Source organism: Candidatus Pelagibacter sp. PS_17 (assembly GCF_059417945.1).
In genome coordinates this window covers 461,372-519,042 of record NZ_CM182073.1, presented here as the reverse complement: position 1 = coordinate 519,042, position 57,671 = coordinate 461,372, and the positions used below count along the sequence as shown (strand labels likewise).

60 protein-coding genes and 3 tRNA genes (2 of these 63 running past the window's edge) are annotated in these 57,671 nt (G+C 30.4%); all 63 read right to left on the bottom strand.

What is annotated here, in order from left to right:
* A protein-coding gene (gene bamA, locus AC5SML_RS02810; RefSeq protein WP_494617549.1) for an outer membrane protein assembly factor BamA crosses the window boundary here: on the bottom strand, window positions 1-1,079 show its 5' end (the start). It extends 1,159 nt beyond the left edge of the window; only the first 1,079 of its 2,238 coding nucleotides appear in the window; it begins with the start codon at window positions 1,077-1,079; its stop codon lies beyond the left edge, outside the window.
* Between the two features lie 7 nt (window positions 1,080-1,086).
* Window positions 1,087-2,253, bottom strand: a complete 1,167-nt coding sequence (locus tag AC5SML_RS02805; protein ID WP_011282031.1) for a 1-deoxy-D-xylulose-5-phosphate reductoisomerase — start codon at window positions 2,251-2,253, stop codon at window positions 1,087-1,089.
* A gap of 1 nt (window position 2,254) precedes the next feature.
* Entirely contained in the window at window positions 2,255-2,917 is a 663-nt protein-coding gene (locus tag AC5SML_RS02800; RefSeq protein WP_494617547.1) for a phosphatidate cytidylyltransferase, read from the bottom strand.
* Window positions 2,917-3,594, bottom strand: a complete 678-nt coding sequence (gene uppS, locus AC5SML_RS02795) for a polyprenyl diphosphate synthase (RefSeq protein WP_494617545.1) — start codon at window positions 3,592-3,594, stop codon at window positions 2,917-2,919. The genes AC5SML_RS02800 and uppS overlap by 1 nt, the downstream gene beginning before the upstream one ends.
* Window positions 3,591-4,142, bottom strand: a complete 552-nt coding sequence (gene frr, locus AC5SML_RS02790) for a ribosome recycling factor (RefSeq protein WP_494617543.1) — start codon at window positions 4,140-4,142, stop codon at window positions 3,591-3,593. Before frr ends, uppS begins: the two co-directional genes overlap by 4 nt.
* Window positions 4,143-4,994 (bottom strand): translation elongation factor Ts, encoded by an 852-nt coding sequence (tsf, locus tag AC5SML_RS02785; RefSeq protein WP_006997013.1) that lies wholly within the window; start codon window positions 4,992-4,994, stop codon window positions 4,143-4,145.
* 1 nt (window position 4,995) lies between these two features.
* Complete coding sequence (rpsB, locus tag AC5SML_RS02780) at window positions 4,996-5,817, bottom strand: 30S ribosomal protein S2 (RefSeq protein WP_006997014.1); 822 nt, start codon at window positions 5,815-5,817, stop codon at window positions 4,996-4,998.
* Window positions 5,818-5,946: 129 nt separating this feature from the next.
* Window positions 5,947-9,363 carry a DNA polymerase III subunit alpha gene (gene dnaE, locus AC5SML_RS02775; protein ID WP_494617541.1) on the bottom strand — a complete coding sequence of 1,139 codons (3,417 nt, stop codon included), beginning with the start codon at window positions 9,361-9,363 and terminating at the stop codon, window positions 5,947-5,949.
* Window positions 9,347-10,033, bottom strand: a complete 687-nt coding sequence (locus tag AC5SML_RS02770) for an ABC transporter ATP-binding protein (protein WP_494617539.1) — start codon at window positions 10,031-10,033, stop codon at window positions 9,347-9,349. The genes dnaE and AC5SML_RS02770 overlap by 17 nt, the downstream gene beginning before the upstream one ends.
* Entirely contained in the window at window positions 10,026-11,258 is a 1,233-nt protein-coding gene (locus tag AC5SML_RS02765; protein WP_494617537.1) for an FtsX-like permease family protein, read from the bottom strand. The genes AC5SML_RS02770 and AC5SML_RS02765 overlap by 8 nt, the downstream gene beginning before the upstream one ends.
* A complete protein-coding gene (gene proS, locus AC5SML_RS02760) occupies window positions 11,255-12,589 on the bottom strand; it encodes a proline--tRNA ligase (RefSeq protein ID WP_494617535.1) in 1,335 nt (444 codons plus the stop codon). Before proS ends, AC5SML_RS02765 begins: the two co-directional genes overlap by 4 nt.
* Before the next feature lies 1 nt (window position 12,590).
* Entirely contained in the window at window positions 12,591-12,836 is a 246-nt protein-coding gene (locus AC5SML_RS02755) for a DUF1467 family protein (protein WP_011282023.1), read from the bottom strand.
* Window positions 12,837-14,492, bottom strand: coding sequence for a ribonuclease J (locus tag AC5SML_RS02750; protein WP_494617533.1), 1,656 nt, complete (start codon window positions 14,490-14,492; stop codon window positions 12,837-12,839).
* Between the two features lie 2 nt (window positions 14,493-14,494).
* Window positions 14,495-15,241 carry a type III pantothenate kinase gene (locus AC5SML_RS02745; RefSeq protein ID WP_006997021.1) on the bottom strand — a complete coding sequence of 249 codons (747 nt, stop codon included), beginning with the start codon at window positions 15,239-15,241 and terminating at the stop codon, window positions 14,495-14,497.
* Window positions 15,238-15,801 (bottom strand): biotin--[acetyl-CoA-carboxylase] ligase, encoded by a 564-nt coding sequence (locus tag AC5SML_RS02740; RefSeq protein ID WP_494617532.1) that lies wholly within the window; start codon window positions 15,799-15,801, stop codon window positions 15,238-15,240. The genes AC5SML_RS02745 and AC5SML_RS02740 overlap by 4 nt, the downstream gene beginning before the upstream one ends.
* The gene (gene nuoN, locus AC5SML_RS02735) at window positions 15,801-17,216 is read right to left on the bottom strand and encodes an NADH-quinone oxidoreductase subunit NuoN (protein WP_494617531.1); all 1,416 of its coding nucleotides are present in this window, start codon (window positions 17,214-17,216) and stop codon (window positions 15,801-15,803) included. Before nuoN ends, AC5SML_RS02740 begins: the two co-directional genes overlap by 1 nt.
* Window positions 17,216-18,709 carry an NADH-quinone oxidoreductase subunit M gene (locus AC5SML_RS02730; protein WP_011282019.1) on the bottom strand — a complete coding sequence of 498 codons (1,494 nt, stop codon included), beginning with the start codon at window positions 18,707-18,709 and terminating at the stop codon, window positions 17,216-17,218. The genes nuoN and AC5SML_RS02730 overlap by 1 nt, the downstream gene beginning before the upstream one ends.
* Window positions 18,709-20,622: an NADH-quinone oxidoreductase subunit L gene (nuoL, locus tag AC5SML_RS02725; protein WP_494617529.1), complete on the bottom strand. Its 1,914-nt coding sequence runs from the start codon at window positions 20,620-20,622 to the stop codon at window positions 18,709-18,711. Before nuoL ends, AC5SML_RS02730 begins: the two co-directional genes overlap by 1 nt.
* 1 nt (window position 20,623) lies before the next feature.
* The gene (gene nuoK / locus AC5SML_RS02720) at window positions 20,624-20,932 is read right to left on the bottom strand and encodes an NADH-quinone oxidoreductase subunit NuoK (RefSeq protein WP_026225064.1); all 309 of its coding nucleotides are present in this window, start codon (window positions 20,930-20,932) and stop codon (window positions 20,624-20,626) included.
* Window positions 20,928-21,560, bottom strand: coding sequence for an NADH-quinone oxidoreductase subunit J (locus AC5SML_RS02715; RefSeq protein WP_006997027.1), 633 nt, complete (start codon window positions 21,558-21,560; stop codon window positions 20,928-20,930). The genes nuoK and AC5SML_RS02715 overlap by 5 nt, the downstream gene beginning before the upstream one ends.
* Before the next feature lie 2 nt (window positions 21,561-21,562).
* On the bottom strand, window positions 21,563-22,048 hold the full coding sequence (gene nuoI, locus AC5SML_RS02710) for an NADH-quinone oxidoreductase subunit NuoI (RefSeq protein ID WP_006997028.1): 486 nt from the start codon (window positions 22,046-22,048) through the stop codon (window positions 21,563-21,565).
* A 2-nt stretch (window positions 22,049-22,050) separates the two neighbouring features.
* Window positions 22,051-23,049, bottom strand: a complete 999-nt coding sequence (gene nuoH, locus AC5SML_RS02705; RefSeq protein ID WP_494617527.1) for an NADH-quinone oxidoreductase subunit NuoH — start codon at window positions 23,047-23,049, stop codon at window positions 22,051-22,053.
* A 3-nt stretch (window positions 23,050-23,052) separates the two neighbouring features.
* Complete coding sequence (nuoG, locus tag AC5SML_RS02700) at window positions 23,053-25,092, bottom strand: NADH-quinone oxidoreductase subunit NuoG (protein ID WP_494617526.1); 2,040 nt, start codon at window positions 25,090-25,092, stop codon at window positions 23,053-23,055.
* Entirely contained in the window at window positions 25,085-26,416 is a 1,332-nt protein-coding gene (nuoF, locus tag AC5SML_RS02695) for an NADH-quinone oxidoreductase subunit NuoF (RefSeq protein ID WP_494617525.1), read from the bottom strand. The genes nuoG and nuoF overlap by 8 nt, the downstream gene beginning before the upstream one ends.
* A complete protein-coding gene (gene nuoE, locus AC5SML_RS02690) occupies window positions 26,409-27,017 on the bottom strand; it encodes an NADH-quinone oxidoreductase subunit NuoE (protein WP_494617524.1) in 609 nt (202 codons plus the stop codon). The genes nuoF and nuoE overlap by 8 nt, the downstream gene beginning before the upstream one ends.
* The gene (locus AC5SML_RS02685; protein ID WP_006997033.1) at window positions 27,017-28,192 is read right to left on the bottom strand and encodes an NADH-quinone oxidoreductase subunit D; all 1,176 of its coding nucleotides are present in this window, start codon (window positions 28,190-28,192) and stop codon (window positions 27,017-27,019) included. Before AC5SML_RS02685 ends, nuoE begins: the two co-directional genes overlap by 1 nt.
* Entirely contained in the window at window positions 28,176-28,784 is a 609-nt protein-coding gene (locus AC5SML_RS02680; RefSeq protein WP_006997034.1) for an NADH-quinone oxidoreductase subunit C, read from the bottom strand. Before AC5SML_RS02680 ends, AC5SML_RS02685 begins: the two co-directional genes overlap by 17 nt.
* Window positions 28,785-28,789: 5 nt before the next feature.
* Window positions 28,790-29,311: a NuoB/complex I 20 kDa subunit family protein gene (locus AC5SML_RS02675; protein WP_494617522.1), complete on the bottom strand. Its 522-nt coding sequence runs from the start codon at window positions 29,309-29,311 to the stop codon at window positions 28,790-28,792.
* Between the two features lie 11 nt (window positions 29,312-29,322).
* Complete coding sequence (locus AC5SML_RS02670; RefSeq protein WP_006997036.1) at window positions 29,323-29,691, bottom strand: NADH-quinone oxidoreductase subunit A; 369 nt, start codon at window positions 29,689-29,691, stop codon at window positions 29,323-29,325.
* An 88-nt stretch (window positions 29,692-29,779) separates the two neighbouring features.
* Window positions 29,780-29,856: transfer RNA gene (locus tag AC5SML_RS02665), tRNA-Asp, on the bottom strand.
* A gap of 13 nt (window positions 29,857-29,869) precedes the next feature.
* Window positions 29,870-29,945: transfer RNA gene (locus AC5SML_RS02660), tRNA-Val, on the bottom strand.
* A gap of 49 nt (window positions 29,946-29,994) precedes the next feature.
* Window positions 29,995-32,379 (bottom strand): endopeptidase La, encoded by a 2,385-nt coding sequence (lon, locus tag AC5SML_RS02655; protein WP_027306582.1) that lies wholly within the window; start codon window positions 32,377-32,379, stop codon window positions 29,995-29,997.
* A 59-nt stretch (window positions 32,380-32,438) separates the two neighbouring features.
* A complete protein-coding gene (gene clpX / locus AC5SML_RS02650) occupies window positions 32,439-33,707 on the bottom strand; it encodes an ATP-dependent Clp protease ATP-binding subunit ClpX (protein ID WP_006997038.1) in 1,269 nt (422 codons plus the stop codon).
* Window positions 33,708-33,798: 91 nt separating this feature from the next.
* On the bottom strand, window positions 33,799-34,410 hold the full coding sequence (gene clpP, locus AC5SML_RS02645) for an ATP-dependent Clp endopeptidase proteolytic subunit ClpP (RefSeq protein ID WP_006997039.1): 612 nt from the start codon (window positions 34,408-34,410) through the stop codon (window positions 33,799-33,801).
* 31 nt (window positions 34,411-34,441) lie between these two features.
* On the bottom strand, window positions 34,442-35,875 hold the full coding sequence (gene tig, locus AC5SML_RS02640) for a trigger factor (protein WP_018414055.1): 1,434 nt from the start codon (window positions 35,873-35,875) through the stop codon (window positions 34,442-34,444).
* Window positions 35,876-36,063: 188 nt separating this feature from the next.
* Window positions 36,064-36,148, bottom strand: a tRNA-Leu gene (locus AC5SML_RS02635).
* Between the two features lie 35 nt (window positions 36,149-36,183).
* Window positions 36,184-37,473 carry a tyrosine-type recombinase/integrase gene (locus AC5SML_RS02630; protein WP_494617521.1) on the bottom strand — a complete coding sequence of 430 codons (1,290 nt, stop codon included), beginning with the start codon at window positions 37,471-37,473 and terminating at the stop codon, window positions 36,184-36,186.
* The gene (locus AC5SML_RS02625) at window positions 37,466-37,921 is read right to left on the bottom strand and encodes a hypothetical protein (RefSeq protein ID WP_494617519.1); all 456 of its coding nucleotides are present in this window, start codon (window positions 37,919-37,921) and stop codon (window positions 37,466-37,468) included. The genes AC5SML_RS02630 and AC5SML_RS02625 overlap by 8 nt, the downstream gene beginning before the upstream one ends.
* The gene (locus AC5SML_RS02620; RefSeq protein ID WP_494617518.1) at window positions 37,896-38,366 is read right to left on the bottom strand and encodes a hypothetical protein; all 471 of its coding nucleotides are present in this window, start codon (window positions 38,364-38,366) and stop codon (window positions 37,896-37,898) included. The genes AC5SML_RS02625 and AC5SML_RS02620 overlap by 26 nt, the downstream gene beginning before the upstream one ends.
* A 249-nt stretch (window positions 38,367-38,615) precedes the next feature.
* On the bottom strand, window positions 38,616-38,780 hold the full coding sequence (locus tag AC5SML_RS02615) for a hypothetical protein (protein ID WP_494617517.1): 165 nt from the start codon (window positions 38,778-38,780) through the stop codon (window positions 38,616-38,618).
* Window positions 38,781-38,784: 4 nt separating this feature from the next.
* On the bottom strand, window positions 38,785-38,997 hold the full coding sequence (locus tag AC5SML_RS02610; RefSeq protein WP_494617515.1) for a hypothetical protein: 213 nt from the start codon (window positions 38,995-38,997) through the stop codon (window positions 38,785-38,787).
* A gap of 210 nt (window positions 38,998-39,207) precedes the next feature.
* The gene (locus AC5SML_RS02605; protein ID WP_494617513.1) at window positions 39,208-39,396 is read right to left on the bottom strand and encodes a hypothetical protein; all 189 of its coding nucleotides are present in this window, start codon (window positions 39,394-39,396) and stop codon (window positions 39,208-39,210) included.
* Window positions 39,396-40,637, bottom strand: a complete 1,242-nt coding sequence (locus tag AC5SML_RS02600) for a hypothetical protein (protein ID WP_494617512.1) — start codon at window positions 40,635-40,637, stop codon at window positions 39,396-39,398. Before AC5SML_RS02600 ends, AC5SML_RS02605 begins: the two co-directional genes overlap by 1 nt.
* 277 nt (window positions 40,638-40,914) lie before the next feature.
* The gene (locus AC5SML_RS02595) at window positions 40,915-41,142 is read right to left on the bottom strand and encodes a hypothetical protein (protein WP_494617510.1); all 228 of its coding nucleotides are present in this window, start codon (window positions 41,140-41,142) and stop codon (window positions 40,915-40,917) included.
* A gap of 454 nt (window positions 41,143-41,596) precedes the next feature.
* Entirely contained in the window at window positions 41,597-43,264 is a 1,668-nt protein-coding gene (gene terL / locus AC5SML_RS02590) for a phage terminase large subunit (protein WP_494617509.1), read from the bottom strand.
* Window positions 43,233-43,448 (bottom strand): DNA packaging protein, encoded by a 216-nt coding sequence (locus tag AC5SML_RS02585; RefSeq protein ID WP_494617507.1) that lies wholly within the window; start codon window positions 43,446-43,448, stop codon window positions 43,233-43,235. Before AC5SML_RS02585 ends, terL begins: the two co-directional genes overlap by 32 nt.
* Window positions 43,441-43,653 carry a hypothetical protein gene (locus AC5SML_RS02580; RefSeq protein WP_494617505.1) on the bottom strand — a complete coding sequence of 71 codons (213 nt, stop codon included), beginning with the start codon at window positions 43,651-43,653 and terminating at the stop codon, window positions 43,441-43,443. The genes AC5SML_RS02585 and AC5SML_RS02580 overlap by 8 nt, the downstream gene beginning before the upstream one ends.
* Window positions 43,653-43,979, bottom strand: coding sequence for a hypothetical protein (locus AC5SML_RS02575; protein ID WP_494617504.1), 327 nt, complete (start codon window positions 43,977-43,979; stop codon window positions 43,653-43,655). Before AC5SML_RS02575 ends, AC5SML_RS02580 begins: the two co-directional genes overlap by 1 nt.
* Window positions 43,979-44,140 (bottom strand): hypothetical protein, encoded by a 162-nt coding sequence (locus AC5SML_RS02570; protein WP_494617503.1) that lies wholly within the window; start codon window positions 44,138-44,140, stop codon window positions 43,979-43,981. Before AC5SML_RS02570 ends, AC5SML_RS02575 begins: the two co-directional genes overlap by 1 nt.
* Window positions 44,140-44,298, bottom strand: coding sequence for a hypothetical protein (locus AC5SML_RS02565; RefSeq protein WP_494617501.1), 159 nt, complete (start codon window positions 44,296-44,298; stop codon window positions 44,140-44,142). Before AC5SML_RS02565 ends, AC5SML_RS02570 begins: the two co-directional genes overlap by 1 nt.
* Window positions 44,295-44,504, bottom strand: coding sequence for a hypothetical protein (locus tag AC5SML_RS02560; protein ID WP_494617500.1), 210 nt, complete (start codon window positions 44,502-44,504; stop codon window positions 44,295-44,297). The genes AC5SML_RS02565 and AC5SML_RS02560 overlap by 4 nt, the downstream gene beginning before the upstream one ends.
* 20 nt (window positions 44,505-44,524) lie before the next feature.
* Complete coding sequence (locus AC5SML_RS02555; protein WP_494617498.1) at window positions 44,525-44,767, bottom strand: hypothetical protein; 243 nt, start codon at window positions 44,765-44,767, stop codon at window positions 44,525-44,527.
* A gap of 4 nt (window positions 44,768-44,771) precedes the next feature.
* Window positions 44,772-44,939 carry a hypothetical protein gene (locus AC5SML_RS02550; RefSeq protein ID WP_494617497.1) on the bottom strand — a complete coding sequence of 56 codons (168 nt, stop codon included), beginning with the start codon at window positions 44,937-44,939 and terminating at the stop codon, window positions 44,772-44,774.
* A gap of 10 nt (window positions 44,940-44,949) precedes the next feature.
* Window positions 44,950-45,780, bottom strand: a complete 831-nt coding sequence (locus AC5SML_RS02545; protein WP_494617496.1) for a hypothetical protein — start codon at window positions 45,778-45,780, stop codon at window positions 44,950-44,952.
* 38 nt (window positions 45,781-45,818) lie between these two features.
* On the bottom strand, window positions 45,819-46,136 hold the full coding sequence (locus tag AC5SML_RS02540) for a hypothetical protein (RefSeq protein WP_494617494.1): 318 nt from the start codon (window positions 46,134-46,136) through the stop codon (window positions 45,819-45,821).
* Window positions 46,137-46,141: 5 nt separating this feature from the next.
* Window positions 46,142-46,378, bottom strand: a complete 237-nt coding sequence (locus tag AC5SML_RS02535) for a hypothetical protein (protein WP_494617493.1) — start codon at window positions 46,376-46,378, stop codon at window positions 46,142-46,144.
* Between the two features lie 9 nt (window positions 46,379-46,387).
* The gene (locus AC5SML_RS02530; RefSeq protein WP_494617491.1) at window positions 46,388-47,266 is read right to left on the bottom strand and encodes a hypothetical protein; all 879 of its coding nucleotides are present in this window, start codon (window positions 47,264-47,266) and stop codon (window positions 46,388-46,390) included.
* 10 nt (window positions 47,267-47,276) lie between these two features.
* Window positions 47,277-49,136 carry a phage tail fiber domain-containing protein gene (locus AC5SML_RS02525; protein WP_494617489.1) on the bottom strand — a complete coding sequence of 620 codons (1,860 nt, stop codon included), beginning with the start codon at window positions 49,134-49,136 and terminating at the stop codon, window positions 47,277-47,279.
* A 3-nt stretch (window positions 49,137-49,139) separates the two neighbouring features.
* Complete coding sequence (locus AC5SML_RS02520; protein ID WP_494617488.1) at window positions 49,140-52,838, bottom strand: hypothetical protein; 3,699 nt, start codon at window positions 52,836-52,838, stop codon at window positions 49,140-49,142.
* Window positions 52,838-54,688 carry a hypothetical protein gene (locus tag AC5SML_RS02515; RefSeq protein WP_494617486.1) on the bottom strand — a complete coding sequence of 617 codons (1,851 nt, stop codon included), beginning with the start codon at window positions 54,686-54,688 and terminating at the stop codon, window positions 52,838-52,840. Before AC5SML_RS02515 ends, AC5SML_RS02520 begins: the two co-directional genes overlap by 1 nt.
* Window positions 54,688-55,278, bottom strand: coding sequence for a virion core protein, T7 gp14 family (locus AC5SML_RS02510; RefSeq protein WP_494617485.1), 591 nt, complete (start codon window positions 55,276-55,278; stop codon window positions 54,688-54,690). Before AC5SML_RS02510 ends, AC5SML_RS02515 begins: the two co-directional genes overlap by 1 nt.
* Complete coding sequence (locus AC5SML_RS02505) at window positions 55,248-55,733, bottom strand: phage protein Gp13 family protein (RefSeq protein ID WP_494617484.1); 486 nt, start codon at window positions 55,731-55,733, stop codon at window positions 55,248-55,250. The genes AC5SML_RS02510 and AC5SML_RS02505 overlap by 31 nt, the downstream gene beginning before the upstream one ends.
* On the bottom strand, window positions 55,708-57,671 hold the 3' portion of the coding sequence (locus AC5SML_RS02500; protein ID WP_494617483.1) for a phage nozzle protein. Its footprint extends 406 nt past the window's final position; only the last 1,964 of its 2,370 coding nucleotides appear in the window; the start codon falls outside the window, past its right edge — the gene reads right to left on this strand; its stop codon occupies window positions 55,708-55,710. Before AC5SML_RS02500 ends, AC5SML_RS02505 begins: the two co-directional genes overlap by 26 nt.

Below are 57,671 nucleotides of genomic sequence, written 5' to 3'. Positions count from 1 at the left end.
ACTTCTTCACGGGTAATATTATTACCTAATATGTTAATTTTTTCGACATAGAATTTTTCTGACTCATCTATATCGAATGTAAGATTAATTAAATTGTCTTCTATACTCTCGTTAACAGTAGATTTTAGAAACTCAAATTGTTCATTCAAAACAATTTTATCAATTTCATTTAAAATTTTATCAATGGAGTTGAGAGAATAATTTTCTCCTTTAAGATTTTTAAAGATATTATCTAATTGCTGAAAATTAGCACGATCATAATCTAATGGAAGATTAAGATTAAATTCATTAAAATAAAATTTATTACCAGATGAAATATTGTAGATTATTTCAAACTCATCATTACCAAGATAGTTAGCAAATGACGACTCAATTACAACGTTAAAAAAACCTTTATTCTTATAAAAATTATTCAACAATCTTTTATCATAATTAATTAAATTTTCATTCAAATATTTTTTACCAGAAAGAAACTTCCAAAATTTATATTCCTCACTAATAATTATATTTTTTAATGTGCTGTCTTTAAATTTTTTATCCCCAATAAATGAAATTTTTGAGATTTTTGATTTTTCACCAAGTTCAATTTGGTAAAGGAGATCAATTTTATTATCGCCTAAATCTTGATAGGAAGATGTGACTTTAGAAAAGTAATAACCATCATCTTTAAGAAAACTTAATATAGCTGATTCATCCTTTTTAATTAAAGTTGAGTTATAAGAGGATCTATTTTTTAAAGATAAAATTTCATATAAAGATTCTTTTGTTTTTTTTCTATTAATTCCCTCTATTAAAACTGTTTGAATTATTGGATTTTCCAATACATCTATAGTTAGATTATTATTTTCAATTTTAACTGTAACATCTTTAAAAAAACCAGATTTATATAATTTTTTTAAAATTTCATTTATGGAATTTTCGTCTAAAGGTATGTTATCTAGAATTTCTGAAAAAACTAATATTGTTTCATTAGATATTCTCTCATTACCATTAATAATGATTTTTTCATAATTTTTTGAGTTTGACGAAAATGTCAAAAAAATAGAGAATAATATTAATTGAATAAAAAATCTAAACATAGCGAGTTTATACACTCATAGAGCTAATTTTTAAACTTACATAATCATTTAAATTTTGAATTTCATCAATATTTCTGGGCTTCATTGACTTAAATTTATTGAATTCAGGAGTATTACAAATTTTTATCAATGTATTAGATATATCATTAAATTTAATCTTATTATTTAAAAAAAGTTTCACTAATTTATCATTTGCACTCACAATTATAGTCTCAAATAAAGAATCTTCATTACTCAAATTATTAAGAATTTTAATTACTGGGAATCTAATATTATCAATTTTTTTAAGATTTAGATTATTTAACGTTTTAATATCGATATTTTTTGATTTAAGTTTTTTGTCGGTATTAAAATAAATAGAATTAAATATTGGAATTGTCATGTTGGTATCATGAACTAAAAGTTTCGATAAACCATTATTAAATTTTACTATTGCATGCAGGTATGACTTTGGATGAATTAATATTTCAAGTTGTTTATAATTTAAGTTAAAGATTTTTTTTGCTTCTATAATTTCAAAAACTTTATTCATCATTGTAGCAGAATCGATTGTAATTTTTTTTCCCATCGACCAATTAGGATGTTTTAATGCATCTTTAACTGAAATATTTCTAAATTTTTTTAATGATAAGTTTCTAAAAGGACCTCCAGAAGCTGTTATGTAAATTTTTTCAAAATTGTTTTTTTTATTGTTATCTAATAGTGACCAAATAGAAAAATGTTCAGAATCTACTGGTACAAAATATGTTTTATATTTTTTTAAATCTTTTTTAATTAAATTCCATCCACATATGATGGATTCTTTGTTTGCTATCGCTATAGTTTTGGTAAATTTAATAATATCCAAAGTTGGTTTTAATCCGTCAAATCCTGAAATTGCACACATTGAATAATCAATTTTATTATTTGTATTAAAAATTTTGTTTAATGAATCAAAGTTATTAAAAACTTTAACTTTAGCATTTTTCAAAAGTTTGGTTGTAATTAAAAAAGAATTATAATCGGTGACAATTACATTTTTAACATTAAACAATTTAACTTGTTTTATTAATTTCTTATAATTTTTATTTACTGTGAGTAATTCAATTTTAAAGTTTTTTTGATCATCTTTAATAATCTTTAATAATGATGATCCAATAGAGCCTGTAGATCCAAAAATTGCAATTTTTTTCATACTAAATAAATATAAACAAAAAAATCCCAAGTGGTATTGCAAAAATTATTCCATCTATTCTATCTAAAACTCCTCCATGGCCAGGCAGCAAATCACTCGTATCTTTAACTTTTGCTTTGCGCTTTAAAAGTGAAATAAATAGATCTCCTAATTGAGATGTTAGGGAAATAATGATTGTTATTAAAAAAAGATTTCCTATTGATTGATCAATTTGAACTTTATAAAAAAAGGGGATCAACAGCATGGAGAACATGAAAGAACCAATTGATCCAGAAATTGTTTTATTAGGGCTGATTTTAGTTAGTTTTTTTCCTTTAAATATTTTTCCACAAACAAGCCCTCCTATGTCTGACAATATTGCAATTAAAACAGAATATAAAAGGTAGATTTTAAGATTAGAATTCTCTGATTCTATAGTAAAAATTAAATAAACTAATCCTGATAAATAAATTAATGATAAAGCTTTATAAGAGAATCTAAAAAATTTATCCTTTAAAATATCTTTTTTAAAAATTTTTGATATTAATGCATAAAATTCAATCCATGAAATTATTGCTATAATAATTAAAGAAATTATCATTATATACGAGTAAAAAAACATTCCTATTAAAAGAGCAATAAGAAGTATTGAAGTTAAAATTCTTTTTTTTATATTTGAATTCATTAAATTGATCCGAAATTTCTTTTAATATTTTTAAATTTATTCATAATTTTATCAAAATCTTTACCTTTAAAATCAGGCCATAATTTTTTTTCAAAAAATATCTCTGTGTAAGATAGTTGCCAAAGTAAAAAATTGCTTAGTCTATTGGTATTTCCAGTTCTTATTAAAATATCAGGATTCGGTAGATGCTTTGTATACAAATTGTTATCTATATTTTTTTCATTTATTGTAATTTTTTTTCGTTTAATTTTTTTTACGGTATTAATTAATTCAATTTTCGAACCATAGTTTAAAGCAATATTAACTTGTAACGTTTTTTTATTAAAAGTTTTTTTTTCTGATAATTTAATTAATTTTTGAAGTTTTGTAGGTAATTTATTTAATTCACCAATAAACTTAAGCTTAATATCTTTTTCAATAATTTTACTAATCTTTTTTCGTAAAAAGTTTTCTAATAATTTAAATAAAAAAACAATTTCATTTTTGGGTCTTTTCCAATTTTCAGAAGAGAAGGTATAAAGAGTTAAAAACTTAATTTTATGGTTAATGCAATGATTAATGATTAAATCGACTGTGTTTAAACCAGCTCTATGACCTGCATTTCTTGATTGTTTATGCTTAACGCCCCATCTACCGTTTCCATCCATGATGATGGCAACATGTTTAATTGGGTTCATATGGTCATTATTTCTTTTTCTTTGACTTCAACTTTAGTATCTATGATTTTAATATGTTCGTCTGTAAATGATTGTACTAATTTTTCATTAATCTTTTCTTCATCTTCACTAATTATTTTTTCTTTAACTAGGTTTTTTAAATCATCATTGGCTTCTCTTCTAATATTTCTAATTGAGATTTTACACTTTTCACCCATAGATTTGATTAATTTTTTAATCTCAGTTCTTCGTTCTTCATTTAAGTCTGGTACAGGAAGTCTAATTAATTGACCATCAATTTGAGGATTTAAACCTAATTCTGATTTTTTAATTGCAGTATCAACAAGTGGCACATTATTAAGATCCCAAACTTGAATATTAATAGTTCTAGCATCTGGAGTTGTTATGCTTGATACTTGATTTAAAGGCATTGCTTGTCCATAAACATCAACCTTAACAAGATCTAACATCGAGGAATTTGCTCTGCCAGTTCTTAATGATGTTAACTCTTTCTGAAAAACCTCAATGGTTTTATCCATCTTCTGGCTATATGTTTTTTCATTAAACATTTATTCACCTATTTTAATTCTTAGAAAATTGTTAATCTTTAAATCGGGTATGTTTAGTTCTTTTATGATATCTTGAACTTTCTTTTTTGGTTCCATAACCCAGGCTTGTGTTAATAAGGCATTTTCTTCTTTAAATTTATTCATTTTACCTAAACTAATCTTTTGTGCAATATCCTCTGGTTTTCCTGAGTTTTTTAACTCTTCAGCAACAAGATCCTGTTCTTTTTGAAGAAGATCTTTATCAATTAAATCTGAACTTAGTGCCAAAGGATTTGAAGCTGCAATATGCATTGAAAGTTGTTTACCAAAAGCTTTAACATCTTCACTATCGTTTGAGGTCTCAAGTGAAGTTATGACTGATAATTTAGACAAATTATCTTTAACTACAGTATGCAAATAATTAAAGTTTTTAGAACCTGGTTGGCTAAATGTTTTAGCTTTACCAAGTGTTATCTTTTCTCCCATTTTTGCAATTAATGCAACAAGGCTATCTTCAACTGTTTCTCCATTTGCCATTTTTGATTTATTGAGTTTCTCTAAGTCAGATGAATTTTGATTATTCAGTTCACTTAATTCTTTTGCAAAGGATACGAAGTCATCATTTTTAGCAACAAAATCTGTTTCACAGTTAATTTCAATAATAGATATTTTATTTTCATCGCCTGAAGTTGCAATAACACCTTCTTTAGCATCTCTTGACATTTTTTTTGAAGCTTTAGAAATTCCTTTTACTCTTAAAATTTCAACAGCTTTATCTAGGTCGCCTCCAGATTCTTTGATTGCTAAATTACAATCTTTAAATCCAGCACCAGTTGCTTCACGTAATTGTTTTACTTTTTCTATATCACTCATGTTAATTTAGTTTTTCCTTATCTTTTTTTGAAAATTTAGCATCTAACTTCTCTCTATCAATCTCCTGAATAGTTTTTGATGAAGTTTCTTTTGTTTTTGTATCATCAACATCTGGTTTTTCTTCAGATTTAGATGGAGCAGCTTTTTTTGCATTTTCAATAGTTTCTTTTACTAAATTGCAATACAAATCAATCGCTCTTCTAGCATCATCGTTACCTGGAATTGGGTAATCAATACCATCAGGATTAGAATTGCTGTCAAGAATAGCACAGATTGGAATACCTAATTTAGAAGCTTCAGCAATAGCTAGAGATTCATAATTAGTATCAATAATAAAAACTAGATCGGGAACCTTTTTCATTTCTGCAATTCCACCTAATGCTCTTTCTAATTTATCTTTTTTAACACTCATCTTTAATAGTTCTTTTTTTGTAAAGCCTCTATTTTCAGCTACAAGATCAGCCTCATATTTTTTCATCTTTTTAATTGATCCTGAGATTGTTCCCCAGTTGGTTAGCATTCCACCTAACCATCTGTAGTTTACAAAGTATTGTCCAGTTTCTTTTGCAACTTCAGCAATAGCTTCTGATGCTTGTTTTTTTGTAGATACAAAAAGAATTTTGCCATTATTGGCTATCGTATTGTAAACTTTTTCCAAAGCTACATTGGTTAGTTCTAATGTTTGAGTTAAATCAATAATGTGAATTGAATCTCTTTTTCCAAAAATGTATTTTTTCATCTTTGGGTTCCATCTTAAGGTCTTATGACCTAAATGAACGCCTGCTTCTAATAGTTGTTGGATAGTTAGACTTGGTATTTTCATATTTATTCCCGGTTAAGCCACCACAGTAATTTCCATTTAAGGACCGGAGGTATAAAACCACAAACTGTGTGAGTGTTAATTTAATTTAAGAGTTATTTACAAATTATTTATAAAACAAACAAGTCTTTTTTAATGAATAGTTGTCGAAATATCTTTATTTCTGATAATATTGATAGATTTCCTGTCAATAAGACGCTTGTTTTTCAATTTAAAGCTAATTTCATTGTTTTTATCAGTTATATTAATTTTTACCTCAGTTGTCCCCTCTTCATTCACTAAATCAGATATTTTATCGATGTCTTTAATTGATTTAATATTAAATAAAATTTCGTTAACAGGCTTATTAAAAAGATCCTTGAGAGATGCAATTTTTTGAACATTTATTCTTTTAAATCTATTTTCATCGTTAGAAATGGTTTTGATCAAAGTTATGATTAAGGAGCTACCCTCCACTAAAGCCTCTCTATTAAGTTCTAAAATATCTGAAAAAATAAACAGCTCAAAAACGCTAGTTAAATCAGTGAACTTAATAACTCCGTATGAATTACCTTTTGCAGTTTTTCTTTCAGTGATTTTTAAAAGTGTAGCTGCAATATTTGCCTCTTTTATTGTATCATCCAAATTAAATTGTGCGTAATCAACAATTTTATAGTCATCAAAAATTTCTTTAAATTGATTTAAAGGATGGTCAGATATAAAAAAACCAATAGCTTCAAATTCTCTTGATAAACGATCCTCAAACTTCCAATCATCAATATTTAGAACTATTTCATTATCCTGTTCTTCATCTGAACCAAAAAGATCAATTTGATTTGCTGCTTTGTTTTCATAAATATTTTTTGTTTTTAAAATAAAATTTGGAATAGAATTAAATAAGGCTTGTCGATTGTTATCTATATTATCAAAAGCTCCTGCTTTAACCAGACCTTCTAATTGAAGTTTATTTATATCTTTAGGATTAACTCTATTTAAAAAATCATTTATAGATTTAAAATCTCCATTTTCATTTCTTTCTTTAACAACATTTGATATTGCTTCATAGCCAACACTTTTAATTCCACCAAGTGCATAATAAAAATTATTGTCATCAAATTGAAAATCTGCAAAGCACTTATTAATATCAGGTCGTATAACTTTAATATTAATTCTTTTTAGTTCTTCATGGAATTCACCCAATTTATTTTGATTTGAAATATCCATTGTCATAGATGCTGCAAAAAACTCTTTAGGATAATAGGTTTTTAAAAAAGCTGTTTGATAGGAAATTATAGCATAAGCAGCAGCATGACTTTTGTTAAATCCATATTCGGCAAATGGTTCAATTTTTAAAAAAATACTTGCTGCAACATCTTTGCTAATTCCATTTTTCAAAGCACCAGCAATAAATCCCAGTTTCTGCTTTTCTAATTCGGCTCTTTTTTTTTTACCCATAGCTCTTCTTAAAATATCTGCCTCACCAGCAGTAAAACCAGAGAGTTTTTGTGCTATTTGCATCACTTGTTCTTGATAAATAATAACTCCATAAGTAGGTTTTAAAATATCTTCAAGTAGTGGATGTAAGTAATCAGGTGTTTGTCTTCCGTGTTTACAGTCATTGTAAATTGGTATGTTGTTCATAGGTCCTGGACGATAAAGAGCAACAAGAGCAATAATATCTTCAATATGGTTAGGTTTCATTTGCAACAATGCTTCGCGCATACCAGCACTTTCAACTTGAAATAATCCAACAGTGTTACCAGAAGATAAAAGTTCAAAAACTTTTTGATCATCAAAATCAATATCTTCAATTTTGAAATCTTTAACTTTTTTATTAATCAATTTTTGTGTTCTATTAATAACTGTTAAAGTTTTTAATCCTAAAAAATCAAACTTGATTAAGCCAGCATTTTCTGCTGAATACATGTCAAATTGTGTTGATGGTAACAGCAAGTCTGCTGCAGCATCTTTGTATAAAGGTACAACTTCAGTTAATTTTCTATCAGCTATTACAACGCCTGCTGCATGAGTTGCTACATTTCTATTTAAACCTTCTAATTTTAAAGAAAGATCAGTTAATTTTTTTACACGTGGGTCTTCATTAACTAATTTTTGAAGTCGTGGTTCACTATTAATACACTCAGTTAGACTTTGAGGTCTAGAGGGATCAAAAGGGATCATTTTTGAAATACTGTCAACAAAACCATATGGTAGACCTAATACTCTACCAACATCTCTAATAACCATTCTTGCTTTTAATTTTCCAAATGTAATTATATGAGCAACACTATCTTTATATTTTGTAGTTAAATATTTAAAAACAAGATCTCTTTTTTCCTCACAAAAATCTATATCAAAGTCAGGCATTGATACTCGATCAGGGTTTAAAAATCTTTCAAATATTAAATTAAATTTAATCGGATCAACATCCGTAATGGATAAACACCAAGCAACCAGTGAGCCAGCACCAGAACCTCTACCAGGTCCTACTGGAATATCGTTATTTTTAGCCCATTTAATATAATCAGATACAATCAAAAAATAACTTGGATATTTCATTTCGATTATGATTTTTAACTCATGATCTAGTCTGTCTTTGTATTTCAAGAATTTATCATCTGTTTTTAAATTATTTTCTTCAATTTTAAAAACTTTCTGAAATTTTTCTTTTAATCCGTCTAGCGAATCTTTTTTAAGTATTTCATCAGCACTACCTCCTTTTTCAGAACTAATATTTGGAAGTACAGGTTTTGAAAACTGTGGTCTAAAATTACATTTAAATGGTAAATTGAAGTTATTTTCTAAAGCTTCAGGAAGATCTGAAAATAGCTTTGACATTTCTTCATTAGATTTAAAATAATGCTGGTTGCTATATTTAATTCTATTTTTTTCATTAACATAAGTTTTAGAACCAATGCACGTTAAAGCATCATGAGCTTCGTGCATGTCAGGTGTTAAGTAATAAACTTCATTTGTAGCTATAATTGGTATTTGAATTTTTAAAGATTGTTCTAAATTGAATTTTTCAAAAGCAATTTCGTTTTGATCACCATGTCTTTGGATTTCTAGGTAAAAATTATCATTAAATTTTGATGATAAGCTTCTATATAGTTTTGATATTTCATCTAAACGACCTTTTTCAAATAGTTTACCAAATAAACCTTGAATAGTCCCGGAAAGTAAGGACACGCCCTCAGTGTCTATTAAAAGTTCTTTTACATCTAAATGAGGGTCAGATAATGCATCATTTTCAAGGTAAGACCTTGAGGAAAGTTCAATAATTCTCTTATATCCATTTTCGTTAAGAGCTATTAGGGGTAATAGCCCTGTTGTATCTTCAAATTTAAAATAGATTTGAGTGCCAATAATTGGCTGTGTACCAACCTTAGAAATATTTTCAGCAAACTCTAATGCACCACATAAATTAGATGTGTCTGAAATACCTAAGCAAGGTATTTTTTTTTCTTTACAAAAATCTTTTAAGTTATCAATTTTGATAGCACCTTCACAAATTGAATACTGTGTATGAATTTTTAAGTGATTAAAATTTTGATTATTTAATTCTGGCATTGATAGCTTTTATATTACCATCAATCATTTCTAATTTGCAATCAGCCATATTAGCAAAAAATCTATTGTGAGTTGCATAAATTATTAATCTATTTTTATTTTTTAATTTATATAAAATATTAAAAACCTCTTTAGCAGTAGTATGATCTAAGCTGCCAGTAGGCTCGTCTGCTAATATAATTTCAGGTTCATTAATTAGTGCTCTAGCCATTGCAATTCTTTGCATTTCACCTCCTGATAGTTCAGATGGAAAATGAGCTTCACGTGATGAAAGACCCATTGTTTTTATAATTTCTTTTGCTCTTTCAATTGAATTTTTTTTATCATTTGTTAAAGCTAAACCAGCTAAATAAACATTCTCTAATGCAGTAAAATCTGGAAGTAAATTATTTTGTTGATAGATAATACCAATTTTACTTGATCTAATTTTATCATTTTTCGCATTTTCATTAAAGTTTACTGGTGTTTTATTAATTATCAATGAACCAGTGGTAGGTTTATCTATTAGTGACAAAACATTTAATAATGTAGACTTTCCAGATCCAGATGGACCAACTAGAGAATAAATCTTACCTTTTGTAAAAGAATAATTAATTTTTTTTAAAACATTTATTTTTTTATTGTTAGAAAAAGATTTAGATATGTTCTTTAATGATATCAAATTATTCATACTTAAGTCCTTTAACAGGGTCTAATTTTGAAGCTTTTATTGCTGGAAAAATTGAAACGATAATAGTTATAAAAATTGAACAAAGAGAAATTATAAAAATTGAAGTTGGGTTTATTTCAGAGGGCATTGTGCTCAAAAAATAAATCTCTTCAGGAAATAAGCTAATATTAAATGTATTACTTAAGAATTCTCTCAGGTTTTCAATGTATAGAGAAAATATTACACCTAAAAAGATTCCAAAAAGTGTTGCTGTAGTTCCAATAATAACACCAACAAGGAAAAATATCTTAACAATAGACTTGTTCATGACACCAATCGACTTGAGTATAGCTATATCTCTTGTCTTATTTTTAACTAAAATTGTAAGACCCGAAATAATGTTAAAAGCAGCTACTATAATAATCAAAGATAAGATTATAAACATTACATTTCTTTCAACCTTTAATGCAGAAAACAATGAGCTATTCATATCAGCCCAACTATATACAAATTCATTTTTGAATATTTCTTGAATTTTATTTTTTGCTTCTTCAATATTTGATGGTTTGTTCAAATAAATTTCTAGGTTACGGTCTTCTTTTTTAAAACTAAAAAAGTTTTCCAATGTTTCTAAATTTATAAAAGCAATATTTGCATCAAAATCCGCTAAACCACTATCAAAGATAGATCTAATAATAAAAGTTTCTTGCCGGGGTAGACTTCCTATTATTGTTTCAATGCCTACTGGAGACATTATTGATACTTTATCTCCTACACTAAGATCTAAATTAAAACTTAATTCTTTACCTATTGATATCGAATTCTTTGTTAATTGGTTTGATTTACCAATTAAGTTTCCTTTTTTTACAACATCAAGTTTTAGAAAGTTTTCTCTACTATAACCTCTTAAAATTAAACCTTTAGTGTAGTTTTTACTAATAACAATTGCTTCACCAGAATTACTAAGTATTAATTCTTTTGAAATTAATTTTAGATTTTCACTATTTAGTTTTTCTAAATTAATAGAAGTTTCATATGGCTTAACAGTGACATGAGCATTAAATCCTACAATCTTACTAATTAACTCACTTCTAAAGCCATTCATAACAGACATCACAATAATAAGTACTGCAACACCAAGGCTAATTCCAATAAATGAAAAAATGGATATTATATTTAAAAAACCGTCTTTTTTTCTGGTTTTTAAATATCTAAGTGTAATTTCTTTTTCTAATGCAGAAATCAATTTTTTAATTTTTGTTCAGTTAAAATTTGAGTTATTTGATCTAGTGTTAAACTTTTAGGATCCTTTCTAATCTCTTTAAACTCTAGTAAATTATCTTGTGAATTTTTTCCTAAAATTATTTGATAAGGCACACCTATCAAATTAAATTTTTTAATTTTAGATGAAAGATTTTCATCCATATCATCAATAATTGTATCAATATTTTTACTTTCAAAATGTTTAAAAAGTTTATTCGCTTTATCTAATGCCGATGTATCATTTTTGTTAATCATAGGTATTATTGCAAGTTCGTATGGTGCTACAGAAAATGGCCATTTCATTATTTCATCTTTTTGATCATATTTAGCTTCTATAATTGCTCCAACTAGCCTTGATACACCAATTCCATAAGATCCCATTTTAACAAAATCTTTTTTGCCACCTGGGAGATCTACAGCTGCATTTAAAGCTTTTGAATATTTATCTCCAAAATAAAAAATGTGACCTACCTCTATACCTTTTGTAATTAACCTATTTTCTTCTGACACCTTTTCTTCAAATTCATTTTTATTAAATTTTTCATCAGCTACAGCGTAATATTGTTCATATTTTTTTCTTAAGTCTTGTAAGGATTGTCTATCCAATACAGTTCCTTCACTACCTAAATCAAAAACTCTTTTATCTGTAAAAATTTTACTTTCTCCTGTATCTGCTAAAATAATAAATTCATGAGATAAATTTCCACCAATTGGTCCCGTATCAGCTGCCATTGGTATTGCTGAAAGTTCTAATCTTTTAAATGTTTTTAAATATGAGAAAAAGAATTTATTATACGAGAATGTTGCATCTTCGTCATTAACGTCAAACGAATATGCATCCTTCATATAAAACTCCCTACCTCTCATTATTCCAAATCTTGGTCTAACTTCATCTCTAAATTTCCATTGTATATGATATAATAATTGAGGAAGTGATTTATAAGATTTTACACTTGATCTAAATATATCAGTAACTAACTCTTCATTGGTTGGTCCATAAAGCATTTCTCTACCTTGACGGTCTTTAATACGAAGCATTTCATCACCATAATCGTCATAACGACCACTTTCTTTCCAAATATCACTGGGCTGTATAGTTGGCATAAGTATTTCTTGGGCACCAATTTTATTTTGTTCTTCTCTTACTATTTGTTCAATTTTTTTCATCACCTTAAAACCTAAAGGTAGCCATGAATAAATACCTGCTGAGGATTGTTTAATCATACCAACCCTTAGCATTAACTGATGTGATTTAATTTTTGCTTCTGATGGGTTATTTTTTAATATTGGAATGAATGACTTTGAAATGTACATTTTAATTAATTATATATCTTAAATTTAAATATTCATATTTTATCAATAAATAAATTATCACGAAAATAACTGTTGTTATACCAGTACAATAAATGAATTTTTTTAGCATCTTAGGATTTTCAGGAGAACCTGCGTCTTCACCATCAATTTTGATAGATTTTTGTCTATTTACATCAATTGGAAGGATTGTAAAAAAAACTATCCACCAAATTATTATATAAATTATAGCAAGACCTGTTGCACTCATTTAAATTCTTACTAGGTTGATATTGATAAATGGTCTTTTACCAGTGAAATCTTTAGCACATTTTCTACATGTTATTTTTAAAGCATCAATTAAATTAAATTCTTGCTTTTTACTTTTTATAGAAAAAGTTCTAGTTGTTTTTTCAATTGCTTCTTCTAATTCGTATATAAACTCATCAACATCATAAACAGGCAGTCCTCTAAAAGTTAACACGGGTCTTTTGTGGATATTACCTTTTGCAGTAATTAAAATAGTAACCTCCATATATCCATTTGCACTAATGTTTTTTCTATCTTTGATTGATTGAGCATCTTCTTCTACACTCATATTACCATCCAAATAAAGTCTACCACTTGGTGCTTTATCAAAAACATGTGGTTTACCAGGTGCTAATTTTACAATATCTCCATTTTCAACTTGAACAGGATGTGGAACTTTCATTTCTTTAGCAAACTTGATATGTTCAATCATATGTCTGTGTTCACCATGAACAGGAACTGCGCACTGAGGTTTTACCCAATCGTACATCTCTCTAAGATCATCTCTATTGGGGTGTCCAGAAACATGAACAAATTCACTTTCTTCTGAAATAACTTCAACACCATCTTTAACTAGTTGATTTTGTAATTTATACAATTTTTTCTCATTACCTGGAATAATTTTTGAAGAAAAAATAACAGCATCATCTTTTTCAATGAATACATCTGGGTGAGTATTACTAGAAATTCTCATTAGTGCTGCCATAGGTTCCCCTTGGCTACCTGTACAAAGATAAACTATTTTTTCTCTAGCAATTTTTTTGGCATCACGCGCATCGATAGGTTCTATAACATTTTTTAAATAACCACATTGTCTTGCTGCTTTAAATATTCTATGCATGGACCTTCCTACTAAAGATATTTGTCTACCAGTTTTTTCTGCACAATAAAAAGCTGTTTCCATACGTGCAACATTTGATGCAAAAGAAGCCATAACAATTCTTTTTTTAAGGCTACCCATGATATTTAATAAGCTTTTTCTAACATCTAACTCTGAACCAGCTTTACCCATGCTAAATACATTTGTTGAATCACAAATCATAGCAAGCACACCCTCATTACCAATTTCTTTAAGTCTATCTGAATTGATCTTTTCACCAATAAGTGGCTCAGGATCAATCTTCCAATCACCAGTATGCAATATTACACCTGCTGGAGTTTCAATTCTAAGACCATTAGGCTCAAGGATTGAGTGAGTTAGAGTTATATATTCTATTTTAAATGGATCTAAATTTACTATTCCATTTAATTGAACTATTTTGAGAAACTTGGTTACATCTATATTTTTTTCTTTAAATTTTTCTTTTATTAAAACCGCAGTAAATGGAGTTGCAAAGATTTTACATTTAAGTTGAGGCCAAAGATGTGCGATCGCACCAATATGATCTTCATGTGCATGAGTTAAAATAATTCCTAAAAGGTCATCCTTTTTATCAACAATAAATCCAGGATCTGGGTAAATAAGATCAATACCGGGTAAAGTATCATCAGCAAATGTAACCCCAATATCAACCATGATCCATTTATGCTCACCAGGTTTACCGAAGGCAAATAGGTTCATATTCATGCCAATTTCTCCGGACCCTCCTAAAGGGCAAAATAATAATTCATCTTTCATATTTATTTAATTAAAGTAGTGGCTCTGATTAGGCCTTTAATTGTTATGTCTTTATTTAATGTAACTTTCGTTTTTATTGAATTTTTGAATAAACCAGAAAATCCTCCAGTAATAATAATTTTAAAGGACATCTTAGTCTCTTTCTTAATTAAATTAACAATATTGTCAATTAAACCCTCATATCCCCAAAAAAAACCTGCTCTAACAGCACTAATAGTGTTTAAACCAATTACTCTATTTGTTTTTTTTAAATTGATCTTTGGAATTTGTGATGCTTTATCGGTTAATGTATCCAATGAGAGTTTAACACCAGGTGCTATAACGCCACCATGATAAGTATTTTTAATCAAAACATCAAATGTGGTTGCAGTTCCAAAGTCTAAAATTATAAAATTATCCTTATTATTAATGATGCTAATTGCATTTGCTAATCTATCTGAACCAATTTGTTTATAATTAACTTTAATCTTAATCAATTTATTTAAATTAAGTTTTTTTAGTTCGTGACACTTAATTTTATAAACTTTTTTAAAAAAGATTTTAACTGCATTAAATTTTTTTGGTACGACGCTGCAAAATAAACATTTATTAATTGATTTATTTTTTAAATTTAGGCCAAGTAAAGATTTATTAAGTGAGGAGTGATTTATTTTTTTTGTTAACAAAATAACACGTTTAATGATAATATTTTTAGAGTTTACTAAACAAATTTTAGTTTCAGTATTTCCTATATCGCCAACAATAATCATTTTAAATTTCTATCTAAGTTTTTTATATTAAATTTAGGAAACATTGGAATAAAAGTTTCATAAATTCTTTTTAACCTTAAAGCAGCATAATTAGGGGTAATTTTGATACCAGTTAAGTCAAACAAATTTGTAGTTAAATAGTTTTTTATAGTTGGACTCTTAGTCAAATTTATACCCACTCCAACAACAATAAATTTTTCACCAGATTTGGTTAATATTTCTTGTAAAATACCTGAAATTTTCATTCTATTTATTAATAAATCATTTGGTTTTTTAATTGTAATTTTACCATTATAAAATTTTGATAATAATTTTTTAACTAAAAGACAGTTAACTTTTGTTAAATCTTTCAATGATAATTGGACTTTGTTAATTTTAAAAAAAATACTAACAAATAAATTTCCTTTAAAAGAAGTCCATTTTTTTCCATATTGACCCCTTCCCTTTTTTTGCTTTTCAGCAATTATAATTCCAGATTTATTATTGGTTTTATTAATTATTTGTATGGCTAGATCGTTAGTACTATTTACAGTTTTAAAATTAAACTTTTTTAATTTCATTAAATAATATTAATTCTAGATACAATTTCCACTAATTTGCTTGGAAAAATAAAATATAAGAGAATTAATAATGTTGAAAAAGTCAGGGATCCTTTTAGCCAAATATTATGATCTGTGTCATAACTTTCTTTTTCTTTATCAAAGTAAATAACTTTAATTATTTTGAGATAATAAAATGCAGCTATTACCGTTGATAAAAGACCTACAATAGCCAAGAAGTACATTGACTGCTCAATGACAGCTTTAAAAATATAAAATTTTGCAAAAAAACCAGCTAGTGGAGGAATCCCTGCTAATGAAAAAAGAATAGCTAGTAATGATAATGATAAAATTGGATGATTTTTTGATAGCCCTGATAAATCATCAATGGTTTCATAGTACGCATCATTTCTCTTTAACATCAATAGGCAACTAAAAAAGGCAAGATTCATAATCAAGTATATCGACATATATACAATGGAGCTTTGAATGCCTTCGTTTGAACCTGTAGACAAACCAGCTAGAGCATAACCCATATGACCAATTGAACTATATGCAATCAACCTTTTAAGATTATTTTGACCAATTGCAGCAATAGCACCAAAGATCATAGAGGCGATTGATAAAAATATTAATATAGGTTGCCATTGATCGATCATATTAACAAAAGGTATATATAAAAATCTTATAAATACCGTAAGAGCTGCAACTTTTGGTACAATTGCAAAGAATAATGTGACAGCAGTTGGAGAGCCTTCATACACATCTGGTGCCCACATATGGAATGGTACAGCTGATATCTTAAATGCCAAACCAACAAGTATAAAAACAATTCCAAATGTTAAACCATAATGAGATGAATTCATTAAATCACCAATAACATTAAAATTAGTTGATCCAGAAAACCCATAAACCAAAGAACATCCATACAACAATAATCCTGATGATAAAGCACTCAAAACAAAATATTTTAGTCCAGACTCTGAAGACTTTAATTGATCTCGATTAAATGATGCTAACACATATAAAGCTAAAGATTGCAACTCAAGACCTATATAAAAAACCATAAGATCATTTGAACTGATCATTACCATCATGCCTAAAATTGAAGAAAGAATTAAAACTGGATATTCTATTAAAAAAATCTTAAATATTTTGAGATATCTTGTTGAAATTGATAAAACAAATGCACCTCCTAAAATAGTGAGTATTTTCATAAATGATGAAAGATTATCCACAACGTAACCATCATTAAATAGTGAAATATTTTGATCTAACGGATTATTAAAAATTAAAATACCCGTAATAAGTAAAGATCCTACTGCAAGATTATGAACAATATTTGAGCTATTCTTTTTATAAACTCCAAGAAGCAATAAAAACATTATAGACAAAGAGATAAATATTTCAGGTAGTATAAAATTTAAATTATCCATTAATTTTGTATCTCTGTTATATTCATATTTAAGTTAAAATTGTACATCTCTATTAAATCTTTTACAGAAATTTCAATCGTGTTAATAAGAGGTTCTGGATAAAATCCAAAAAATAAAACTGGTATTGCTAAACACCACAAAATAAATTTTTCTGAATTATTAAGGTCAGGCATTTTTAAAAGTTCTTTATTTTTAATTTCTCCAAATACAACTCTTCTATATAGCCACAACATATATGCGGCGCCAAAAATAACACCTAAACTAGCTATAACTGCTACTAAGAAATTATCTTTAAATGCCCCCATTAGTATTAAAAATTCACCTATAAAACCACTAGTACCGGGTAAGCCTAATGCAGCTAAAGTGAAAAGCATAAATAATATAGAATATTTAGGCATAACCGAAACTAAGCCACCGTAAGTTGCTATTAATCTGGAGTGCATACGATCATAAACAACTCCAACACATAAAAACAATGCTGCTGAAACCAAACCATGACTTATCATTTGAACTATACTTCCTTCAATACCTTGTTGGGTAATTGTAAAAATACCTAATGTAACAAATCCCATGTGTGCAACTGAAGAATACGCTATTAACTTTTTCATGTCTTCTTGCATCAGCGCAACAAGAGATGTGTATACAATAGCAATCAAACTCAAGGCATAAACTAGAGGCGTAAATAAATCAGAAGCTACTGGGAAAAGTCCTAAAGAAAACCTAATAAACCCATAGCCAGCCATTTTAAGTAATATAGCTGCAAGCAAAACAGAGCCAGCAGTAGGCGCTTCAACGTGAGCATCTGGCAACCAAGTGTGTACAGGCCACATTGGAGTTTTGACAGCAAAAGAACTAAAGAAAGCTAACCATAATAAATTTTGATATTTAGTGTCTATACCAAGTTCATAAAGCTGAGTTATATCTGTGGTTCCTGATATCCAGTAGATCGAAATTATAGCAATTAGCATTAAAACAGAACCAAGCAATGTATATAAGAAAAATTTAAATGCTGAATATACTCTTCTTGCTCCACCCCATATTCCAATTATTAAAAACATAGGTATTAATCCAGCTTCAAAAAATAAATAAAATATAACAAGATCAAGAGAGCAAAAAACACCAATCATTAAACTTTCCATTACTAAGATAGCAATCAGGAAATCTCTAAGTCTGTCTTTAACAGTATTGTTAACTGAGATTATACAAAGTGGTGTTATTAGCGCAGTTAAAACTATAAATAAGATTGATATTCCATCAATACCTATCTTATAATTAATAATTCCCTTTAACCATTCTCTATCTTCAACAAACTGAAAATCAGAAGTGGTTGGGTCAAACTGATACCAAAGGTATAAAGAAATTAAAAAGTTAACAAACGATGTAAATAAAGCAACATATTTACCTGTATTAGAATTCTTATCTTTAGAAAATAATAAAAACAAAGAACCCACTACAGGAAGTAAAATTAAAGATGATAAAATTGGAAAATTCATTAATTCAAAATTAAAAATGTTAATAACGCAGAAAATCCTAATAATATCATAAATGCATATTGATAGATAAATCCACTTTGAAATTTACTTGCTTTTAAAGATAATCTATTAATCAATGAAGAAACTCCATCTGGTCCAAATTTATCAATAATTTTAACATCAACCACCTTCCAAAAAAATATTCCTAATTTTTTTGAAAATTTAATAAACAAAACATCATAAAGTTCATCGAAATACCATTTGTTTATTAAAAAGTTATGTAATGGTTTATTGGATTGAGCCATTCGATTTGGAATATCTTTATCTTTAACAAATAAATAATAAGCAATTGGAATGGAGGTCAATACAAGTGCTGGAGTAGTTAAAAGAAACCATAAAGGAGGGTGTTCTGTACTTAATGGATTTAAAAATTTAATTGAATCTCCCCAAAAACTATTTCCACTACTATTGCCAATGAACAAATCCTTAAATAAAAAACCAGCAAAAATAGCTCCAATAGCAAGTATAAATAAAGGTAAAAGCATTACTAATGGGGATTCGTGCATTTCGTTAATATTAATTTTTTTATTATTATAATCTCCATGAAACGTTTTAAAAATTAATCTCCAAGAATAAATTGATGTTAAAACAGCAGTCAAAATTCCTACACCTGCCGCATAATATCCTGTTGTATTTCCTTTAAGATACGCAAATTCTATAATTGCATCTTTTGAATAAAAACCAGATAAGAATGGAAAACCAGTAAGAGCTAATGTTCCAATAATCATAAATATATAGGTATATGGAAGTTTTTTATAAACACCTCCCATCTGATTAATATCTTGCTCATCTTTAAATGAGTGAATTACAGATCCAGAACCTAAAAAAAGTAAAGCTTTGAAAAAGGCATGAGTAAATAAGTGAAACATAGCAACATTATAAGCACCTACTCCTGCCGCAAAAAACATATAACCAAGCTGACTACAAGTTGAGTATGCAATTATTTTTTTTATATCAGTTTGCACTAAAGCTACAGTTGCAGCAAAAAAAGCTGTAGTCATTCCAACAACAGTAATTATATTTAGTGTAAGAGGTGAGTATTCAAAAATTGGAGAACATCTTACAACTAAAAAAACACCAGCTGTAACCATGGTAGCCGCATGAATTAAAGCTGAAACTGGTGTGGGGCCTTCCATGGCATCTGGCAACCAAGTGTGTAAGAAAATTTGTGCTGATTTACCCATTGCACCTATGAATAAAAGAATACAAATTAAATCAATTGCTCCAACATTCATTCCTAAAAATAAAAGTTTTTTTTCAACAATTTGTGGAATTTGATTAAAAACTTCTACATAGTTTACAGTACCAAATAAATAAAAGATTAAAAAAATTCCTAAAGCAAAGCCAAAATCACCTACTCTATTTACCACAAAGGCTTTTATTGCAGCTGCATTTGCTGTTTCTTTTTTAAACCAAAAACCAATCAAGAAATATGAACAAAGCCCTACACCCTCCCATCCAAAAAATAGCTGAAGAAAATTATCAGAGGTAACCAATGTTAGCATTGAAAAAGTGAAAAGTGACAAATAAGCCATGAATCTTGGCTTATGCGGATCATGAGACATATAACCAATTGAGTAAATATGCACTAAAGCTGAAACTAAAGTTACAACAACAAGCATTACAGATGATAAAGCATCAACTTTAATAGACCAATTAACATCTAAAGTTCCAGAGTTAATCCAAGTTGCTACAACTACATTACTTTCATATCCGTTAACAATTACTTGATAGAATAATATAATTGAAAGTAACGCTGAAATTGACACAAAAAGACTAGTTATAATTTCTGAATTCCTATCACCTAAATATTTACCAAAAAAACCTGAAGTTATTGAGGCTAATAATGGAAGAAATATTAAAGCTAATTCCATATTATCCTTTTAAACTGTCAATTTTCTCAACATCAATTGTTGATGAGTTTCTATAATAGACAACAATAATTGCTAAACCTATTGCCGCCTCTGCCGCTGCAACAGTTAATATAAAAAGAGTGAATATTTGACCAGAAATATCGTTTAAAAATATTGAAAATGAAACTAAATTAATATTTACAGCTAATAAAATAAGCTCAATACTCATTAAAATTACTATAATATTTTTTCTATTTAAAAATAATCCGACTATGCCGATAGTAAAAATTATTGCAGCCAATGTAAGATAGTGACCTAAACCTATACTAATCATCAGATTTAACTCCTTTATTGTTCTCAACATCAATTAATTCAACACCATCTGATCTTTCACGAGATATTTGACTAAAATAACTTTGTCTTTTAACTCCAGATCTTTGTCTAAATGTAAGAACAATAGCACCTATCATTGCAACTAATAAAATCATTCCACTTAACTGAAAAACATGAATGTAATCTGTATATAGAACGTAACCAATTGAATGAGTATTGGTTATATTTTTATCTATTGTTAAAGACATTGCCGAGACAAGATCAGGTTTATATTTCCATCCACCAATTACGATTATTAATTCGAAAAATATTATAACACTTACTATTAGTCCAATAGGTATATGTTTTGAACTTTCCTGTGCACTAAACCACTGATTTTTTTGTTGAGCTACATTTAACATCATAACTACAAATAAAAATAAAACAGCAACCGCACCTACATAAACAATCAACATGATCATTCCCAAAAATTCAGCGCCGATCATTATAAATAGGCATGAAATGCTTATGAAATCTAAAATTAAAAAGAAAACAGAATGAACGGTGTTTTTAGATACCGTTACCATTATAGCAGAAACAATTGCTATAAAAGAAAACGTATAAAAAAATATTGCGTGCGCTAACATAATTATCTGTGAGAGTTATCAGCTTTAATATTGGCTGCTAAAACATTTTCCCATCTATCTCCATTATCGAGTAATTTTTCTTTATTATAATAAAGCTCTTCTCTTGTTTCAGTTGAAAATTCAAAATTAGGCCCCTGTACAATAGCATCAACTGGACAAGACTCTTCACAAAGACCACAATAAATACATTTCATCATATCAATATCATATCTAGTAGTTTTTCTGCTACCATCAGCTCTTTCAGAGGATTCAATTGTGATTGCTTGAGCTGGACACACAGCTTCACACAACTTACATGCAATACATCTTTCTTCACCGTTAGGATATCTTCTTAAAGCATGTTCACCTCTAAATCTTGGGCTTATTTTTCCTTTTTCAAAAGGGTAATTTATTGTTTTTTTAGATTTAAATATTTCTTTGATAGCAATATTTAAGCCGCCTAAAAAATCTAATAAAAAAATTGTTTTAAATATTCTTGAAATTTTCATAATTAATTAATCGGTAATAAGTTGAAGTAAAACAAATAGCTAGCTGTTAGAACTACCCATGTTAATGATAATGGTAAAAATAACTTCCATCCTAGTCTCATTAATTGATCGTATCTATATCTTGGAACAATAGCTTTAACCAAGGCAAACAAAACAAATAAGAATAATATTTTAAAAATCATCCAAATTGCGCCTGGAATTAAGTTAAATGGATAAAGATCAATGGGCGATAGCCACCCACCTAAAAAAAGTATTGACCCCATAGCGCACATCAAAAGAATATTTGCATATTCTCCAAGCCAAAACATTGCATACATCATGCCTGAATATTCAGTTTGATAACCCGCAACAAGTTCTGCTTCTGCTTCAGGCAAATCAAATGGCGGTCTGTTTGTCTCCGCTAATGCAGAAATAAAGAAAATCACAAACATTGGAAATAATGGAATTATAAACCATAAATTTTCTTGAGCCATAATTATATCGTTCAAATTTAAAGAACCAACACAAAGCAAAACATTTATAATAATAACTCCAATTGATACTTCGTAGGAAACCATTTGTGCAGCAGATCTAATAGCGCCTAAAAAAGGATATTTTGAATTTGAAGCCCAACCACCCATAATAATTCCATAAACACCCAAAGAAGAAACAGCGAATAGATAAAGGACACCTACATTAATATCAGCCAATACTTGAGTTGCACTGAATGGAATAACAGCCCACGAAACTAAGGCCAAAGTCATAGTTACAATTGGTGCTAGTATAAAGATTACTTTATTTGAACTTGAAGGAATTATAACTTCTTTAAAAATATATTTTAATGCATCAGCTAATGATTGAAGCAAACCAAAAGGTCCAACAACATTAGGTCCTTGCCTTTTTTGTACAAAGGCCCAAATACGTCGGTCAAGCCACACAATCATAGCCACAGAAACTAAAACAGGAACTAATAAAAATAATATTTTGTAAGTTTGTAAAAAAATAATATTAAGATATTCCATAAATTAACCTTCTGTTCCTGTAGACTTTAAATCTGCTTTTAAATGTCTACACTCAGACATAGTTTTTGAAGCTCTAGCAATTACATTTGAATAATAATAATCATTATCTATTTTAATCAATTCATTTTCAAAAATTAATTCCTTAACTTTTGATGAAGTTAAAGAGTTATTTTTTTCAATATGTAGATTTATTTGATTAATTAAACTGCTATCCAGCTCATCTTTATCATTAAATAATTTTCTATGATTCATGGACTCTGCAAGTTCATTTATTATTACCCAATCATCTTTTGCAAGTTCTGGTGGATAAGATGCTTTGTAGGCTTTTTGTAATTTACCTTCTAAATTTGTAAAATAACCATTTTGTTCTGTATAAGCAGCCCCTGGCAAAATAATGTCTGCTATTTCCGCTCCTTTATCTCCATGAGAGCCTTGATAAATAATAAACTCATTTTTTTTTTCAAAATTAATAGTGTCTAGACCTAGAAGATAAACAATTTCAAACTTGTGATCTTCCAAGTCTTTCAAAACTTCATTGTCACCATCAGTTGTTTTATATACCCCAAGATCAAACGCACCTACCGTGGATGCATTTTCAGAAATTATATTTAAAGCATTCCAATCATTGGAAAGTTTATTATTTTCATCTAAAAATTGCTTGATTGATTCAAAAATATATTTAGATGATTTACTTTTTAGTGCAGATTGACCCATTATAATCATAGGTTTCTTTGCTTGTTTAATTAAATCAGATACCTCATGTTTACCTTCGATAATTTTTTTAACAGTTTCAGTGTTTCCATCTAAAGAATGGTAAGGGTATGTAAGATCACCTACTTCATTTAGCGAAATAATTTTAGTTTTGTTTTGAAGATAGGATTTTCTAATTCGGGCATTTAAAATTGTTGCTTCAAATCTAGGGTTTGTCCCTAAAAGGAAAATAAAATCAGCTTCTTCAATTCCATTAATTGATGAGTTGAATAAATAATTTTCTCGCTTTCCTGGATTTAAATAACTGTAATTATCTCTAGACTCTATATTTTGAGAACCTAATGTTTTATTAAAAAATTCTTTAAATATATAAAGTGTTTCCATATTGACTAAATCACCAGTTAACCCACAGATTTTTTCTTTATCAGTGTTTTTAAACTTAGATTTAATTATATTAAAAACTTCAGACCATGATGCTTTTTCAAATTTTCCATTATACTTAATATAAGGTGTATCTAGTCTTTGATTTGATAAACCATCGCAAGCATGTCTTGTTTTATCAGAAATCCATTCCTCGTTAATGTCTTCGTTTATTCTTGGTAAAATTCTCTTAACTTCCCAGCCATAGGTATCAACTCTTATATTAGAGCCAATAGCATCCATAACATCAATAGACTCAGTTTTTTTTAACTCCCAAGGTCTTGCTTCAAAAACATATGGTTTAGATGTTAAAGCTCCAACAGGACACAAATCAACAACATTAGCAGATAATTCTGATTGCATTGATTGCTCAAGGTAAGTAGTTATTTGCATATCTTCACCACGTCCTATTGCTCCTATTTCTGGTACACCAGCAATTTCTGTTGCAAACCTAACACATCTAGTACAATGGATGCACCTTGTCATTTGAGTTTTAATTAAAGGACCCATATTTTTTTCAGGAACTTGTCTTTTATTTTCTTTAAATCTAGATTTATCTACCCCATAAAACATTGATTGATCTTGAAGATCACATTCGCCACCTTGATCACATACAGGACAATCTAATGGGTGATTTGCAAGTAAAAATTCCATCACACCTTTTCTTGCTTTTTCAACAAATTCAGTATTCGTTTTAATATTCATACCTTCAGCAGCAGGCATCGCACATGATGCAACTGGTTTTGGAGATTTTTCCATTTCAACTAGGCACATTCTACAATTTCCAGCAATTGAAAGTTTTTCGTGATAACAAAATCTTGGAATTTCAACTCCAGCTTTTTCACAAGCTTGTAAGACTGTTAAGCCATCTTCAACTTCAACTTCAATATTGTTAACTTTTAATTTAGGCATTTTTTTTATCCAATAAATGTTGATCGACTAAATAAGGAACTTCATTATTTTTTTTTATTGTTGGTTCAAAATTGTTTCGTTTCTCGATTTCTTTTCTAAAATGTCTTAACAAACCCTGAATAGGCCATGAAGATCCTTCACCAAAAGCACAAATAGTATGACCAGCAATTTGATTTGTAACATCACCAAGCATTTCTACTTCATCTTTTGACGCCTCTCCCTTAGCCATTCTTTCTAACATTCTCCACATCCATCCAGAACCTTCTCTACATGGTGTGCACTGTCCACAACTTTCATGTTTATAAAATCTAGCAATTCTTGCCATACATTTAATAATATCCTGATCATTATTTATAACGACAATACCTGCGGTTCCTAAACCACTTTTCTCAGCAACAAGTGAATCAAAATCCATTGTTAAAGTTTCACATGTTTTTTTTGGTATGATAGGCATAGAAGATCCACCTGGTATTACTGCTTGTAGATTATCCCATCCACCAATTACTCCGCCAGCATGTACTTCTATTAACTCTTTAAGAGATATACTCATTTCCTCTTCAACGTTACATGGTTTATTAACATTTCCAGATATACAAAATATTTTAGTTCCTGTATTTTTCGCTTTTCCTAATGACGCAAACCATTTACCACCTTTTCTCAAAATCGTCGGAACAACAGCTATAGTTTCCACGTTATTAATTATTGTTGGACATCCGTATAATCCTATTAAAGCTGGAAAAGGAGGTTTTAATCTTGGCTGACCTTTTTTACCTTCGATGCTTTCTAGAAGTGCTGTTTCTTCACCACATATATAAGCGCCTGCTCCATAATGAATATAAATATCTAAGTCCCAGCCAGTACCAGAGGCATTTTTTCCTATAAGTTTTTTTTCATAAGCTTCATCGATTGCTTTTTGAAGTTTTTGTCCATCAATAAAATATTCGCCACGTATATAAATATAGCAAACATGGGCCTGAACTGCGTAAGCAGCAATCAAACATCCTTCTATTAATTTGTGAGGTTCAAACCTTAAAATATCACGATCCTTACATGTGCCGGGTTCAGATTCATCAGCATTTATAACTAGATAGTGAGGTCTAGAACCAAGTTCTTTTGGGGCAAAAGACCATTTAAGACCCGTAGGAAATCCAGCACCACCTCTTCCTCTTAATTCCGATGATTTAACTTCTTCTATAATCCATTCTCTACCTTTTTTAATTATTTCAGCAGTATCTACCCAGTCGCCTCTATTTTTTGAAGACTCAACATCTGAACCTTTATCATTATATAGGTTTTGAAATATTCTATCTTTATCGTTAAGCATTTTTTAAATCCAAAAGTGTTTTTCTATTATTTTCAGGTTCATTATTAACTCTTCCTCTATATGATCCTGGCTTTGGCGTCTTACCATCAAGTATCTCATCTAAAATTTTTAAAGTTTTTTCTTTATCGAGATCTTCATAATAGTCATCATTAATTTGAATCATTGGGGCATTAACGCATGCACCCAAACATTCAACTTCCATCCATGAGCATGATTTATCAGTGGATAATTCATTTTCATTTTCTGAAATTTTTTCTTTGCATGCTTCAACAAGTTTATAAGCTCCTCTGATCATGCATGGTGTAGTTGTGCAAACTTGAATAAAGTGTTTTCCAACTGGTGATAGGTTATACATTGTATAAAAAGTGGCCACCTCATAAACTTTTATATAAGGCATATCTAAAAACTTTCCGATATATTTCATTGCTGCAAGTGGTATCCAGTTATCATTTTGTTTTTGAGCGATATATAGTAATGCCATTACAGCGCTTTGTTGTTTTCCTTCTGGATATTTGGAAATCATTTCTTTTGCTGCAGCTAGACTATCTGCTGTGAATTCAAATTTTTCTGGTTGTTCTTTTGCAGGTTTTCTTAAACTCATTATCTATCAACCTCTCCAAAAACAATATCTAACGAACCTAAAACAGCAGGTACATCAGCAAGCATATGTCCTTTAATCAAATAATCCATTGCTTGTAGGTGAGAAAAGCCAGGAGCTCTAATTTTACATTTGTAAGGTTTGCTGGTTCCATCAGATATTAAATAAACACCAAATTCACCCTTTGGTGCTTCAACAGCAGTATAAATTTCATCTTTGTCAACACGATAACCTTCAGTGAATAATTTAAAGTGATGAATTAAAGCTTCCATTGATTGCTTAATATCTTTTTTAGGTGGAGGACTAATTTTTCCATCTAATGATTTAATTGGTCCTTTTTCCATTTTACTTAAACATTGTTTGATTATTGAAACACTTTCTCTCATTTCTTCAATTCTACATAAATATCTATCAAAACAGTCTCCATTTTTTCCTACTGGAATTTTAAATTCTAGTTGTTCATAACAGTCATAAGGTTGAGATTTTCTTAGATCCCAAGGAACTCCAGAGCCTCTAATCATAACACCGCTAAAAGAATAATCTAACGCATCTTCCTTGGTTACAATTCCTATATCAACATTTCGCTGTTTAAATATTCTGTTGTCAGTCAATAATGTTTCTAGATCATCTATTATCTTCGGGAACGACTCACAAAAATTACCTATATCCTCTTCAAGACCCATCGGTAAATCTTGATGAACACCACCGGCCCTGAAGTAATTGGCATGTAGTCTTGAACCAGATGCTCTTTCATAAAATGTCATTAATGTTTCACGTTCTTCAAAACCCCATAGTGATGGAGTTAAAGCGCCTACATCAAGAGCTTGAGTTGTAACATTTAATATATGACTTAATATTCTTCCAATTTCACAAAACATTACTCTGATTAATTGGGCTCTAATTGGAACATTTATCTTTAAAATTTTTTCTATAGCTAAAGCAAAAGCATGTTCCTGATTCATTGGAGCAACATAATCAAGTCTGTCAAAATAAGGGACTGCTTGCATATACGTTTTATTTTCTATTAACTTTTCTGTTCCCCGGTGTAGAAGACCAATATGTGGATCAGCTTTTTCAACAACCTCTCCATCTAATTCTAAAATTAATCTTAACACACCATGAGCTGCGGGGTGCTGAGGTCCAAAATTTAGATTTAATGTTTTAATTTTTTTTGTCATTTTCAAGGTCAGTTTGATCTTTAATATATTTTGTTCCTTCCCAAGGGCTTTCGTAATCAAAATTTCTATAATTTTGCTCTAACTTAACTGGTTCACTAATAACTTTCTTTTGATCTTCGCTATATCTAACTTCAGTATGACCAGTTAAAGGAAAATCTTTTCTTAAGGGGTGTCCTTCAAAGCCATAATCAGTAAGTATTCTTCTCATATCTGGATGGTCTTTAAACTTAACTCCATACATATCAAAAACTTCTCTCTCCATCCAATTTGCTGCAGGATAAATGGGTGTTAATGATGGAATAACTTCATTTTCACTTATTAGGTAACTTAATATAATTCTTTGATTAAATTCATGACTTAAAAACAAATACACAACTTTAAAACGTTGAGCATTTTCAGGGTAATCAACAACTGTAATATCAATTAACTGTCTAAATTTTGTATTCTCGTTACTTTTAATAAATAACGTTACATCTATCAAATCTTCATTATCAATATTAATATATAACTGTTCATGTCTAATCTCAGTTTTTTTAATTTTAGTTGTAAGTTCCGAGTTAATTTTTTTTTCAAGATCAATTAAATTTTGCATATAAATTATCTTTCAAAAGATCCTTTGTTTCTAATTTTTTTTTGTAATTGCAAGATTCCATAAAGTAATGCTTCAGCTGATGGAGGACATCCTGGCACATAAATATCCACAGGTACTATCTTATCACAACCACGGACTACAGAATAAGAGTAGTGATAATAACCACCACCATTTGCACAACTACCCATCGAAATAACATATCTCGGTTCAGGCATTTGATCATAAACTTTTCTTAATGCCGGTGCCATTTTATTAGTTAAAGTTCCAGCTACAATCATAACATCAGATTGTCTTGGTGACCCTCTTGGTGCAGCACCAAATCTTTCTAAATCATATCTTGGCATTGCTGTTTGCATCATCTCAACAGCACAGCAAGCTAAACCAAAAGTCATCCAGTGTAATGAACCAGCTCTTGACCAGTTTATTAAATTATCAAGTGAAGTTGTGATAAAACCATTTTTACTAAAGTCTTCAGCAAGTTTTTTAAATTCTTCAGGAATTTCTTTATTTTTAATTTCTAAGTTCATAATCTAAAATTTTATTCCCAGTCTAGTGCACCTTTTTTCCATTCATAAATAAATCCAACCGTAAGAATGAATAAAAATATCATCATTGAAGTAAAGCCAAGACCTCCAATATTGCCCAATGATATTGCCCAGGGAAAAAGGAAAGCTATCTCTAAATCAAAGATTATAAATAGAATTGCCACTAAATAAAACCTTACATCAAATTCCATTCTTGAATCTTCAAAGGGTTCAAAACCACATTCATACGCAGATAATTTTTCTGGATCTGGATGTTTTGGTGATAATATTAAGTTTACAACAACAAAAGCACAACTCAGACCAAGTGCAATAATCAAAAATATAATAATTGGTAAGTAATCTTTTAAAAATTCTGAAAGCATTTGAGTCTATATAGCAGTTTTTACCTCTTGTTGAAGGGTACTTACGTCACATTTTTAATAATATAAATGTTAATTAATAGGGAAAAAGTGGCGGGAGTGAAGGGACTCGAACCCTCGACCTATCGCGTGACAGGCGATCGCTCTAACCAACTGAGCTACACCCCCACTTTAGTTGTTTTGGTGGGCAGTAAAGGACTCGAACCTTTGACCCCCTCGGTGTAAACGAGATGCTCTACCAACTGAGCTAACCGCCCAAAACAAGCGCTACTATTACATCAAGGAATAGATAATGTAAATTGGTAATTATTGAATACTGGCTTGAGATTTATCATTAGATTGAGAAATTTTCTCAACCTCCACCCACTCAACTCTTTTTAATTCTTTTGTTAAAGCTATTTTTAATACTTCGTCAGCATGCTCAACAGGAGTAATTTTTATATCATCAATAATTTTCTTAGGCATATCAACAAGATCTTTTTCATTTTCCTTCGGAATTATAACTTGTTTTATCCCAGCTCTGTGTGCTGCTAATAGTTTTTCTTTTAATCCACCAATTGGCAATACTTGACCTGTTAATGTTACCTCGCCTGTCATTGCAACATCTCTTCTGACGGGGTTATTTGTGATTGCAGAAACTATTGAAGTGACCATACCAATACCTGCTGAGGGTCCATCTTTAGGAGTAGCTCCTTCTGGAACATGAATATGAAAATCCTTTTTTTCAAATAAAGGAGGAATGATTCCATAATCTAAACTTTTTGATCTAATAAAAGATTTTGCAGCTTTGATAGACTCTTGCATAACCTCACCTAATTTTCCTGTAATTTGCATTCTGCCTTTTCCTGGCATTATAACAGTTTCAATTTTAAGAATTTCCCCACCGTATTCAGTCCAAGCTAAACCAGTAACAACACCGATTTTATCTTTACTTTCAAGTTCACCAAATTTAAATTTTTGAATTCCTAAATAGTCTGGTAAATTTTTTAAATCAATTTTAACTTCTTTCTCTTCTCCAGAAACTACTTTCTTAACAACTTTTCTAGCTACTTTTGAAATTTCTCTTTCTAGGTTTCTTACACCAGACTCTTTTGTATAGCTTTGGATAATTTCTTTAATTATATCCTCAGATAAAGTCATTTCATTTTCTTTAACTCCATTATCTTTAACTTGTTTGGGTAGTAGATACTTATTTGCAATATTAATTTTTTCATCTTCTGTATAACCAGCTAATCTAATGACTTCCATTCTATCTAATAACGGTGGTAAAATATTCAAAGTGTTAGCTGTAGTAACAAACATGACATCAGATAAATCATAATCAACTTCTAGATAATGATCATTAAATGTTGTGTTTTGTTCTGGATCTAATGCTTCTAACAAAGCAGAAGATGGATCTCCTCTATAATCATTTCCAATTTTATCTATTTCATCAAGAAGAATAAGTGGATTTTTTGTACCTGCTTTTTTCATCATTTGAATAATTTTACCAGGTAAAGAACCTATATAAGTTCTTCTATGTCCTCTTATTTCCGCTTCATCTCTCATACCACCTACAGAAACTCTTACAAATTCTCTGTTAGTAGCTTTTGCAATTGATTTTCCTAATGATGTTTTACCAACACCTGGAGGACCAACTAAACATAAAATTGGACCTTTAATCTTTTCCATTCTTTTTTGGACTGCTAAAAATTCAATAATTCTCTCTTTAACTTTTTCTAAACCAAAATGATCTGCATCAAGAACTGCAAGTGCTTTTTTCAGATCAATATCAACTTGGCTTTTTTTATACCAAGGAAGATCTGTCATCCAATCAAGATAATTTCTGATAACAGTAGCCTCAGCAGACATTGGGCTCATATTTTTTAACTTTTTAAGCTCAGCCATACATTTCTTCTCAACATCTTTTGGCATTTTTGCTTTAATAATTAATTTATTCAAACTTGAAGTTTCATCTTTTCCATCTTCGATTTCACCCAATTCCTTTTGAATAGCTTTAAGTTGTTCATTTAAATAATATTCTCTTTGAGTTTTCTCCATTTGAGTTTTAACTCTTCCTCTAATTCTTTTTTCAACTCCAATAATACTGGTTTCATTCTCCATTATTTTAATTATAGAATTAAGTCTTTTCTTAACATCTATAGTTTCAAATATTTGTTGCTTCTCTGAAATTGTAGCTGTTAGGTGAGATGCGATATTATCAGCAATGTGTGATGCATTAGTTAACTTTTTAATATTATTAATCGTTTCACTTGATACTTTTTTATTAATTGAAGTTAGTTTTTCTAATCTTCTTACAGCAGTCATTGCTAGTGGTATTAAGTCTTCATCTTTAGTTACCACATCATGGTGATGAGCATATTCACAAATAATAAATTTCTCATTATCTTTAAAATCTAAAATTTTTACTCTTTTACTTCCTTCAACTAAAACTTTTACTGTACCGTCTGGTAGTTTTAATAACTGAAGAATATTACCTTCACAACCATACATGAAAACATCAGTTTTTTTAGGGTCATCTATTTCTGAATTTTTTTGGGTAACTAGAACAATTTTTTTGTCCTTTTTCATAACTTCATTTAAAGCGGCAATAGATTTATCTCTACCAACAAATAATGGAACTACCATATTTGGAAATACAACAATATCTCTTAACGGTAATAAAGGTCGTTCGATTTTTACATCCATCATCTAAATATGGATATTAAATATGATATTGCAATAGCTATTTATTACTTATTAACGTAAAATTAGGCAGCAGAAGTTTTGTCAGTCTTTGTTTTGCTACTATTTTTTGAATGAACTATGATTGGTTGAGATAGTCCTTTGGCCGCACTAGCGTCTACAATAACTTCCTCCACATTGTCTTGACTTGGAAGATCGTACATTGTTTTTAATAAAATATTTTCTAAGATTGATCTAAGGCCTCTAGCCCCAGTTTTCTTATTAATTGCTTTTTGTGCAATCTCTTTGATCGCATTTTCTTTAAAACTTAACTTAGCTCCATCTAATTTAAATAATTCTTGGTATTGTTTAATTAGCGAGTTTTTTGGTTCTTGTAGTATTTTAACTAGAGATTTTTCATCAAGATCTTCTAATGTAGCTATCATTGGAAGTCTTCCAATAAATTCTGGGATTAAGCCATACTTTAACAAATCTTCAGGTTCTAAAGTTTTCATCCACTCACCTGTTTTTTTATCATCTGTTTTTTTTACATTTGCACCAAATCCTATTGATGTACCTTTATCTCTTTGAGATATTATTTTATCTAAGCCAGCGAATGCTCCACCACAAATAAACAAAATATTTGTTGTGTCTACTTGTAAAAATTCTTGTTGTGGATGCTTTCTGCCACCTTGAGGTGGAACGCTCGCCACTGTCCCTTCCATAATTTTTAATAGAGCTTGTTGTACACCTTCTCCAGACACGTCTCTAGTTATAGAAGGGTTTTCTGACTTTCTGCTAATCTTATCAACTTCATCGATGTATACAATTCCACGTTGTGCTTTTTCAACGTTGTAATCAGCAGCTTGTAATAATTTTAAAATTATATTTTCAACATCTTCACCAACATAACCTGCTTCTGTTAAAGTGGTTGCATCTGCCATTGTGAAAGGAACGTCAAGGATTCTTGCTAGAGTTTGAGCTAATAAAGTTTTTCCACAACCAGTTGGACCAACTAAAAGAATATTTGATTTTGAAAGTTCAACTGTTTTGCTAGTTTTGGTCTCGTAGTTAAGTCTCTTATAATGATTATGAACAGCAACTGATAAAACTTTTTTTGCGTGAGGCTGCCCAATAACATAATCATCTAATACAGCACAAATTTCTTTAGGCGGTGGTAACCCATCTTGATGTTTAACAAATGTGTCTTTACTTTCTTCTTTGATGATATCCATGCATAGTTCAACGCATTCATCACATATAAATACAGTTGGACCTGCAATAAGTTTTCTAACTTCATGTTGGCTCTTTCCACAAAAAGAACAGTAAAGAATATTTTTATTATTTGTTGTCATATAATTTATAAACGAATCAGTATAGTTACTTTAATATAGAAGACTCATACTAATCAAGTATCAGTTTAAAGGGGTGTCAAGATGTTGTGTATTAAGATCTATTTTCAACTACTTCATCTATCAAACCAAACTCTTTTGCGGTATCTGGAGTCATAAAGTTATCACGTTCTAGTGCTTTCTTCACATCATCAACAGATTTTCCAGTATGTTTTGAATAAATCTCATTAAGTCTTTTTTTCAAGGCTAAAACTTCGTTAGCATGAATTTCAATATCTGTAGCTTGTCCTTGAAAACCAGCAGAAGGTTGGTGAACCATAATTCTAGAATTTGGCAAAGAAAATCTTTTACCTTTTTTACCTGCGGCTAATAAAAATGAACCCATTGATGCAGCTTGACCAATACATAATGTTGAAACATCTGGTTTAATGTATTGCATAGTATCATAAATTCCAAGACCTGCTGTCACTAGTCCTCCAGGACTATTGATATATAAATTGATTTCTTTTTTTGGATCCTCAGACTCTAAAAACAAAAGTTGAGCTGTAACTAAAGATGCTACGTTATCATTTATTGGTCCTACCAAAAAAATAATTCTCTCTTTGAGAAGTCTTGAATAAATATCATAAGCTCTCTCACCTTTATTTGATTGTTCAACAACCATAGGCACAAGAGTATTCATTTGATCTAATAAATTTGTTGTCATAAGTTGATTCTCTTACTTATACAACTTGTGATTACTTTTTACTAACTTTTTTTGTTGAAGGTTTTTTAGATGCTGAGGGTTTTGGTTTTTTTTCAATTTTAGTAGATTTTGAAGCTTTTTTTTCCTCAGGATGATCGTGGTCATGATTGTGGTCATGTTCATGATTATGATCTTGTTTTTGATGTTCCTTTAAAATTTTTTCTGCTTCTTCTTTGCTAATTTCTTTTTTAGATGGTTTTGCTTTAGTTTTAATTAAATCGATAATTTTTTCCTCATACACGGTTCCTCTTAAGCTAGCTAATGCTGACGGATTTTTTTGATAAAATTCCATAACCATCTTTTCTTGGCCAGGCATCATTCTAAGTTGTTTTTGAACTTCAGCTTGAACTTCTTGTTCGGTTACTTTGATTTTATTTTGTTCACCGAATTCATTTAAGATCAACCCAACTTTAATTCTTTTTTTAGCAATTTCCTCAAAATTTTTTCTACTTTTTTTAGAATCTTCTTCAGTCATACCTTGAGATAAAATCTTAACTTCTTCCTCAATTAAGTTTTCCGGAATTTCATCCACTTTAAAATTTTCAATTTCTTTTAAGATTTGAGTTTTTGCCAATTTATCTAGAGAATTTTTATATTCATCATTAATTTGTTTACTAACTAATACTTTTAAATCAGCAAGATCTTTTGCACCTAAGTTTTTAGCAAAAACATCATCTATTTTTACTTCCTCTGATTTTTTTACTTCTGTAATTTTACAAATAAAATTAGCTTTCTTATTTGCATATTCTTTTTGTGGATAGTTTTCAGGCAGAGTAACGTCAACAGATTTTTCATCATTTTTCTTAACGCCAATAAGCTGCTTATCAAAGCCTTTAATAAATAAGTCCTTACCTAGAATTAATTGAGTATTTTTTCCTTCACCACCAGTAAAATCTTTTCCATCAATCGTTGCTTTGTAGTCAAAAATAACTAAATTTTCCTCTACTGCTTTAACATCTGCTGCAACTTCTTTAAAATTGTTCTGACTTTTGGCTATTTCTTTAATTCTTTTATCTGTTTCGTTTGTGTCAATTTTAACTGAATATTCATCAAATTTAATATTTTCAACAGACTTTAACTCTACCTTTGGAAGTTCTGTTATCGACATTACATATTCTAAATCTTTATCTTCACCATAGGTTTTAAGATCGAGCTTTGGTTGTCCTGCTGGCTTAATTTTATTATCTTCTAAAGCTTTAACTGATGTATCTTTAAGAACTTTATCTAGCACTTCACTAAAAATTGCTTGTCCAAATTGTCTTTTTAAAACTTCTTTAGGCACCTTGCCAGGTCTAAAACCTTTTAAGTTAACAGTCTTTTTAATTTCTTCGTATTTTTCATCCATATAAGAATTCATAGTTTCTTTATCTATGAAAACTTTAATGTCTTTATTTAAACCTTTTTTATTTTCTACTGTAACTTTCATAATTTTTTAAGCTTGTTGGTAGGCGAAAAAGGACTCGAACCTTCACATCTTGCGATACTGGTTCCTAAGTCTACCGCCTTGTCTACTTTGTAATAACCACACTCCATCTTGTTTTTGTTTCGTAGACAAAACTAACATATCGTTGACGCTCTCGTAGTCATTTTTGTCTGCGTTCTTACTTACTTTTCTGGTAGGGCGAAAAGGACTCGAACCTTCACTTCCGAAAAAATTGGTTCCTAAGACCAACGCGTCTACCAATTCCGCCATCGCCCCACTTAAAACTGGTGAAGTAATAACAGAATACATTTCTATTTCAAAGCCTTTTTTGAATTATGACCAATCATAGAGTCCTCATTTTCTTCAACTATACTATCATTCTTAATATTTGTATAACCATTCGAAATCTTCAACATAGCATTATGTAAAAGTTTTGATGAAGACTTAGTGTAATAAGTCATGGTTGTTTCAATACAAGAGTGACCTGCTAAGTCTTTAACAACTTTCATATTAGTATCTTCTTCTGCAAGACGTGTAATGTAAGTGTGTCTTGTAGTGTATGGTGTAAAGGTTTTATTAAAATTACACATACGAATATACTTATCCCAGTTGCTACGTCTGCTACCTGCTGTACTTGGAAACACTTTTCTATCTTTTCTTAACTGTGCTTCTTTTCTTCTACGAGCAAGTATCTCAGACATTCTTGGTGTTAATACCATTTCAACAGACCACTTACCTGTTTTAGGTCTCCAAAATGTTATTGTGTTTCTACCGAAGTCAACGTTATCTATAGTGAAACAATTTAGTTCACCATCATGTCTCATACCGCTATCAAAACACCAAGCCCACATATCCCAATCTTTTTGAACACCACTCTTAGCAATAACTGCAAGTAATGTTTCTTGTTCAGCAAAAGTAAATGCAGGTTTTCTTTTTGACTCACCTCTTGGTAAATCAACTATACCCATATTCTTTACTCTAGCGTCAGGATTAATTAATTGGTCATTAGCAAGTAGACGTTTAGATAACGCATACTTCATAATGCTTCTTAATACTCCTAGTCTTTTATTTATTGAGTTATGTGAAACTGTACCTGTCATATTTTTAGGTCGTTCCATTATCTTCTTAGCAACCCAGTCTTTAAAGTTATCTATGTTTTCTTCTGTAAACTCAGACAACCTTTTATCTGCACCAAAAAATTCTTCTAAATCTTTGAAGAATGATTTAACTTGGTCTTGTTGCTTACCTGTGCATTGACCCCACTCTTTTGTGAACATCATTGCATAGACACTTCCCATAGTTCCAACACCTTTAGCTTTTGGTGTATGAAAAGATGTAAAGTTAGGGTTTTCAATTTGTGCTTTGAACTGTCTTTTAGTAGTTAAAGCTAATTGTAAAGTTGTCTCAAAAGCTGACTTCATATCAGCTACAGACATACTTAAATCTAACCCCATATTGATTGTTTGATTAAGGTTTTTTTCTTTACCATTAATCATCTTACTTACTTTAACATAAAGACCTTTACGATTTTTAGTTAGAGTAATGCCTTGTGGACATTGCTGTTTAATGTAAGCAAGTACTTCTGATTTTAAACTAATCATAGTTTATTCCTCCTGACATTGCTGATTTAACTGTTCGGTCAATTAGAGTTCTTGGTTTATCTTTCCAATCACTACTAGAACCAATAAACAGTTTTTGTAGTTTTCGACCTGATTGAGTTAATCTAATCCAAGTGTATTTATGTGACTTACCATGTGGATTATCAACCATGTCTAAAAAACCATAGTCACTTAATCTACTCATATTTCTAACTGTAGAAGTTGTGCTTATGGCAACACCAAATAATTTAAAATACCATTCGGCAATTACTCTGGTGTTTATTTCTTCATCTGGCAAACAACAGATTGTTTTAAAAACTAAAACAGTCTGATTGGGTATACCATTCTGAAATGTAGTCGCTTCACCTGATACACTTTTCGATGCTTTTTTTACAGCATCATTAAAAGCGTAATCAAACTGAATATTACTGATTGTGCAGTTTAACGACATTAGTCTCCTTTCTTTCAAAGTTTAAAACTCTCAAAGATTTAGGTTGATTATGTCGTACTTTAGTCTGTGTAATTAAGTCAGTTATCATCGGAACTCTTGGGTCACCAAATAGATGTTCAACATTTTGTGGTTTAACATCTACAGCTTTAACAAGTTTATCAAATGTATATCTGATATTGCAGTCACCAAGTTTTATAGATGAAGTTCTTTCATATTCATCATCTACTTCATTGGTCTTACAAGTGAATGGAAGTACTCCAATAGCGTGTTTGTAAACAAGCTGATTTGGGTACTGTCTTCGTAAGTCTGTAATGTGGTAATCAAAATCACTCACTCCATTATACTTAGTACGACTATACTTCCATACTTTACACACAGCTTCAGCAACTATCATAATAACTTTAGTTGAGAGTTTTGTGGTTAGTTTCGTCTTCTTCTTTAACATAAATATTATCCTATTCGATTTGGGTTATAAACACAAGTGTCATCGACACCTATGTTCTTATTTATAATGAGTCTAATTTGCGAAAAAATAGATATTGTCATTAGTAATTCTATTACTCTTTTAAAATTAAAAACCAACAGAACATCTATAGAACTGGATAACTTTGTATAAATTGAGTCAATCTGACTCACTCTATAAGTGTCTAGCTTTTCGCCTTGTACTTTAACTCTAGTAATTAACATCAGAACCTTACTCTAAGTCGTCTTCAGGTGTCTGATATACGATAACTTCCGCAGGTTGTTCAGGTGTTAGGTTATCTTTAGCATCATCTAATGCTTTAGCTAACACACCTTTATCAACTTTTGAGACCATGTGACCCCAGTTGTCGAAAGTATCTAGTACTAATATTTGCATAGTTCTATCCTTTGTTTGCAATAAGTTTCTGAAAAGAAACCTTATGTATGTTGTTGTTATTAGTTGCAGTTAATGACCTTGCTAATCTTGCTACTGCAATCTCAACAATCTTACTTCTGCTTAGTGTTGTATTTGGTACTATTTTTTGACTTAAATCAGTTGCTACATTCCAAGTACCAATCTTAATTGCTACTGACTTATATTTCTTACTATTCATAATACTATCCTCATAGTTAATTATTAATTTAAGAACTATTGGTTCAACAGGTAGAAAGAAATAAGCCCTGCTCTTTCGAATTAATTTACGTTGCGTAAACTTAACTGAACCAAAAGTTCAACAAGACATTTAGATAGTATATTTAATTATTCAATTTTCTAAGACTGCTATACCACAGCAACAGCATTAATCGTTGCCACGTCACAGCAACTATTTAAGATACTTAACTAGCACTTTATAAGCATCACCTTTTTTCATAACAGTAGTATTAGTTTGACCTCTGTCTATGGCTCTTTCGGTGACGTATTCACCTAAGTATTTATCTATTTCTTCTTTGGTAAATTCTTTTTGTTTACGTTCATTAGTTCTCTTGTTTATGAACAAACAATTAAACTTCATTAATTAATTTTCTTGGGCTTATCTAACTTAAGAACATCAACGTGGTGTCTCATCTTTTTAAACCATTTAGAAAACTGTGTGTAATCAGGTAAAACAACACCATACTCTGTAAATATGTCCTTACAATAAGTAGAGTTCCATAACTTCTTAATAGTAAATGTCATTCTACTTGGGTTAGCTTTAGATGAAGCTACTTGTTCATTATAATATTTAACTAGGTTTACTACTGACTGTGAACCTCTCCAAAATTCTTTATCTAATCTATGGTTTCTCCAACGTGCTTTTGTATCAGTCATTCCCTCACATATATAAAGTAATGCTTCTTCAGGATTGACATTCATTTGTTCACAAAGAAATCTAAGATTACCAAAGCCTGTGATTACATAGTCTTTACCTTTCTTAGTTAGAAAAGTCTTAGCTATATCAACAGGATTAGTTAGCTTATGTCTTTCCATATAAGAACTTAGACCTGTACCTGTGATTGCTCTACGTTTGCTTCCATCAGGTTTAATCTTTGGTATGGCAGTTCTTTGGATTGTACTACCTAATAAAGTTGGTTGCTTAGGTTTTATATTTAATAGACCACCACCAGTATAACTCTGGCCAAAAGCAAAAGGATTTAATCTTCTTTTAAATTCATCAGCAGTTTGTTTAAGTTGATTAAAAGGTTTCATTAACTGTTGATTACTTCTTTGTATTCTTAAAGTTAATTCAGCAATATCTTTTAATGCGTTCTTTGCTTCTTTATCTTTTAATTCTTTAACAGCTTTATCTCTTTCATCTTTAATTCTTTCAGCTAAAGCCTTTGGTGAATAATCAACCCACTCACCATCAACAAACTTCATGTATGGATTTTTAGGTTGTGGATTAGCTTCTTCTACACCTGAATTTTTTAACAACTCATCTATTCTTTTATTTAGTTCAATCTGTTTGTTATCTAAGTATTTACCTTTAATTGACTTAGCCATTTCTTTTCTTGCCTTAGCACCAGTACCATTCTTATAAGCATCATAGGCTTCTTTAAATCCATCACCATGAGTTTTAAGCAGTTCTTTGTAGTTAGCTGTAATCTTTGAGAACATCACATCGTTAGTGAATTGTTCACCCATCACACTATCCATTGAAGCATAAGCAGGATAACTTCTTCTTAACCCATTAAAGATAATTGGCATTATTCTTTTTGGGTCTACAACTTTACCAGTCTTTTTATCTACAAGTTTCTTTAAAGGTTTCTTTACCATTGATTTATTTTTAATACAGATAATGAGAAAGATAAACGCAAATTTTTTTATTTGGTTTATATAGCTATTAGTGGAACTTAATAAGCATCAGTAGTCTCTAAGACCACCGCTAATCATTGGTACTGCTGTGTAATCATAAATTTATTTAGTAGTTGTCTACGATATAGTTATTTTTACTAGGATAGTAGGTACATACCCTCCGCAAAATCCTGCGTGTGCCTATGGGGACAAACGTAAAATGTACCCTACGATAAGGTTGTCAGATTTTTATACCAAATTATTTCTGGTAGAACTCATTGACCTTATCATTAATAGAATAATCAATTGCATAGTTCAGGAAGTCCTCAGTATGCTTTAAGATAAACTCTTTGCTACTTACAGGCTTCTGTGATTTAGCTTTAGGATTAAACCCATTAGCTTTGATTATTGCTTCATCAATAAGTTTAATAGCCTTTTTGTTAGGCTTATTCTTATTAAATAAAGAGTTAAGGTATATAACTTTCATATTAAGGTTATCTTTAGGTTAAACTTTATTCTATGACATATAATTTAAGTCATAAGGAAGTATTATCTATAATTTACTTGTTCATTGTTCTTATTTTCCTTATTTCAAACCTAATACTAAGATTTCATAAGTAAAACATAAGATAAACTATAGTCTATCTCCTGTAGTGGCACTTAATTAAAAAGCCTTATAAATGGCTATTTCTTCTTCTCTTTATATATTGGTGTTTCTCTCCCAAGAGGGCAACCTATTATCCACCATTTCGTAATATATTGGGAAACCATAGGTCTTATTTCCTTACTTATTAGCTTTTAATTTGGCTAACAAAGCAAGGTAATTCTGTTTTGAGCTGAAATAGGCATATCCACCTACTATTTTTACTTTATATTTCATATTAGTCCTTTCTAATAGGGGTACTAATTAAAGTACTCTTATCTAATAGGGGTACTTTACTCTATATCTTTATCCAAGTCATAGGCTCAGGTTCACCAAAATACCTCTCAACCTCTACTCTGAATTGTTCTTCTTTACGATGCTTGAAAGCTATATCTTGGTCTTTCGCTAATTGTTGTATCCAGTAATAACAAGACATCTGCAAAGCATCTATTCTGTCATCATGGGTTAAAGTATTAGCACCTTTTTGAAGTCTACTTATTTGATAAAACAATTGGTATCTTAAAGCTGTCTCAGCAGGATACATAGCATTTGTTTCTTCATAGTCTTTCTTAATGACTGTAGGACATACTATAAGCCTGTGTTGTGCCATTATAGGCTCTAAGGTATCTAATATACGTCTATGCTTGTTAGACTGCTGTCTTATACCCTCTGTAGTACAAGGATACTGTCTAATTAAATAAGGTTTAAGTAATTCACTAAACATTCCTTGACCAAAGTTTTCTTCAATTAAAATCTTTTTAACTTTATGTTTCTTAGCTACTTCCACCAGTTTGGATAAAGTATGTTCACTATACCCACTATTGAAACCGCCAATATCAACAAGAAAGATATTTCCATTGAGAAATTTAGTGACACTATAAGCTGTTTCATCTTTCCCCTTACCTGATGGGTCAATCGACATTACACAACCTGTATAATCTAACCATGTACCCTGAGTTTGCATTGGCCTGAAATAACCATCACCTTGTAAACCTACACAAGGTAATTCGTTATGCTGAAGTTCTGGTGAACTTGCCCAGATAACTTTCTCTGGTGCATTGTCTGGGTTCAATGTCATTACACTTAAATCAGATAATTTTAATGGGTATCTATTTAAGTCAGACAATGAACTGTCTAGTTGGTATTGCATATTGAAACCAATACGCCCATAACTAGCTTCTCTATCTAATAAATCTTTTTCATCAAATCTACTTGGGTCTGTAGGTTTACCTACTATTTCATCTTTCCAAGTATTCTGTATTCTAGGTGCAAGATTAGAACCATAAGATAACATTTGTTTCTCTGTTGGATACCTCGCTGTCCAATATCTAATTTTATAACCTCTCTCTTGCAACTTGTTATAAATAGACTGTTCTACTTGCGGTGTACCTAAAAATACAATTCTACTGTCGTCATTAGGTTTAATGATTGCTTCAAATTCTTTTATGCTTTCAGATAATTTGTCTCTCATAAATTGAGTTTGAGTATTACCTGAAGTCTCAACATCGTCTGCAATTATAATATTTGCACGAGAGCCTGTTAACTGGGAAGTTATTCCTAATGATTTAACACTAGGTTGTTGTGATGCTAACGCTGTGGCCACATCAAAACTTATCTTAGATTGTCTTTGGTCACTCTTAGGATAAAGATGTTTTAGAATAGACATCTCTGACATTAGTCTTAAACAGAAAGTACTAAAATCATCTGCTCTATTTTTTGATGCAGATACGACTAATATGTTTAAGTCATTATCTAATAGCAACCGCCATAAAACGTAAGAAGCTGTAATCCAACTCTTTCCTACCCCTCTAAAAGCACTAATAATACACCTTGTTGAACCATTAGCTAAATAATCAGCTATATCGTACTGTATTGGTGTTGGTTCAGGTAATCTTAAATGCTTCCAAGTTAGGTATAAAAAATTTCTAAAATCGTTAATTTTTGACGACTTGTTTATCTTTTGCATCAAATGGAAGTTCCTCTATTAATTTCTTTAATGGACTGTCTTCAACTGGAACAGCATCTATATTATTATCTTTTAGAAACTGTCTAGCTACGTTTAAATCTGCTGACTTTGCATCAGGGTCTTTAACTCTCTTTAGTAATTCAGTTGCTAGAACTTCATGTAATTCTTTTAATTTTTCACTCATCTATAATTCTCAATATTTTTTTAGCACCCATATAAATCTCTGTTTCTGCTTTTACTTGTTTACAAATAAATCTTACATTCGCTGGGTTAACTTCTTTTTTTGCAATACGAGCTGATTTCATACAGCTTGATAATTTGTCTTTGTAAGTATGTTCAACTATTTCTCCTTTTAGGATTAATATTAATGCAAATACACTTTCAATCATTAATGGTCTCCATTAGAAAATTGTCGTTGTTTATCTTTTAATTTTTCAACATCTGTTTGTAATTTTTCAATAATACCTTGTTGAAATTCAATAAGGATATTCTGTTCTTGGTCATTTGCAGACATACCCATTTCACCTCTTGGATATTTAATAGAAAACTCAACTACACTTTCTAAATCTTTTTCAATCATCATTAGTTTTGTTGAATGATTATTTAATTTTTCTGTGACACCAAAATAAGCCCATACGCCAATAGCAACTGCACCAATGATACTTATTAAATTTTTCATTGGCATACTAATTGAAGTATTTTCTGAAACTCTCATTATAAAACTTTTCCTTTGTTGATGCCTTTTTTAATTACATATTTTTGTGTGCCATTAGCACCTATCTCAACTTCTTTTCTTAAATTCTTAAATATGTTTTTTTCTTTTAATTCTTTCTCTATTCGTTTTTTGAAAGACTCCAATAATTTGGTGTCTCTCATTAACTTTTAAAATATTTATTATTTTTGTTTGCTTTCTTTTTCTTTTTAGGACAATCGTGTTTTTCACAATGAGAAAAATCAAAAGTAAGTAAGTCATCAATTTTAGCTATTGCATCGTCAAAAAATCCGAAGAATTTTAATAAAAATTTATCAATCATATTTGTTTTCCTACTTGTCTACATTCAAACTTAATTACTATTTTTTGTTCCTCAAAATCAGGAATATCCCACTCTGGTAATTCTTTTAAATTTCTAAAAGTTGTTTGTGCAATCGCATAACCTGCGTTAGTGCAATCATAGTGTGAGTTAAATTGATAACCTGAAATAGAACTAGATGGGCATTGTCCAGTAGTAATACTGCACATATACAACACTAGAAGATATTTTACTTAAACTGAAATATGCCTATTACTGTTGCTACTATTGTTCCTAAAAATACTAGAACTTGAACCATTCCTTTACCTTTAGAAACATCTTGTCTTAAAGATTTAACTTCTTTTCTTAACTCACTAATAGCTTCTTGTAGTGCTTTCATTCGTTCAGCACATAGCTTTTCGTGTGATGAAAGTCTAACTCCAGTAGCGACTTCGCTAAACTCTTTAGGTGTTAGAACTTTCTTCCTAGCCATTTGATTATTCTGCTTCTAATTCAGCTTTTTTAGCTAATATATCTTCTTTAGAAATTGGTGTTGTTCCATTATCCCATCTAATAGTATCAACATCTTCGTCCCAACAAGTTGCTTGTGCATCAGGATTGATTGCTAAAATTGCATCAAGTATTTTTATTGTGTTATTTGGCATATTTTATCTCCTATACTGTCCATCTTTTTAATGTGAATACTCTGTTGTTTTTACCATTGGTAGTAGTTATACCAAATGAATGACTACCACTAATACTGTGTGTTATACCATGCAATGATAAATAATAAGTTGTCCCTGCACTTAATCCCCAATCTGAGGCTGACCTTGTATTATTAAAGGCTATTGATAAGTATCTGTCATCTGAAGTATTACCTGTAGCTTCAGCGTGTTCTCCTGTACTAATTAAATAGTTAACACTTCCTGATGATGAAGAATAACTACCACTTGTTTTAAATTGAATACCTGCACCAACATAATGAGTACCTAGTTGACCCTCAACATTTAAATAAGCATTTAATTCAATCATATCTGTACTAGCACTTGGCGTCACAGTAATTTCATTTGTTCCAAGTCTAACAGAAGTGCTTGATGATGATGTAGATACTGAACCCATGCCAGAAGAACCATCAGAAATTTGAGCCAAAGTGTAAGCACCAGTTGATACTGTACTCCATACTGGATTTTGACCAGAGCCTTTAGTTTCTAAATATTGTCCACTTGTTCCTGCACCTAGTCTTTGAAGACCAGAAGCATCTCTATATAAAATGTCTCCCTGCGTAGTAAGTGTTGTTCCTACATCAGTTCCATTTGTACCATTCGTTCCTTTTTCTGCTAGTTTAGTCCAGTGGGAAGCACTAGACGTAGCATTTCCAGTAGACGCTTGAATACATATAAAAGTTTCTCCACCTGATGTAACTATATCGTCAATTACATAAGCTGTGCCGCCTGCGTATGCACCTCTGAATACTGGCTTTATTCTTCCCAAATTTAATGTTGCCATTATTTATTTTCCTTATTGTTATTGTTGTTGATTGTTAATTAGACTGAGACACTTAGATTGCCATTGGCATCAACTGTGAATGTTAGTCCTCTTTTTGCGACAAAACTTTCAGCATATAAATCTGATTGAGTTCCATCTGCATTTGCTACAGACAAGTTGTCTGCACCATTTGTGAAATGAACGATAAGGTCTTCTTTTTGTGAACCTGTACCATTCGTTTTTACAAAACCATATAAATCTGAAGACCCTGCGTCTCCAAAAGTAAGTTCTGTTCCCCCACTATTTACAACTACAGCTTTTTCTGAATTAGCTGATAAGTTGGAAACAATGTCGGATAAGTCTCTAGCTTTTGACATTTAGATTATTCCTCTATTGGTGGTGTATAACCAGTTAAAGCAGTTGCTTCAGCTTGTGTTAATCCCAAGTCTAATAGCTTTTGATTGCCACTTTGTGCATCTACTTGTTTTTCTGCTGTTTTTTCAAAATTAGCATCTCTTTCAGTATTATCTGCTGTTTGTCTTGTTTCAAATTCAGCAATTTCTTCTGGTGTCATATCTACTTCAGTGACACCATCTGGATTTACAATTATATGTTTCATATTTTCTCCTTATTTAAGTCCATAGACTTGAACATCTACATTGTTCATTGAATAACCTGTGTTGGATAATTCTAATGAAAATCCATCACAACCATTTGTTACTGTACTATTGTTATTGGTAAAACCACTTTCCACAGTCATTATTTCAGAAGTTGTCATTACTGTTGCTTGACAATTTACAGCTTTGTGACCAGAAGTTAAAGCAGGGTTTCCAAAATAAAGATTTACTGTTGAATCATAACTGTTATCAACTGACCAATAAGTGACTACTCCATATGTATTATTCCAACCTCTGTAAGTATCGTTTCCAGTTGTACTACTATTTCCATAGTGTGAATGTGTTGTCCAATAATAATTTTGAGTGACATCAGTACCACCATCTCTCCAGTAAAATTTTATCCAAGCATTACTAGATGGTCTAAATCTACTTACTTTAGCTTGATAAGATTTATATGTTCCAGTTGTAAATACATTATTAAAAGATATTTTACTACCACTTGTAGCATCTGTTCCTGCAATTTTTACAAAGTCAGATGATACATTAGTCCAACTTGGGTTAGCACCAGAGCCACCAGTTTGTAAAACTTGACCAGAAGTTCCTGCACCAAGTCTTTGAAGACCAGAGCCATCACGATAAAGTAAATCGCCTTGTGTTGTTATTACTGTTCCAACATCTGTACCATTAGTACCATTAGTACCATTGCTACCTGCTGAACTCATTATATTCCAGTAAGCTGTCGCATTGCCTACTGCTTGATTTGAATGGGCTTGAATACAAACATAACTATTTCCACCTGATGAAACTACGTCATCAACAGCGTAAGATGTCGAACTATTGTAAGCACCTTTCCAGTTAAATTTGATAGCACCCAGATTGATTGTTGCCATATTTGTTTCCTTATATTGTTGATATTAAATTGCCATTTGTATTAACGCTAAAGACAAAGCCTGAAGCACTAAATAAAACATCAGTGAAGTTGGCATATTGACTTTCACTAATGTTATCTTGACCTTGATTGGTCGTAATATATCTCACTGCATTATTTGCAGGAATTGGTGTGTTCGCTGTTCCACCCATATTTGAGTGAGACGAACAATAATAATAAAGCGTAGGTGCATTAGATGCTACTACGATTGTAACTTGTGTTGAACTATTGTGTGTAACTCCTGTTGTGTACTCTGAGCCACCACCATGCGTTCCATCTGCTGTCGTTGAAAATTTAAAAGGGTGTCCTGATGGATAATTAAATACATAAGTATTACCCTCATATAAATCTAAAGTATCTTGTGAAACTCCATCAATAACAAATTTACCACCAACAACTGTTACAGTTTTAATTAAAGTTGAAGCATTGTAATATTTTTCAAATCCATAAACTTCTGCTGAAGAAGCATTAGAAAATTCTAAAGCGTTTCCACCTGCATTAACAACAAGAGCCTGTCCTGCTGTACCTAAACTTGATAATCCAGTACCACCTCTTGTTGTTGGTAAAGTTCCTGAAGTTATGTTAGTCGCTGATAATGAAGCTACATTAAATGTTCCAAATGCTAATACATAAATTTCATCATTTAAAGAAGCACCTGTGTCTAATACTACGCTAGTACCATTGGTTGCTGTGTAATCTGATGGGTCTAAATGAACACCATTTTTAAATACATCAATGTACCCACTATCGTAGGCTAAAATTGCACCACCAGTATCAGAATGAGATGCACCTGAAAAAGTTGTCTGTCCTGCTGTAGCAATATATTTTGCTCTCATAGACGTACCATTCACAGAACTCCCTGCATTTGCAAACGAGCTTCCATTGTAGACTTTCATGGTATCTGCTGTCGTATCAAACCAAAGAGTTCCCTCTATTGGATTTGATGGTGCGTTAGCTGAAATCTTATAAGTGTTTCCAAATGCTTCAACCGCAGGAATATTATTACCTACTGTTGTTATTTGAGAATGGGCATTTGCTAAATTTTGTAAATTAGAAATACCTGCCAAAGTGTTTACATTAGCAATAGCATTTCCAACAATGTCTACATTGGTAATTGCGTTTGCAACTGTATCAATCTCAGACGTACTTTCATTTAAGTCATTAGCTACAGTCTCAACTTCTGAAACTGCTTCTGCTAAATCATTTGCAACAGCGATAACTTTCGCTATGTCAGTTGCTACTGTGTTGACTGAACCTATTGAACCTGCAACTAAATTTATATTCGTAGCATTTGAATTAACACTATTAATATTACTGGAATTTGAATTAACATTTGTGATTGCAGTTATATTTGTATTAAGAGTTGTTAAAGCTGTTTTGTTAGCATCTGATAACCATGTGTTTTCTAAATAGTATTTAGTGACAGCATCTTGATTATCTACTGGGTTAGCTAAATTTATAATTCTTTTATTAAGAGCATCAAACTTATCGGCATTATTTAATTGTAAAGTACCTGCACTATCGTCTGAAATTTCTTGTGCTATGTAAAAGTTTTGGTCTGCTGATTTATCTAAGTCGCTTTCTGTTAGAACAGAACCATCAGTAAAATCGACAATTCTTGCATTGTTAGGTGTTTGACGTTCAATAGTAATTACACTTGCATTTGCAGGTGCAGAACTAAAAGTCAGCGTAGATGATGAAATTGTAAATGCTGTAGTTTGTGAACCATCAATAAATGCTTTTATATGAGAACTATCTATAAATGGAAAAGTGATTGAGTACTGGGTAGTACTACCATCTCCTGTATAGGAGACCTTAGCTAAAAATGACATATATTATTTACTAAATTGATAAAGTGAGTTTAAGTCCGATGAATTTACATTTATTCCCATCTTTAATCTCTCTAAGTTAATGTTTACGTTATTAAGTGAATTAAATAGTGAGAACTTACCAGTATCATCTTGTGTACTTTTAAAGTTTCTACTTTCTTTAATTAATAATTCTTCAACAGCAGTATGATAATCTTTTACAATACGTCTAAGTAGTTTTGCTCTACCACCTATATCTTTATTGTTTTCATCAACTGCTCTTGGGTCACTTAATTGTTTATATCCGCTAGAATTAATTACTGACTGTAATTTTTGGTCTAATGATTTTCCACCAATTCTAACTTTTCTTAATAATTCTTGTTGTCGGTTATATGCAGTTTGACCTTTATCATTAATAAATAAAGTAAGTTCTACATTACCTTTTAGAGTTGTTTTCATACTTGGTAAATTTACACCAAGTCTAAATATCTCTTTTGCAACTGGGTCTACTTTTTCTTTAGTTGCACCAAATGGATTAAACACACCATTAATTAATCTTGTATTTTCATCACCTTGTATTTTTAAAGCATTACCTCTGAAGTCATATTTAAACTCAACTTCATCACCTAATGCACTTCTCTTTTTAAATTCATCAAAGATACTTTTTGTATCTCTATAAAATGGGTCATTAACAAATTTTGAATAAATATTTGGAATAAATGAACCTGCTTTAGATTTAGCATATCTCATTACTTTATCAGGACTATCGTCTGTAAAGACTTCCATAAAGTCTGCTAAACCTTTTAAATATGTTTTAGATACTAAGTTTCTTGATACTGAAGAACCAATAGCAGAAATTGTATTACCTAATTTTTGTCCACCACTTAAATAATCTCTTGCACCTCCACCTTGCTGTGCAAGTAAAAGCATAAGATTACTTCCTGCTCTTTGTAAAGTTTCTTCATCTAGTTGGTCTCTGTAAGTGTGAAAGTCTACAACTAAACCTAAGAAAGCACCAAATGGGTCAAATCTTCCAAACTCTCTATATTTATAAGTTTGTTCTTCCGCATCATAGTATCTAAATGAATAAGGAATAATACCTGTGGCCTTTTTTAAATCTCTTAATTCTTTTGATGTAGTAGTTTTCTCACCTCTAATCTGGCCTTGACTACCAGTTATATGACCCTCAGCTACTAATTTGTTTGCAAGTAAAGTTAATGCAAAACCAGTTGCTAATTGTCCTCTAGCTTGTGCCATTCTTTCAGCACCCATTCTTCCAAAGAAGTCATCTCTATAAGTTTTTCTTAAAAATCCTAAAGGTGTTCTATCTACAACATTCAACATTAAGTTCATTGGTGTTCTAGTAAAAGGAATAATTTGTTTTAATATTGGAAACTCATTTGTTAAATCTCCAACTCTTTTAAACATTCCTGTTAATTCATTTGTGTAAGTACCCTCCTCTGCCATTTTAAGTACTTCATCAATTCTTGCTCTACCAAACTTATCAAAACCTGCATCAAAATTATCTGAAACTGCTTGTGAAAATTCTGAGATTGGTCTTTTAGTTTTAATATCGAAAGCAACAATTTTATCAAAACTCTTGCCATCTTTAATTGCTTGGTCAAAAGCATATCTTTCTAAATGAGTTCTGTATTGTATCTGTTTAAAAAATTCATCTTCAGCAGTAAGAAATCTACTAGGTTGTCTAACAATTTTACCTAATGTATTTACAAATACTCCTGTAATACTGTCGTCTTCAACTTCTTTACCATCAACTATTTTTCTTTTCTGAATAGATTTTTTAGGTGTATCTAATTTATTTCTAGAAGTTAAAATTCCATCTTCTTTCTTTAATGCTAAACCTGCATATTTAACTGCATCTTTTAAGTATCTACCAAAAGCAACATATTGACTAAGTGCTTTACCGCCCTCTTGTCTCAACGCTATGGCTTTTCTTGAATTACCTAAATATCCTGTAAGTGAACCTACTGATTTTTCTAATGGTCTAAGAAACATATTAAACATATTAGAAGTCATGTTTATTAAATGTGTTTTAGGATTAGATAAAAGAGCATTAATCCATATTTCATTAGCTATATCCCAAGTTCTACTTTTACCTGCGTAATCTAATATTTTAGTGACATTAGCATCGCCTGTTAAAGCAAACTTTCTCATAAACTCATCAAAGTCACCACCATACATTTCAAACTCTTTAATTAATGAGTCTTGCTCTTTATTAATTTGAGTTCCAAATGATGTAGCTTGTAATCTTTGAGTTCTAGCTGTTTGTGCTGAAATAAATTCTTTTGCTCTATTAACAAATCTTAATTGTTTAAATACTGTTTTTTGAAATAGTTCTTTTGCTCTTGGGTCTTTCTGACCTAATTTAGCTAATCTTTTAGAAGCACCATTTAAGAAACTTCTGTAAGCGTTCATACCTACTACAGTTTCAGGTGCATTTTTTAAATCTTTAACTAATTTAGCAATATCACTTTCTAGAACATTGGGTTGACCCTCATATAATTTTCTAGCTTGTCTCTCAACCATTTCGTCAGAAACAACAATCTTTTTACTTCTTACTAAATTCTTAAATGTTTTTGCAAAAGCTATTTCAGAAATTAATCCATCTTTATCTAAATCTACAAGTTGTTTTACATTAAACTGTGTAGAGATATTCATATCATCTAATAGTTCATCAAAATCTTTTGACTTTATTCCATTCTTAACATTTTCATCTTGAAGTGTTTTGAATGATGAATAAACACCATCTTCTAAACTTTTTAAATTAGCAGTATAAGTATCTGCAAATTCATCTGCTTTTACTTCACCTGCTCTTGCTTTACCTACTTTATCTACTTTTAAATCTTGTGCAGGTTTTGCAATATCTAAATCAGGATTTTCTTCTAAAAACTTTTCATCAGCTTTTAATTGTTCTTTACTATAAGCCTGACCATTAGATTGTGCTTTTTTATTTTTGTACCATCTAAAACCTCTAAACACTCCCTCCAAAGCACCACCTATACCTGCACCCTCTAGTGCATTTTTAAATCTTGCTTCGTACCAAGTGTCGTTTTGGTCACTTTCTAAATAATCTATAATTGGATTTTCTAATTCAGGTGCAAATTCATTAACCATGTCAGCTAATCTTCCGCTATCTTGGTCAAATGCTTGAAAGTCAGCGATACTTCCTTTTGCTACACTCTTAGCTAATTGTCCTGTACCTGAGACTGCTTTAACACCTTTTAATAATCTACCACCAGTAAACCAACCTGTTAAAAATTGTGTAATACCTTTTGTGATACCACCTGCTACTGTGTCTGGGTCTCTATCAAAATCAGGTAAAGTTAACTTATCGTCAATTAAACCTTTATCTTGTGCTTCCTTGTAAGAAATTAAATCTGGTTTTAAGTCTGAAAATTGAAATTTACCATCACCATTACCAAAACCAATACCATAGAAACCTGTCTTTTCTCCTAAAGTGTCACCAAATTGCTCTACAAGTCCTATCGAAGCCTGAACACCATCTCTTACACCATCAAGTGCAGATAAACCAATGTCAGTAATTAAACCTCTTTTGTTTGTATCTTCTTGTTGTTGATTAGCTTGTGGTATTTCTTTCTTAAACTTAGGCAATTCTAAGTACTGCTGAATTTCTTCTTCATTAAATTCATTAGTATCAAATTCTATAACCTGACCATTAGGTGCTGTTTTCTCTATTATTGCCATTAATTACCTTTTGCTAATTGTAAGTCGTTTTGTTTTTTGAAAATTCTGTCGTATTCATCTTGTGAAATAGTGTTGTTAGGATTTTCTCTTTTAATCTTAACTCTTTCACCTTTAGATATGTTATTTGGAATAATAACTAATTTAGCTAAATCTATTTTAAGTTCTGGGTCATCTGCTCTATTTTCAGGTTTAGCACCACCTCTAGAATTAATATTTTGTTTCTTAACTATAGGTTCTTCTTTTTTACCTGTTAAATCTTCTTTGTTAGCTTTAACTTTCTTTTTCTTACCATCTTCTATAATAGGTGTACCATCGTCACCTGAAGTAGTCACATCACCATCATTCAAATTAACTTCATCGCTAATTGCAATTTCTAAAACCTTGTCGTATTCAGTTTTAACATATTTTTCAAATGCTTCTTTTCTGTCACTAGGTTTTTCATAATTTTCTATAGGATTATCTTTAAGCCATACTTTCATATTAGCTTCAAACTTTTTATGTTCTAATGGACTTATTTTAGATAAAGCGTATTTAGTTTTATTTGTAGATTTTGTAATTGTTTCAATTTCATTTTTCCAATGTTTGTAATAACCAGAAGCTAACAATCCATCTTTCTCTGTAAATTGAAATGCTTTTAATTCTGTATCAAACTCTGAATAATCATTAGAAGTCATATTAGGAATATTTCTTCTTAAAAATTCTTTTGCTTCTTTAAGTTTGTTTTCTTCTAATAGTTTATAAAAATCTTCTTCTACTCTTGGGTCTGTTTGACTATCAAAACCTTGTTCTCTACTTTCAAACTCTTTAAATATTTCAGATTGTTTATTATTAGAAAAACCATTGTATGCAGGGTCTTTAATTGCATCAGAAAAAGTTTCATACTTATTAGCAAATTCACTTGCTTCTAATGTATCTCTTGTAGTTTGATTATTTAATTTAGTTAGTTCGTCTTTTTCTTTTTGTAAAATTCTAGTATCAATATTTTCTTTAAGTGCATCTAAATCATTTTGTAAACCTTTTACACTTGATAGATTACCTGTTCCTAATTTTAAATGATTAGGTAAATCTCTAAGTAATCTTTCAGCAAACTCTAAATCACCTGTAGTTTTTGACCAGTCACTTAAACTTTCTAATAAATATTTTTGTGCAGTAGAATTAGATAAACCATTTTTAGTAGCATCTTGAACAAACGCTGATATGTCAGCACCTATTTCTTCATTACTTCTATTTTTATCAAATTTACCTTGAATACTTTCTTTAAAATTATTTTTGTAATCCTCGCCAATCTTTGACATTTGTGAGTTAACATGAGTATTAAATAAAGAGTTTCTTGTTTTAGATGTTTCACTAAAAAAACCTTTTTCTAATTGTAGTGCATCAAAAGCACCTAGATTGTTTTCTGTAAGAAAGTTCTTTAATTCATCATTATAAAACTTATCAAAAGCATTGGGGTCTGGGTTATCCAGTACGTTCTTTTCAGCATACTTTCTGTATACTTCTGCCTGAAATTCCTTTGCTTTCTTATTTAATGTTAATTCTTTATATTTCTCTTGGAAGTATGGATTAGCTTCTTTTGGTATTTCACCTTTTTTAACAGCATCATTAAAGCCTGTTCTATTGTCATTAAATTGTTTTAATGCTTCTGCTTCATTTACTTCTTTCTCTTTCTTTTCAGCATTAAGAACCATTGCTGTACCTGCATTATTCACAAAGTTATCTATAGACTTAGTAAAGATGTCTATTGATTTATCTCTTGGTGCTATGTCAGGTTTATAAAATAAATTAAAATCTGTTGACCTTACTTCAGGTAATTCTGCCTGAAGATTTAATTCTGTTTTCTTTCTAGCCATTATTTAGGTGGGTTGTAAACCTTACCTCCTGTACTATAAGATTTCTTTTGGCTATTAGTCATCAAACCCATATTTTGTTTTTGCATTTCGATGCCATAATATGTGTTAGCTACATTTCCTACTGCTGAAGCAAATAACATTGCAGGATTAGGTGGTTGAACATAAGTTGATTGTGCTTCTTGTCCAAACTGAATAGCTTCTAAATTTCTTTCAAACTGTGAAACATTAATATCTAAGTTTCTAGCTAACGATGCTTTGTAGTTTCCCTCTGTTCTATAGAAGTCTGCTAGTAAAGCATTAGTAGAACCTGAAAGAGCAATACCTGAACTACCTGCTGTAGTCACAAACTCTGCTCTAGCTTTTCTTGCTCTTAATGTTGCTTCAAATCCTTTTTGAGAAGATTGCTTTGCAACTTGTCTAATCTTTAATTGTTCTGAAGCATATCTTTGAAGTGCATTTTTCTTTGCAATTTCATTTTGTCTTATCTGTTGTGCCTGTGCATCTTTCTGGGCTTTCTTCTGTTGTTGAAATTGTAGGTAGGAAGACCCTGCACTTAAAGCTACGAGTGCGACTTGTGGTGGTACACACATAATTTTATAAACTCATAAAAAGGTTTTTGATTAACTCCATAATTGATTTTTCTTAAAAATTTGAAACCACACCACTTCAACCAACGTAAATGTAATTCATTTCTACAATCTACGAAGTTCCAAAGTATTTTATATTTGTGATTTAAAAGATTGACTACTTTTCTACTCTCTCTTAAAAAAGAGAAGCGTATTCGTTTTATATCTGGTGTAGCTAATAACCAGATAGCACCATCTTCAGAAACACCAAACATTCCTACTGGAATATTTTTAGTATCTACAATGGTTAAAGATATTTCAGAACAATTAAAACATTCAGATAATGCTTGATAAGGATTAAGTCCTGTACTATCTAAAATTTCTCTTTTATCTTCAAATCTTAATCTTGGTGCTAAAAAATCTATATCTTCAAATATAGTTTTTCTAATACCATTAAACTCTTGATGAAGCGGTGACATAATAACCTTGCCAACTTGCGTTGATAAAATTTGATGGTAAATGACTATTGTTTTTTATTTTAACTGTTAGCTTGTCATTCTCAGATTGAACTGCAAATTTATAATCTCCATCTTCAAGGTTTACTGTTCCTAATAATCCTGTACCTGTGATTGTTCCTGTATATGTTGTTGTAGATGTATCTCTACCTACTGGACTTACTTCTGTAGTGAAAAACCCAGTATCATTAAAAGAAACACTCCAGTTTCTAATCTGTAATCTACCCTCTTTTACTGAAATTCTTGAACCCTGTGTATCCGCTACCTGTATAAATTGCTGTGAAAATTGAAATAAAAATTCATATTGTTCACCTATAAAGAAATTTTGTGCAGTAATATCACCTGAAACTACAATAGTAGTTCCACCTACAGTTTGAGAAACAGTTGCTATTTCTTGTCCTGCTTTATTAGAAGCACCACTTCGGCCTACAACTTTCATTGTATTCTTAATTTGGTATGGAAGTGTAATAGTAGTTTGATTAGTTCCTGAATTAAAACTTTCAGTAATTTGAGTATTATCTAATTTTCTATCTAAATGAGTAAGATAACTTTCACCAGTATCAGTTAATGCAGGTGATACATTTATTTTTTCTAAATAAACACCATCACTTCTTTCATTGATTACAAATAATTCATTCTCAATAAAATCTATATTTAATATTTTATCAGTAGAAGTTGTTCCAAAAGTATATTTACTCCATGCACTTTGTAATCTTCTATTCTGACTTACATAGTATTGATATACATAAAGAGCATTATCTTCATCTGAACTTAATGCTACAATAATATTTTCATTAGTAGCACTAGCAAGTTTAAACACATTAGCAGGAATATACTTAGGCACATTCGCTGTAATATCATCAGCTTGTTTTGTATCTGTGTCAGACGCAATGAAAAGTTCCCTAACGCCTGTGAAATTTCCTTTATTGAAGCCGAAGTAGACATTACTTCCTGCCCCAACTGGTTTAATAGTTTTGTCTGTTTCAAATTCTGTTGTGACATTGATTGATATATTCTCCGAAGTTAATGTTGCACCACCACTTAATACAAATTGTGTTTGGTCTGAAAACAAAAGTAATTCTTCATCAAAACTTATAGCGTGTCGAAGTATTGAAACTTTTGTATGTGTACTCGCAACATCTATAGGAGATGTATCAAGGACTTGTGTAATAGTTTCAGGAAAGAACTCATAGAACTCTCCACTTCTAGACATAATAACATTTTCATCTGCTAAAAAACCTAATCTATTTCTATGAAAGAAAATATCATTTAGTTTTCTTCCTATAAAAGTTGGGTCAGGTACACTATCTTCATCTCCACAAATTCTTGTTCCCCATGCAGGTACATCGTAAGACGTACCAGAAATAGTATAGCTACTTCCATCTACTTGTGTAAATCTAAAATTTCCATCAGCACTCCGAATTAAAATATGTGGCATTGTAGAATTGTCTAAAGTAGTTTTTGTATTAGGTGCTACTGTTTCTTGCCATAGATTATCTGCTTGAACAAATTTTACATAATAATCATCGAAACCACTATCTGCATCACCAGTCACCTGAACAACTTGATTATTAATTGCAGGTACAGGTAAATCAGAAAAGTTTTGAACTTTATCTTTAACTACTTGTGAAGCATCATTACCATAACCATCTGAAGCTGTGACTGTTAATGTTCCTGAAGATTTAACTACTGAAAAACTAGAGTTTCCAATATTTGAAACTGTAATACCTGATGGTGAGCCAATAGCTGACTTCAGGCCATTTCTTATATTTTCACTATTCGTATCTGATGAAGTAAATGAATAAGTCGTTCCATCAATTGTTATTGAATATTTAGTACTATTTACTCCCTGTAATACTGAGTAAACAGCTTGTTCTACTTTAGCAGAAGAAGTTGTACTTC

Excerpts from the sequence above, each read along its gene's own strand:
- AC5SML_RS02685 (WP_006997033.1), bottom strand. The coding sequence starts at position 28,192 with ATGACAAAAAAAATTAAAACATTAAATCTAAATTTTGGACCTCAGCAC.
- AC5SML_RS02545 (WP_494617496.1), bottom strand. The coding sequence starts at position 45,780 with ATGGCAACATTAAATTTGGGAAGAATAAAGCCAGTATTCAGAGGTGCA.
- AC5SML_RS02560 (WP_494617500.1), bottom strand. The coding sequence starts at position 44,504 with ATGTGCAGTATTACTACTGGACAATGCCCATCTAGTTCTATTTCAGGT.
- rpsB (WP_006997014.1), bottom strand. The coding sequence starts at position 5,817 with ATGAAAATACCAAGTCTAACTATCCAACAACTATTAGAAGCAGGCGTT.
- AC5SML_RS02800 (WP_494617547.1), bottom strand. The coding sequence starts at position 2,917 with ATGAATTCAAATATAAAAAAAAGAATTTTAACTTCAATACTTCTTATT.
- lon (WP_027306582.1), bottom strand. The coding sequence starts at position 32,379 with ATGATGGATGTAAAAATCGAACGACCTTTATTACCGTTAAGAGATATT.
- AC5SML_RS02750 (WP_494617533.1), bottom strand. The coding sequence starts at position 14,492 with ATGAAAGATGAATTATTATTTTGCCCTTTAGGAGGGTCCGGAGAAATT.
- AC5SML_RS02565 (WP_494617501.1), bottom strand. The coding sequence starts at position 44,298 with ATGATTGATAAATTTTTATTAAAATTCTTCGGATTTTTTGACGATGCA.
- AC5SML_RS02505 (WP_494617484.1), bottom strand. The coding sequence starts at position 55,733 with ATGTCACCGCTTCATCAAGAGTTTAATGGTATTAGAAAAACTATATTT.
- AC5SML_RS02535 (WP_494617493.1), bottom strand. The coding sequence starts at position 46,378 with ATGAAACATATAATTGTAAATCCAGATGGTGTCACTGAAGTAGATATG.
- AC5SML_RS02625 (WP_494617519.1), bottom strand. The coding sequence starts at position 37,921 with ATGTCGTTAAACTGCACAATCAGTAATATTCAGTTTGATTACGCTTTT.
- AC5SML_RS02555 (WP_494617498.1), bottom strand. The coding sequence starts at position 44,767 with ATGGCTAGGAAGAAAGTTCTAACACCTAAAGAGTTTAGCGAAGTCGCT.
- proS (WP_494617535.1), bottom strand. The coding sequence starts at position 12,589 with ATGTACATTTCAAAGTCATTCATTCCAATATTAAAAAATAACCCATCA.
- uppS (WP_494617545.1), bottom strand. The coding sequence starts at position 3,594 with ATGAACCCAATTAAACATGTTGCCATCATCATGGATGGAAACGGTAGA.
- nuoL (WP_494617529.1), bottom strand. The coding sequence starts at position 20,622 with ATGGAATTAGCTTTAATATTTCTTCCATTATTAGCCTCAATAACTTCA.
- AC5SML_RS02730 (WP_011282019.1), bottom strand. The coding sequence starts at position 18,709 with ATGAATTTTCCAATTTTATCATCTTTAATTTTACTTCCTGTAGTGGGT.
- AC5SML_RS02530 (WP_494617491.1), bottom strand. The coding sequence starts at position 47,266 with ATGGCAACAATCAATCTGGGTGCTATCAAATTTAACTGGAAAGGTGCT.
- AC5SML_RS02520 (WP_494617488.1), bottom strand. The coding sequence starts at position 52,838 with ATGGCAATAATAGAGAAAACAGCACCTAATGGTCAGGTTATAGAATTT.
- AC5SML_RS02595 (WP_494617510.1), bottom strand. The coding sequence starts at position 41,142 with ATGAAAGTTATATACCTTAACTCTTTATTTAATAAGAATAAGCCTAAC.
- AC5SML_RS02675 (WP_494617522.1), bottom strand. The coding sequence starts at position 29,311 with ATGAACTTAGAAATTAAAAATAAAGAAATTCCTGAAGAATTTAAAAAA.
- AC5SML_RS02615 (WP_494617517.1), bottom strand. The coding sequence starts at position 38,780 with ATGCAAATATTAGTACTAGATACTTTCGACAACTGGGGTCACATGGTC.
- AC5SML_RS02605 (WP_494617513.1), bottom strand. The coding sequence starts at position 39,396 with ATGAAGTTTAATTGTTTGTTCATAAACAAGAGAACTAATGAACGTAAA.
- nuoN (WP_494617531.1), bottom strand. The coding sequence starts at position 17,216 with ATGGATAATTTAAATTTTATACTACCTGAAATATTTATCTCTTTGTCT.
- AC5SML_RS02525 (WP_494617489.1), bottom strand. The coding sequence starts at position 49,136 with ATGTCATTTTTAGCTAAGGTCTCCTATACAGGAGATGGTAGTACTACC.
- AC5SML_RS02755 (WP_011282023.1), bottom strand. The coding sequence starts at position 12,836 with ATGAGTGCAACAGGTCTTGCTATAATTTATATAATAATTTGGTGGATA.
- AC5SML_RS02610 (WP_494617515.1), bottom strand. The coding sequence starts at position 38,997 with ATGAATAGTAAGAAATATAAGTCAGTAGCAATTAAGATTGGTACTTGG.
- AC5SML_RS02550 (WP_494617497.1), bottom strand. The coding sequence starts at position 44,939 with ATGCCAAATAACACAATAAAAATACTTGATGCAATTTTAGCAATCAAT.
- nuoI (WP_006997028.1), bottom strand. The coding sequence starts at position 22,048 with ATGAAAATTTCAAGAATATTTAAAACAATTTTTTTATTAGATTTTTTA.
- AC5SML_RS02670 (WP_006997036.1), bottom strand. The coding sequence starts at position 29,691 with ATGCTTTCAGAATTTTTAAAAGATTACTTACCAATTATTATATTTTTG.
- AC5SML_RS02585 (WP_494617507.1), bottom strand. The coding sequence starts at position 43,448 with ATGAGTGAAAAATTAAAAGAATTACATGAAGTTCTAGCAACTGAATTA.
- AC5SML_RS02600 (WP_494617512.1), bottom strand. The coding sequence starts at position 40,637 with ATGGTAAAGAAACCTTTAAAGAAACTTGTAGATAAAAAGACTGGTAAA.
- AC5SML_RS02745 (WP_006997021.1), bottom strand. The coding sequence starts at position 15,241 with ATGATTATTGTTGGCGATATAGGAAATACTGAAACTAAAATTTGTTTA.
- nuoG (WP_494617526.1), bottom strand. The coding sequence starts at position 25,092 with ATGCCTAAATTAAAAGTTAACAATATTGAAGTTGAAGTTGAAGATGGC.
- tsf (WP_006997013.1), bottom strand. The coding sequence starts at position 4,994 with ATGAGTGATATAGAAAAAGTAAAACAATTACGTGAAGCAACTGGTGCT.
- tig (WP_018414055.1), bottom strand. The coding sequence starts at position 35,875 with ATGAAAGTTACAGTAGAAAATAAAAAAGGTTTAAATAAAGACATTAAA.
- AC5SML_RS02620 (WP_494617518.1), bottom strand. The coding sequence starts at position 38,366 with ATGTTAAAGAAGAAGACGAAACTAACCACAAAACTCTCAACTAAAGTT.
- clpX (WP_006997038.1), bottom strand. The coding sequence starts at position 33,707 with ATGACAACAAATAATAAAAATATTCTTTACTGTTCTTTTTGTGGAAAG.
- nuoF (WP_494617525.1), bottom strand. The coding sequence starts at position 26,416 with ATGCTTAACGATAAAGATAGAATATTTCAAAACCTATATAATGATAAA.
- nuoH (WP_494617527.1), bottom strand. The coding sequence starts at position 23,049 with ATGGAATATCTTAATATTATTTTTTTACAAACTTACAAAATATTATTT.
- terL (WP_494617509.1), bottom strand. The coding sequence starts at position 43,264 with ATGCAAAAGATAAACAAGTCGTCAAAAATTAACGATTTTAGAAATTTT.
- AC5SML_RS02680 (WP_006997034.1), bottom strand. The coding sequence starts at position 28,784 with ATGCAAAATTTAATTGATCTTGAAAAAAAAATTAACTCGGAACTTACA.
- nuoE (WP_494617524.1), bottom strand. The coding sequence starts at position 27,017 with ATGAGTTTAAGAAAACCTGCAAAAGAACAACCAGAAAAATTTGAATTC.
- AC5SML_RS02580 (WP_494617505.1), bottom strand. The coding sequence starts at position 43,653 with ATGATTGAAAGTGTATTTGCATTAATATTAATCCTAAAAGGAGAAATA.
- AC5SML_RS02715 (WP_006997027.1), bottom strand. The coding sequence starts at position 21,560 with ATGTTAGCGCACGCAATATTTTTTTATACGTTTTCTTTTATAGCAATT.
- AC5SML_RS02805 (WP_011282031.1), bottom strand. The coding sequence starts at position 2,253 with ATGAAAAAAATTGCAATTTTTGGATCTACAGGCTCTATTGGATCATCA.
- AC5SML_RS02570 (WP_494617503.1), bottom strand. The coding sequence starts at position 44,140 with ATGAGAGACACCAAATTATTGGAGTCTTTCAAAAAACGAATAGAGAAA.
- AC5SML_RS02515 (WP_494617486.1), bottom strand. The coding sequence starts at position 54,688 with ATGGCTAGAAAGAAAACAGAATTAAATCTTCAGGCAGAATTACCTGAA.
- clpP (WP_006997039.1), bottom strand. The coding sequence starts at position 34,410 with ATGACAACAAATTTATTAGATCAAATGAATACTCTTGTGCCTATGGTT.
- AC5SML_RS02575 (WP_494617504.1), bottom strand. The coding sequence starts at position 43,979 with ATGAGAGTTTCAGAAAATACTTCAATTAGTATGCCAATGAAAAATTTA.
- AC5SML_RS02510 (WP_494617485.1), bottom strand. The coding sequence starts at position 55,278 with ATGTGTGTACCACCACAAGTCGCACTCGTAGCTTTAAGTGCAGGGTCT.
- frr (WP_494617543.1), bottom strand. The coding sequence starts at position 4,142 with ATGTTTAATGAAAAAACATATAGCCAGAAGATGGATAAAACCATTGAG.
- AC5SML_RS02770 (WP_494617539.1), bottom strand. The coding sequence starts at position 10,033 with ATGAATAATTTGATATCATTAAAGAACATATCTAAATCTTTTTCTAAC.
- dnaE (WP_494617541.1), bottom strand. The coding sequence starts at position 9,363 with ATGCCAGAATTAAATAATCAAAATTTTAATCACTTAAAAATTCATACA.
- AC5SML_RS02630 (WP_494617521.1), bottom strand. The coding sequence starts at position 37,473 with ATGATTAGTTTAAAATCAGAAGTACTTGCTTACATTAAACAGCAATGT.
- AC5SML_RS02540 (WP_494617494.1), bottom strand. The coding sequence starts at position 46,136 with ATGTCAAAAGCTAGAGACTTATCCGACATTGTTTCCAACTTATCAGCT.
- AC5SML_RS02740 (WP_494617532.1), bottom strand. The coding sequence starts at position 15,801 with ATGAAATTAAAAAAGTTTAATTTTAAAACTGTAAATAGTACTAACGAT.